The following is a 57671-nucleotide window of genomic DNA, read 5'->3' as shown; positions in this document are numbered from 1 at the left end:
ACCCTCGCCGGCGACAAGACGCCGCCGTCCCTGGTCGCCCAGTGGGCCGAGGGCCGCCAGGTCCTCAACTCCTACGGCCCCACCGAGTTCAGCATCTTCGCCGCCCAGGCCTGGTTCGATCCCGCCCGGCCCGAGCGGTTCTCGATCGGCCGGCCCGTGCATGGCGTGCGCATCTACCTGCTCGACGCCGCCAAGCGCCCGGTCCCCATCGGCATGCCCGGGGAGCTCCACCTCGCGGGGGTCGGCCTCGCCCGCGGGTATCTCCACCGTCCCGCCATGACGGCCGAGCGGTTCGTGCCCGATCCTTTCGCGAAGGAGCCGGGCGCCCGCATGTACTGCACCGGCGACCTCGCGCGCTGGAACGAGGACGGCGAGCTCGAGTTCCTCGGCCGCGCCGATCACCAGGTCAAGATCCGCGGCTTCCGTGTCGAGCTCGGCGAGATCGAGGCGGCGCTCTCGTCCCACGCCGCGGTGGCCTCGTGCGTCGTCGTGGCGCGGGAGGATACGCCGGGGAGCAGCCGCCTCGTCGCCTACGTGGTGGCGAAGGACGGCGCGCTCGCGGCGGGCTCCCTCCGCGAGCACCTGCGGAGCTACCTGCCCGACTACATGCTCCCGTCGGCGTTCGTCTTCCTCGACGCGCTGCCGCTCTCCGCCAACGGCAAGGTCGATCGCAAGGCCTTGCCCTCCCCCGAGGCGACCCGCGGCGCGGACGAGACATTCACGGCGCCACGGACCGAGGTCGAGCGAACCCTCGTGGCGATCTGGGAAGAGCTGCTCGAGGTGCGCCCCATCGGCATCGACGACGACTTCTTCGCGCTCGGCGGCCACTCGCTCCTGGCGGTGCGTGTCGCGGCCGCGGTGAAGACGAGGCTCGGGCTCGGGCTGACTCTGGCCACGTTGCTGCAGCGACCGACGATCGCGGCCCTGGCGGCGTGGCTCGACGGGATGGAGACGCGACCGGCGCCCGTGGCCGCGCTCTCGCCCTCCCCGCGCGGCGCGGCCGAGCCCGCGTACGACGGCCTCGCGGGGACCGAGCGGCGGATCTGGTTCGTCGACAAGCTCGCGCCCGAGGCGCGGTCGTACCAGGTCCCGCACGTGTTCGTCGTCCGCGGCGCGCTCTCGGAGCCGGCGCTACGCCAGAGCGTGAAGCGGCTCGCGGAGCGGCAGGAGATCCTCCGCACCACCTACCCCGAGGTCGACGGCGTGCTGACGCGAAGGGTGGCGGAGAGCGCTTCGATCCCCCTGCGCGTGGAGGACGTCTCGGCGCTGTCCGAGGCGGCGCGAGAAGCCGCCTTGCGCGCCCACCTGGAGGCCGAGATCGGGGCCCGCTTCGATCTCTCGACCGGACCGCTGACGCGCGTGCTGGTGGTGAGCCTGGAGGCCGAGCGCCATGTCGTGCTCGTCCTCCAACACCACATCATCACCGACGAGTGGTCCAGCGGGGTGCTGCTCTCGGAGCTCGCGCGCCTGTACGAGGCGTGCTGCCGCGGCGAAGCGGCGGAATTGCCGGCGCTCCCCTACCAGTTCGCCGACTATGCGCGCGCCGAGCAGGAAGCCCTCACGACCGGCGGCTTCGCGGCGTCGCGGGCCTACTGGAAGGACAGGCTCGCAGGCGTGCCCCGGCTGGAGCTCCCCATCGTTCGCGCCGCTCCGGCGCGCGGCCCCGGCCTCGAAGCGAGCGTCGCGCTGCGCGTCCCGCTGGAGGCGAGCCGCGGGCTGCAGGCGCTCGCGCGGGCCCACGGATGCACGCCCTTCATGGCCTGGTATGCCGCCCTCACGGCGGTGCTGTCGCGGTACAGCGGCCAGACGGACTTCGGGCTCGGCGCCGTGATTGCGAACCGCGAGGTGCCGGGCACGGCGGACCTGCTGGGGTTCTTCACCAACACGGTGGTGCTGCGGACCGACCTCTCGGGCGACCCGACCTTCGCCGAGCTGCTCGCGCGGGCCCGGCGGACGGCCCTCGACGCCTATGAGCACCAGGCGCTGCCGTTCGACGTCGTCGTGCAGGATCAGGGGCTGTCGCGGCAGGCCGGGGAGAATCCGCTGTTCGACGTGACCTTCTTCGAGGTGACGCCGCCGACGACCGGCGCCGTGGCCGGCTGGTCACCGCTCCTCGACGCGGTGCCCACCGGCGTGGTGACCGCGAAGCAGGCGTTGGCGCTCGGGGTGCTGCATGACGCGGAGGGGACCGAAGTCTCCCTGACCTACGATACGGCCCGCGTGGACGCCGGCGCGGTGGAGCGGCTCGGCAGGCACCTGCAGGTGTTGGTGCGAGACGCGGTGCTCCGCCCGGACAAGCGCCTGTCGCAGCTGGACCTCCTGACGGCGGCGGAGCACGCGGAGCTCGCGGCGTGGAACGACACGGCGGTGGCCTATCCCGCAGAGAGGTGCATCCACGAGCTGTTCGAGGAGCAGGCCAGGCGGACGCCGGCCGCGGTGGCGTTGGTGTTCGGCGAGCAGCAGCTGACCTACCAGGAGCTCGACGAGCGCTCGAACCAGCTGGCCCATCACCTGCGCGGGCTGGGCGTCGGCCCGGAGGTGCTGGTGGCGCTGTGCGTCGAGCGGTCGCTCGAGATGGTCGTGGGGCTGTTGGGAATTCTGAAGGCGGGCGGGGCCTATGTGCCGCTCGACCCGAGCTATCCGCAAGAGCGGCTGGCGTTCATGCTGACGGACGCGCGGCCCGCCGTGCTGCTCACGCAGGCGCGCCTCCGAGACAGTCTTCCGCCGCACGAGGTCGTGACCGTGCACCTCGACGCGGGCGCGCCCGTGTGGCAGCAGCCGCGCACGTCCCCCGCGGTCCCCGTGGGGCCGGGCCACTCGAGCTACGTGCTGTACACGTCGGGTTCGACGGGGCGGCCCAAGGGCGTCCAGATCCCGCACGCTGCGCTGACGAACCTGCTGCATTCCTTCGCCGAGCAGACGGGGATCGGGCCCCGGGACGCGATGCTGGCCGTGACCTCGATGTCGTTCGACATCGCCGGGCTGGAGCTGTTCATGCCCCTGATCCGGGGGGCCTCGATCCACCTGGCGTCCCGCGACGACGCGAGCAACGGCGAAGCGCTGGTCAGCGCCCTCGATCGCGCGACGATGATGCAGGCGACGCCGGCGACGTGGCGCATGGTGCTGGACGCTGGCTGGAAGGGCGAGAGGCCCCTGCAGGTGCTGTGCGGCGGGGAGGCGATGACGCCGGATCTGGCGGTCGAGCTGGCGCGCAGGGCATCCCCCGTGTGGAACGCGTATGGGCCGACCGAGACGACGATCTGGTCCGCGCTCTCTCGCGTCGACTCCGGACGGAGCCCCGTCCGGCTCGGTCGAGGGATCGCCAATACGCAGCTCTACGTGGTGGACAAAGACCTGAGGCAGACGCCGGTAGGCATCCCGGGCGAGCTGTACATCGGGGGAGCCGGGCTCGCGCGCGGCTATCTGGGCCGGCCCGCCCTGACAGCGGAGCGCTTCGTGCCGGACCCGTTCTCCGCCGCGCCCGGGGCGCGGATGTACCGCACGGGCGACCTCGTCCGCTGGGACGCGAACGGAGCGCTGGAGTTTCTCGGACGCATCGATTACCAGGTCAAGATCCGCGGCTTCCGCATCGAGCTCGGGGAGATCGAGGCGGTGCTGTCGTCGCACCCGTCCGTGCGAGCGTGCGCCGTGGTCGTGTGGGAACCTGCGCCCGGTGACAGGCGCCTGGTCGCGCACGTGGTGCTCGGCGAGGGCGGATGCACCGACGATGCATTGCGTGAGCACCTCAGGGCCGCGCTGCCGACGTACATGGTCCCCTCGCTGTTCGCGCGGCTCACGGCGCTGCCGCTGAGCCCCAGTGGCAAGGTGGACCGCAAGGCGCTGCCGCCGCCCGACGCGACGCGCGACGCGGTCGAGCCGTCCTGCGTGGCGCCGCGGACCGAGGCCGAGCGCGTGCTCGCCGAGCTGTGGTCGGCGGTGCTGCAGCGCTCGCCGCTCGGGATCCACGACAACTTCTTCTCGCTCGGAGGGGACTCGATCCTGGCGCTCCAGGTGATCGGTCGCGCGAAGCGAGCCGGCCTCCATCTCACGGCACGCGACATGTTCACGCATCAGACGGTGGCCCAGCTCGCGCAGGTGGTGCGCAGAGAGAGCGCCGTGCTGGCGGAGCAGGAAGCCGTCATCGGGACGGTGCCGCTGACGCCGATCCAGCACTGGTTCCTGGATGGGGACCCAGTGGACGCCCATCACTACTGTCCCGCGATGCGCTGGACGCCGCCGCCCGCGCTCTCGCCCGAGCTCGCCGCAGAGGCGCTGCGGGTCGTCGCAGCGCAGCATGACGCGGTGCGGTTGCGGTACCGTCGCACCGAGTCCGGGTGGGTTCAGGAGCACGAGACGGGGGCGACCATCGTGCTCGAGCGGGTGGATCTGTCGGCGTTGGATCGCTCGGCCCGCGACGCCGCGGCGGCCGAGGCGGTGGCGAGGCTGCAACGCGGCATGGATCTGTCCAGAGGCCCGATCTGCCGCGCTGCGTGGCTGGAGCTGGGCGAAGGGGGCGCACAGCTCGTCCTCGTCATGCACCACCTCATCACGGACGGCGTGTCGTGGCGAATCGTGTGCGAGGACCTGCAGCACACATGCGATGCGCTGATCGCCGGGCGGACGCCGGAGCTCGGACCCAAGACGACGTCTCTCCGCCAGTGGTCCGAGCGACTCCACGCGTTCATCGCCGGCGGCGGCCTGTCGGAGGAGCTCGGGTACTGGCAGGCGCAGTGCGCTCGTCGCATGACTCCGATCGTGCGAGATCGCGACTGCGCGCCGGGGACCTTCGGGGATAGCCGCACGGTGGAGGTGGAGCTCTCGCCGGCAGAGACCGGCGCACTCCTCCACGCCGTGGGCTCGGCGCATGGAACGGAGATCGACGCCGTCCTGCTGTCGGCCCTCGCATCCGCGCTGAGCGCCGCCTCCGGGACAGATACGGTCTGCGTGGCGCTGCAGCACCACGGTCGCGAGCCTGTCCTGGCAGACGTGGACGTGTCTCGCACCCTGGGATGGTTCTCGTCGCTGTTCCCGCTGTGGCTGAGCGTGCTGCCGGGCTGCGACCCTGCTGTGCTGCTGAGCGACGTGAGAGAGCAGCTGCGGTCCGTACCCGGCCGGGGCCTCGGATACGGCTGGCTGCGGTATGCGCATCCGGACGCGAATGTACGCGCGTCGCTCTCCGTACCCATGCCGGTGGTGTTCAACTACCTCGGGCAGTACGAGGCAGGCTCGCCCTGGACATTCGACGGGACGGCGCATACGAGCATCAGCCCGAGCATGGCGCTGTTTCATGAGCTCGTGGTGAGTTGCATCGTGGTGGACGGGCGACTGCGGCTCGCCTGGAGCTTCAGCAGCGCCGTCCATGAGACCTCGACGATCGAGCGGATCGCGGGAGCATACCTCTCGTCGCTGCGGGGCCTCATCGCATGCAGCACCTCGGCTGACACGTTCGGGGGCGCGCCCGCCGGCTCCTCGCCGGCACGTGAGACGGGCGCTCGAGGACGGAGGGAGGACACGCCTTGAAATTGACAGATCCATCGCAAGCTCGGCTGTTATGCGCCGAGCAGCTCGAAGAGCAGAGCGCCGGTCTCCCGGCAGCTGCTCGCGCGCAACTGCTGGAGGTGCTGACGTGGCTCAGGACGTTCATCTCCAGGCCGAACCCGATCATCGGTCGCAAGGGGTCCGTGTGCCCCTTCGTCGAGCCCGGCCTGAACCGCTTCCGATCGATCCGCTTTCATGTGTACGAGGGCGAGCTCCGCCCCGCCGCCGTGGAGTCGGTGATGCGCGCGCTGGTGGCACGCTTTCCCGCGGAGCTCCCCACCACCGGGATCGGCCGCGAGTTCCGCGCCATCCTGACCCTATTCCCCGGGTTGCCGAACGACGCGGGGCCGCGGTTCATCGACCCCGTGCAACAGGCGCTGAAGCCCGAGATCACCGCCCGGGGTCTGATGATCGGCCAATTCTATCCCGGCTGCCGCGAGCCCGGCTTGCACAACCCCGACTACCGCCCGCTCGAAGCACCGCACCCGATGCTGGTGATTCGCCCGATGCAGCTCACCGATCTGATGTTCCTGTTCTCCCGCCCGGAGTACTTGTCGGCCTACGTCCGGAGGTTCGGCGTCACCGCCCGCGACGAGCTCACGGCGCGCATCGCTGCCGCCGGCGTCCCGCAACTGCCGGTGAACTGGGAGGCGGTCCTGGACGCGGCGTTTCCACCGAGCCAGGCGGTTTGAGATGAGCACGGCGCGCCCGACATCGATCACCCGGAACAGGTCAAGGACGGGCGCGTTCGGCGGAGCGCTGGACGGCGCGGATCTGTCCCTGCTCCATCGTGATGACACGGTCTGCGCAGGAGAAATAGCGGTCGTCGTGGCTGACCGCGAGGACGGTCTTTCCGCGGGCCCGGAGCGTGGGGAGCAGCTCCGTGTAGAAATACTTGCGGAACTCGGGGTCCTGGTCGGCGGCCCACTCGTCGAAGACGTAGATCGGGCGGTCCTCGAGCAGCGCGACGATCATCGCCAGGCGCTTGCGCTGGCCGGTCGACAGCTCGCGCTTGGTGAAGCTCCCCTCGGCAAAGGACGTCTGGCTGCGGAGGTGCATCTGCGCGAGCAGCCGGTGAACCTCGCCGGAATCGACGTCGGCCAGGCCGTAGAGGCGCGAGAACAGGTGGAAGTCGGAGTAGATCGTCGTGAACAGCTCGCGGTAGGCGGCGGCGTTGTGCTGGTCGACGGAGATGCCGTCGACCAGCAGTCGCCCGCCGCTCGGCGCATACAGGCCAGTGAGCGTCTTGACCAGGGTCGTCTTGCCGCTGCCGTTGCCGCCGACGATGAACAGCACCTCGCCGGCATTCACGGTGAGGTCGATCGGGCCGATGTGGAAGCCTTGATCGGTGCCCCCGGCATGGCCGTATTGAAGGCCGCGCAGCTCGATCGACGAAAAGCGCCCGCCCCAGGGGTCCTCGCCGGGTCCGGAGCTCTCGAGGCCGGCCGCGTCGAGCTTGGCCTCGAGCGCCGCGATCTCGGCCAGCGCCTGGTTGGAGCGGGTGAACGCGGCCACGCCGTTGATGATGCCGCTGAGCGGGCCCCAGATGAACATCGTGCCGGCGACGAGGGTGCCGGTCATCGCCGTGTCCGTGGGGACGTGCTGGGGGAGCACGAACACGACGGTGCCGAGCAGCGCGAACAGGCTGCAATTGGCGAAGATCCAGTTGTCGTCGAAGATCCGGCCGGACTGGACCGTCGCGTGACGCATTCGCTCGGAGTGAGCGACGATGTCGGCGCGCAGCTCGCTGCCGCGACGACGGCTGTACTTGACCTCCTTGAAGCCGCGCAGCAGGTCCGTCAGAGAGTCGAAGAAGCGCAGGCGTGTCTGCGCTTTCTCCTGAAAGTAACCGTCGAGCTCGCGGAGCCTGGCGCGGTAAATGCTCACGCTGATCGCGGTCAGCAGCGCAAGCAAGACGAACGCGGTCGGCGACACGTACGCGAGGTAGAGGCAGGCGAACACGGAGATGCTGGCCGACTGCAGCACGTGGGCCATGTTCCCTGCCCATCCGGAGATCACGGCCACGTTCTCCGTGATGCGGTCGAAGATCTCGGCGGAGCCGATGCGTTCGATGCTGGCGAGATCGGCGCGCTCGATCTTGTCGACGATCCGGGTCTTCATGCGGTGCAGCGCCGACTCGACGATGGCCACACACCGATGGTACGTGGCACGCCCCGCGACGGCGTACAGGACGACGCCCAGCGCGAACATCGCAAAGACGCGAAATTCGGCCGGGTCGGACGAAGCGCTCGCGGCATTGACCAACGCGAGCACCAACACGTTGGCGACGCCGGCGAGGCTGGCCGCGGCCAGCACCGCGCGTCGCTCCCTCCCTGCCTCGTCGAGGAACAGTTCGACGATAGTCATGGCTCGATGCCGTCGTACGCCGCTGGCCGCGCGGGCTCAGCCCGTCCGGTCTTCCGCGGCCTTTGCCATGGCGAGCCGCAAGGACAGCGGCCGCATGTCCGTCCACACTTCATCGATGTAGGCGAGACACTCTTGCTTGGTGCCGTTCTTGCCCGCCTTGCGCCATCCGGCCGGCAGTTCGCGGTCGGCGAACCAAATCGAGTACTGCTCCTCTTGGTTGATGACCACCTCGTAACGCCGGGTGTCATCCGTCTCGTCGTCGCGCATGGAAGTATTCCTGATGGGTCGGGATCCAGGTGTGGTGAACGACAGGACGCTCGCACGTCGGCCGGTCGCCGTCAACACCCGGTGCGCGACGCGTGGCGAACGACGACGGTGAACAGGGTCGTCGTAACGTGCTGTGTCCCCAAGCGACAGACGCGGAGTCGTCGCAGGGCCGACCTTCTTCCGGTGCACGCATCGGCGCGGCGCGTCCTCGCCGTCCGCGCACCGTCTTGTCGGCGAACAAGACGTTGCACGTGTATCGACTCACCGTGGATGGCCGAGGTCTCGAGCGCACCTCCCCGGGCATTGCCAGCGAACCGAGCGGATTTGCGCGCCCCGTCGAGCTGGTCCGCGTACCCGGGCAGGGAGCCGCTCATGGCCACGATCCCGCACACGAACGCGAGCAGATCGAGGGGGCCGCAGGCGACGATCAGACTCGTGTCACAGGGGCGCCGCCGAACCATACAATCGTCGCATCAGGTCCTCTGGGAAGGCACCCCCCCCGGGTGGGCCCCTGAGGCCTCGCAGTGCGATGATCGACGAATCGTAACGACAGGCGACCGCGCCGAGCGTGAGCGCTCATGCCTACCAAACGGGGCCGCAGCGGGCTCCTCGGGCCGAACCGCGCGCCGTGCGCGGCACGGAAAACGATGCAGCGACCTTGACATTGGGACTCAAATGCAGTGAGGTACCGTCCATGGTGAGCGAGACGACACAAGTGAAAGAAGTAGCCCCTGATCCGGAAACGCGGCTGATGCAGGCCGACGCGATCATTCATCGTAACGTCCTGTGGGCGCTCGGCGCCGGGGTGGTACCGATCCCGATCGCCGATGTGCTCGCCGTCAGCGCCGTGCAGGTCAAGCAGCTCAAGGAGCTGTCCGCGCTCTACGGCATCGCGTTCCGCGAGGATCTCGCCAAGAAGCTCGTCGGTTCGCTGCTCGTCGGGATCGGCGGCGTCGGTGTCGGCGCGGCGCTCGGGATGAGCCTGGCCAAGCTGATTCCCGTGGTCGGGACGGCGCTGGGGATCGTCAGCGTGCCGGTCGCGTCCGGTGCCTTCACTCACGCCATTGGCCGGGTCTTCGTCATGCACTTCGAATCCGGCGGCACCTTCCTCGATTTCGATCCGAGCCGGATGCGCGAGCACTTCAGGCGCGAATTCGAGGGCGCGAAGGAGAAGGTCGCCAAGATGCAGAATCGACCCGGCGCGCCGTCCGTGTCGCCCCAGGGGCCGGCGTAGTCCGAAGGAGCGGTCGATGGAATTGACCCTGCTCTTCGTATACGCACTGCCGGTAGTGACCCTGTTGGCGCTCGGGCTGCTCGGCACGACGCGGCGCCTCGGCTTCTGGTGGACGGTGCTGCTGTCGATCGTGCTGACGCCGATCGGCGGATTCATCGCCGCCCAGCTCTCGGGTCCGCGCAAGGCCAATCGGCGAGCAGGCTGACGTCCCATGGCGAGCACCCGGGAGACGAAGGAGGTCGACGACCGGTCGCCCTTGCGCGAGTGGAGCGAGAAGACGCTCCGCCAGGTCGAATACCTCACCTACACCGCGCTGGTCGTGGTGCTGCTGTTGCTCGGCTTCCTGTGGCCGCGGATGTTCATCACCATCCCGACCGGAAGCCAGGGGGTGATGTACCGCTATTTCGCCGGAGGCACTGTGACGGACAGGGTGTGGGGCGAAGGGCTGCACATCATCCCGCCGTGGGACCACCTGACGCTGTACGAGGTGCGCCTGCAGCAGAAGACATTGCATTTCGACGTCCTCAGCGACGAGGGGCTCAACCTGCAGGTCGCCGTCTCGGTGAAGTTCCGGCCGAACAGCGACATACTCGGGCATCTCCACCGCGACATCGGCCCCGATTACTTCGAGCGGGTGATCCAGCCGGACATCCAGGCCCACGTCCGGCGGGCCTTCGGGGATCGGCCGGCGTACAAGATCTACTCGAGCGCCAACGACCTGATGCTCGAATTGCGCCGGATCTCCGCGCTCGGCCGGGACGAACTCGGCGACGACGAGGAGGGGAAGCCGTACGTGCAGATCCAGGAGCTCGAGCTGGTCGACCTCGAGTTGCCGGAGGTCGTCCTCACCGCGATCGCCGAGCGGTACCGCCAGGAACAGCTCATGCTCGAGTATCGCCACAGACTCGAGCGCGAGGAGGCGGAGGCCCAGCGCAAGCGGACCGAGGCGAGCGGCATCCGCGACTACAACACGATCATCGGCGAGCTCTCCCCCGACGTGCTGCGCTGGCGCGACCTCGAAGCGACCTCAGAGCTCGCCAAGTCGTCCAACTCCAAGGTGCTCGTCCTCGGCGGAGGAGCCGGCTCGAGCTCCTCGCTGCTGTTCAACGTCGGTGGTGACTCGACGACGGCCTCGCCGCCGGCCTCCGCGTCCACGGCCTCCGCGTCCACGGCCTCCGCGTCCACGGCCTCCGCGTCCACGGCCCCCGCGTCCGCGGCCCCCGCGTCGCCCGCTGCGCCTTGAGCTCACTCAATTCCGGCCGGTCGCGTCTCGCCACAGCTCGAGGAGCCTGAGGAGCACCGCCCCGTCTGGTCGCGGCGGTTCCTCGATGGTCGGCTCGAGCTCGATGCCAAAGCGACGTAGGTCGAGGAAGGGGTTCTTCTCGAGATCGAAAGCGCTGAGCGGGCGCTCGAGTCGCCCCGGACGCAGGCCATGCGAGATCGCGCTCCGCTGAACCTTTTCGCTCTCGAGGTATTGCAGCCAGAGCCGCGCGGCGTCGAGTTCACGGGCGCGCTCCTCGTCGTCGGGCCACATCGGCACCGCGGGGTGCTCGGCGACGAGGGTCGTCGACGGGTAGTACACCCGCACTTCTTTAAGCTCGTCGGATTGGAGTCGCGCGAGGATCGGGAAGACGAGGCTCTCGTAGGTGACGACGCCGTCATAGCTCCTCGGGCCGAGGTCGAAGACGTGGTCGGTCAGCAGGAGCGCGGAGCCGAACCAGTTGTCACGCCCCGCGTTGCAGCGCCGCAGCCACCGCTGCAAGACCTCGCCCTCGCGCTCGAGTGCGAGCGCGATGTCGCCGGCGGTGTCGGCGAGGAGGTGCTGCCGGGCCATCAGCAGGAGCGTCGAGAGGCCGCCGGCGGAGGACGTCGGCGCGGGGAATCCCAGCTTGACGCGGCCCCAGGAGCGCATCTCTTCGGGCGTCGGAATCAGCGGATCGGCGGGCGCCGGCCGGACCGCGGGGGCGGAGCGCCCTTTTTTCGTCACGAGCGGCGGGTCGGGCCGCGGCGGCGGGTTCCGCTGGAGGTACCAGTCGAGCCAGTAACCTGGGAGCATGTCCTCCTGCAGCACACCGTCGAGCGCGGGTGCGCGAGGAATCGTGGGACAGAGCGCGTCGACCCAGAACCCCACCCCTTCGCGGTCAGCCTCGCGGATCGCCCGCAGCGCCCGGAACTGCTCCTCGTGGAGCAGGACGACGAGCGGCGAGCGGACGAGGGGGCGCCGTTCATCCATCCGGAACAGCAATTCGTTGGACTGCTCTCGCCAGCGGATCTCCAGGTAGCGCAGAGAGAGCTCCTCGGCCGGCGCCCACAGCGTCGGTCGCAGTTCACCGCGGAGGATGGCGCTGGCAGCCTCGAAATCGTCGCGCGCGGTCAGTCGCAGCTGGATGTTCGGGCACTGCTCCATGAAGTCGCCGGCGGCTTGCGTGAGCCAGGGCCCCTGGTCGTTGCTGTGGACGACCTCGACGAGGTGTGGCTGCCCATCTGGGCCAGGGGGGCCGCACTCCAGCGGTGCGTCGCCGAGTTCGTCCCGTACCTCGACGAGGTCGGCGACCGGTGGGACGGCGTCGACCAGGTTACCGCCGAGAACCATGAACGCCGCGATGACGCCGACCAAGGCCCACAAGGCGCCGAGGAACAGCGCATTGCCGACGATGGAGTCCCATCCCCGCGGGCGCACCTCCTCCCCACGCGGGCCCGGGGTGCGGCGGCCGAGCCTGAACAGCGCGATCACGAGGACAGAGAGCGCGAGGGCGAGGCCGATGCGAATCGCCGCCTCCATCACGCACATCTCGAAACGCGGCGACCTGCGCGCAGTTGGGCATCCGTGGGCATTGCGAGGCCATCCTCGCACACGGGCTTGGGGGCGTCAAACGTGGTATAGACCACCCCCTCGGTCGCATTCACGCCGAGCCGATACAACGGGCGCCGGCCTCCTCGGCGCAGCTCGAACGCGATCGTCGGCTGCCCGTCGACTGATACTCCTGCAAGAACCGGAAGTCGGCACGTGATCTGCCGGATGACGTCGAGGGGAACTCCCGCGAGGCTCGCCCCCGCCAACGTCTGCCGTGCCGTCGCTCGGCCACGCGCGATGTCTCAACAGAGCCGTCCTTCGACGTGGTCTCGACTTGTGTGCCCGAGGGGCTCTCCGACGGACTGCTTGAAGAGACAGGTTGCTTCGTCCTCGTCTTCGGCGAGCGGACCGTCGACCGGACTCCCGGCGACCCGCCGACCGTCATGGTCACCCAGCGATGGAGCAGGGACGGCAACGACGCCGGCGATAGCCGGCCTCGACCAGAACGGCAGCCCGAGGTCGTCGCCGCCGGCAGACCCAGCCACGAATCCTCGTGGCCAAGATCCTGGCCGTCGTCGCGGCGACCAGCGCCGTCGCTGTCTTGCCCCCTGGCCTCTCGGCCTGCTCCTGGCCGATCGCCCGGCTGTCGCGCGTCAGCGCCATCGCGCCGTCGATCTGCGCCCGCTCTGGCTCCGCGGCACGTTGAAGATCTTGCCGGCGCGCGCGATCGCGGCGCGGTCGATCCGCGCCAGCAGGCCGTCAGCCTGGTCGGGATCGACGATCCGGATGTCGGCGACTGTACCACGATCGGCGCGGCCCGAGGAGGTCCGCCGCGCCGCCTCGCCCACCGAACGGCGCAACATCCTTCGTCTGCCGCCCTCGCGGCGGCCGGGCTATCCTCGGCCGGTGCGCCTCGCCTGGGCGACCGACATCCACCTCGACTTCCTCGACGACGAGCAGGTGCGGCGGTTCGCGGCCGAGCTCGCCGCGCCGCGGGCCGACGCGCTCGTGCTGAGCGGCGACCTCTCGCACGCCGAGACCCTCGAGCATCACCTGCGCATGCTCGCGCAGGGCGTGCCGGGCCCGATCTACTTCGTCCTCGGCAACCACGACTACTACGGCAGCTCGGTCGCGGCCGTGCGTGCGGCCGTGCTCGACCTCGGGGCCCGGCGGCCGCGGCTCGCCTGGCTGCCGGCGGCCGGCGTCGTCCGCCTGACCGATCGGACAGCTCTGATCGGGTGCGACGGCTGGGCCGACGCGCGGATCGGCAACCCCGACACCACGCCCGTCGCGCTCAACGACTTCTTCCACATCGAGGAGCTGGCGGCCACCCTCGATCCGGTCGCGCGCGCCAACCCGCGGCTGTTCCGCGGCACCGATCGCCGCCGCCTCCACGCCGAGCTGCGGGCCCGCGGCGACGCCGAGGCCGCCGCCCTGCGCCCGCTCCTGCGCGACGCCCTGCGCGAGTTCGCGGAGGTCGTCGTCGTCACCCACGTGCCGCCGTTCGCCGCGGCCTGCTGGCACGAGGGCCGCCACTCCGAGCCCGACTGGCAGCCCTACTTCACCTGCGCCGCCGTCGGCGAGGCCCTGCGCGAGGCCGCCGCCGCGAGGCCCGACCGCCGGCTCACCGTCCTCTGCGGCCACACCCACGGCACCGGCGAGGCGCGGATCCTCGCCAACCTGACCGTGCTCACCGGCGGCGCCGAGTACCGCCGGCCGGCCCTGCAGCGGGTGCTCGACGTCGCCTGAAGCTGCCTGTCCTTCGGGACAGGCCCCGAATCACACCCGCCAGATCAGCGCGATCACCAGCGCCGTCACCAGCGCGGCGACCAGCGCCACCGTGCCGACGATCCGCAGCCCGCGCCGGTTCTCGGCCGCCGCGTCGCGGACCGCCGCCGCCGCGCCGTCGCCCTTCGGCCTGTCCTTCGCGCCAGAGGACACCACCGCCGCGATCGCCGCCCCGAGCTCGTCCATCGACCCGATCCGCTTGGCGGGGTTCTTGTGCAGCGCCTTGCGGAACAGCTCGTCGAGCGCGGCCGGCAGCTCGGCCTCGGGCGCGAGCTTGCGGGCCGACGGCACCTCGGCGGTGAGGATCAGGCGGTACGTGTCGGCGGCGGTCGGGCCGCGGAACGGCAGCTTGCCGGTGACGAGCTGGAACAGCACCACCCCGGCGGCGTAGACGTCGATGCGATGGTCGATCGGCCCGCCGGTCGACTGCTCCGGCGCCATGTAGAAGCTCGTGCCGAGGATCGTGCCCTCGGCGGTCAGCGCGACCGACTCCTGGCTGATGTTGTCGATCCGCGGCAGCCGCTTGGCGATGCCGAAGTCGATCAGCTTGATGAAGTCCTGGACCCCGCGGAAGCCGACGCGGAAGCAGTTGCCCGGCTTGAGGTCGCGGTGGATGATCCCGTGGCGGTGCGCCTCGGCCAGGGCGCTGCAGATCTGCATGACGATGTCGGCCGCCCGCCGCAGCGGCAGCCGGCCCTCGCGCAGCAGCGTCGCCTGCAGGTCTTCGCCGTAGAGCAGCTCCATCACCAGGTAACAGACCCCGTCGGGCGTCACCCCGAAGTCCAGCGTCTCGACGATATGGTCGTGGACGATCTGCGACGTCGCCTGCGCCTCGCGCTTGAACCGCTCCCGCGTGACCGGCTCGCGGCTCCACGGCTCGCGCAGCAGCTTGATCGCCACCCGCTTGTGGGTGCCGATGTGCTCCCCGGCGTAGATCTCGCCCATTCCACCCTTCCGCAGCAGCCGAACGAGGCGGTAGCGGTCGTCGATGAGCGTGCCGACGGGGAGGGAGTCCTGCACCTGCGGGGCCCAGGGTAACACAGAACTCCGGACGACTCGGGGCCCCGAGGCCGCAGCGCGCCCCGGACGGGGGCGTGAACGCCCCCGTCTCGCTCCCGTGAAATAGACTGCTTTCGCGCCTGCGTGACGACCGGGTCACGCGCGCGCCCGCGCGCCGTCGACTCGTGACATTCGCTCTGCGGTCGTGACATTTTCGTCGAATCATCGCTCGAGACGTCGTTTGTCAGCACTTTGCCGGTCCACCAGGATGCGCGCCATGCGTCCCTACGACCTCATGCTCAAGCGTCGCGCCTTCCTGCGCGGCGGGGCGGCGACGGCCGCCGCCGCGTCCCTGCCGCTGGTGTTCTCCTATCATCGGACCGCGCGCGCCGATTACGGCGCCCTCGTCCCCGACCCCGAGGGCGTCCTCGATCTACCCGCGGGGTTCTCCTACACGATCATCAGTCAGACCGGCGACGCGATGACCGACGGCTACCGCGTGCCGGGCTCACCGGACGCGATGGGCGCGTTCGCGGGACCGGACGACACCATCATCCTGATGCGCAACCACGAGCTCAGCCCCGACGCCTCGGACACCCCGTACGGCGACGGCCAGGACCCGCCGCCCGAGGCCTACGATCCGGCCGCCGTCGGCGGCGTCACGCGCACCGTGCTCGCCGCCGACACCCTCGAGGTCCTGGCGAGCAACCTCGTGCTGGTCGGCACGATCCGCAACTGCGCCGGCGGCCTGTCCCCGTGGGGCTGGCTGAGCTGCGAGGAGAACGTGGACGACGGCCACGGCTACGTGTTCCTGTGCCGGACCGACGCCGACACCGTGCAGATGCCGCGGCGGATCGTCGGCTACGGTCGATGCAATCACGAGGCCGCCTGCGTCGACCCCGACACGCTCGTCGCCTACCTCACCGAGGACCGCGCCGACAGCTGTCTCTACCGCTTCGTCCCCACCGACAGGGCCGACCCGTTCACCGGCAAGCTGCAGGCGCTCAAGGTCGTCGGTCAGGACAACTTCCTGACCACCACCATGGACGTGTCCGAGCTCGTCGAGTGCGAATGGGTCGACATCGACGACCCCGACCCGGCCGGCGACACGCTGCGCGAGGAGGCCCAGGACAAGGGCGCCGCGCTGATCATCCGCGGCGAGGGCATCTGGTACTTCGAGGGCGCGGTCTACGTCTGTTCGACCAGCGGCGGCCCGGCCGCGGGCGGCCAGATCTTCAAGCTCGTCGACGACGCTCGCGGCACCACGCTCGAGCTGCTGGCCCGCTCCGACGACAAGGACCTGCTCGACATGCCCGACAACATCTGCGTCGCCCCGTGGGGCGAGGTGTTCATGGCCGAGGACGGCGACGGCGACAACTTCGTCCGCGTCCTCGCCCCCACCGGCGAGGTCTACGACTTCGCCCGCAACGCCCAGAGCGACAGCGAGTTCGCCGGCGTCTGCTTCTCGCCCGACGGCAAGACCCTGTTCGTCAACATCCAGGGCGACGGCCTCACCCTCGCCATTCGCGGCCCCTTCCCCGCGGTCGAGCAGCCCGGCACCACCGGCGACGACGGCAGCACCACCGGCGAGGACGGCACCACCGGCGACGACACCGGCCCCGCGCCCACCACCTCGGCGGGCAGCGAGGGCGGCACCGACGGCGACACCGGCGATCCGACCACCGGCCCCGCGCCGACCACCGGAGACACCGATGGCACCACCGGCGAAGCGTCGGCGACCGGCGCCGGCGACAGCGGCGGCGCCGAGGGCGACCCGGCCGGCTGCGGCTGCGACGCGACCGGCAGCGATCCGCTGTCCGACCTCGCGCTCGCGGCCGCCGGCGTCGCGGTCCTGCGCGGCGTCACTCGCCCTGCGGCGCCGAGCGAGCCCGGCGACGTTTGACCGCTCCGCGCTCTGCACAATCGACCGGGCGGGCTCGAGCCGCGCTCGAGCCCGCCCTCGCCGCTCACGGATGGCCGAGGCCGACGTAGGCGTTCCGCGAGATCCGCATATAGTTGGTCGGCGAGTGGTCGCCCCACGCGTAGCGCATCGGCGTCATCATCGACAGGTACATCGCGTCCTTCGCGTAGGCCACCGCACCGATCACGTTCGCGGTCAGGTGGGCCCGCAGCTGGCGATCGAGGCGCATCTCCTCGACCCACACCCCGTCGCGGCTGGACGACACCAGCTGCCGGCCGAAGTGCTCGTAGCGCCCGACCGAGCGCGGCGGCATCTTCGTGACGAAGTCGTTCTCGTACATGAAGCGGTACGTCTTTTCGCCGAACAGCTTGTTGAGGGTCCTGGCGAGCGTCGGGTCGGCGAACATCGCCGGGCCGTAGGCATACAATCCGCGCACCAGCTGGCGCATCGGCGCGAACTTCGGGTCGATATGGATACCGGCCGTCGCCATACCGGCGAGCGAGCCGCCCGTGCCGTGCCCGGTGATGTAGAGCGCCTCGAGCGTCGGCTTCTTCTTGCCGACCTGCTCGACCTCGCTCTCGGGCCGCTTCCCCGGCTTCTTCGGGGACAGCTCGGTCAGCCGCTTGCCGAGCGGCTTGCCCGTGTACAACGCCGCCAGGAATTCGCGCAGGGTCGGCCAGAGGGCCATGCCGCTGCGATAGAGGCCCCCATGGGCCGAACCGACCATCGGGAACGGCGTCATCCTCCCTCGCGGGTCGGTCAGCCAGGGGATGATGTCATCCTGCTGTACGCCGCGGAGGGTGAGGATCCCGAGCCGCTTGTCGGCGCTCTGGTACAGGTAGGCCGCCGCGTCGACGAGGATCGCCTCGTTGCGCGCGCAGACGCCCACGACCTCGCCGTCGAGCCCCATCTGGCACAGCTTCTCGGTGTAGGTCCCCAGGTCCGCGTAGGACCAGGCCGACGCGATTGAGAGCAGTTCCGCCACGCCGTGGTCGTACTGGCCCTCGTTGACCCCGTCGATGAGGTGTTCCGCCGGATCGCCTTGCTTGGTCCCCGGGCACTTCGTGAATGCATGTTCGAGCCGCATGTTTCGCCTCCGATCCGGGTATTGGCTCCGGACTCGACCGAGGTTCTTGGATCGCTCGGATCGCGGTGCAACGATAAAAAATACGTCATGTCGGCCGCGCCGCCCGCGGCTCACATTCGAGCGAGGCGACGATTGCGAATGTGCGTCGTAGCCCGATATTCCCCGATCTGCGCGCGCCAGCGCTCCGGCCCCGCGGCCGGCGACGCGGCGGCTCGGACGGCGCCGCCCGACGCCGCGGACCGGCGAGTCAGGCGCCTATGTTTAATGTCCAATCGGACATCTATGCATATTCTCTCCGAGACCTCCCGGGCCGCCTCGGCCCCGCGCGCCCGCGACGCGCCGCTCGACTCCGCGCGACGCGGGCGACGCTCGCAGCCGTCCCCCCGCGGCCGCGCGGAACCGTCCGCGTCGTCGTCCCCGCCGCGCCCGGTCGAGCTCGCGCACCACGCCCTCGCCCCTCGGCCACCTGTCCTTCGAGACATGCCTTCCCCCTCACGACGCCTCGCCGCCGCCGTCCGGCGACGCGGCGAGCGCGGGCGGGAAGCCGTTGATCTGGCGCCACAGCTCGAACCCGAGCTGGACCCGCTCGAGCAGCACCCAGCCGTTCGCGCGCACGCCCTGGCGCAGCCAGCGGTTGTCGGGCCACGGCAGATCGTCGGGATCGGGCGACACCACCACGCGGAAGCGGCCGCTCTCGTCGGCCAGCGCGTCGACGAACTCCACCACCCCGCCGAACGTGCCGACCGCGACCGACGGCCAGCCGACGAACTGCACCGCCGGCCAGCCCTCGAACTGCAGGCGGACGTGCCGCCCGGGGGCGATGAGCGGGCCGTCCCTGCCGGCCACCCACAGCTCGACCGCGCTCGCGCCCATGTCGGGCACGAAGGTCGCGATCACGTCGCCGACCGCCACCATGTCGGTGCCGTGGCGGCCGATCAGCTTCAGGATCGTCCCGTCGCGCGGCGCCACGATCTTCATCCGCCGCTGCCGCGCCATCCGGACCTCGAGCTGGACCAGGTCGGCCTCGGCGGCGGCGAGGTTGCTCTCGGCCGACGCGTGGGCGCTGCGCGCCTCCTCGATGGTGGCCCGCGCGTTGGTGTCGACCGCGTCGGCGTCGGCGTCGAGCGCCCCGATCTCGCGCACGCTCGCCTTGAGCGAGGCCTTCGCCGTGTCGAGCTGGGCCGCGCTGGTCGCCTGCTCGAGCCGCGCCAGCTCGAGGTCGCGCGACGACGCCAGCCCCTCGTCGAACAGCGCCTGCGTGCGCACGAGGTTGAGCCGCGCCGTCTCGGCGGCCGACACCGCCGCGTCCACCGCTCGCCGGGCCGCGTCCTGGCGGTCGCGCCCGATCCGCGCCCGCAGCTCCGCCGACGACGACTGCGCCGTGCGGCTCAGCTCGAGCGCCACGATCTTCGCCTTGGCCACGTCGACCGCGCTCTGCGCCGCCAGCTTGCGCGCCTCGATCGCCAGCCGCTCGCGCTCGAGCCGCGCCAGGATCTCCGGGTCGTTGTCGCTGACGTCCGCGATCGGGTCGCCGGCCTTCACGTGCGTGCCCTCCTCGACGTGCCAGGTCTGCAGGCGGCCGTCGATCGGCGCCTCGATCGCGTGCTGGCGGTCGAGCGGCGCGTAGGCGATCACGCGGCCCTCTCCGGGCACGCTCTGCTGCCACGGCACCAGCGCCAGCGCGGCCACGAACAGCAGCAGCGCCAGCATCAAGAGCCGGATCGCCAGCTCGGTCCCCCGCGGCTGGCGGACCGACAGCAGGCTGGCGCGCGTCACGTCGAACTGCGGGACGATGTGGATCGGTGCGTCCATCGAAACCTCGTCTCCGCGCTCAGCAGTCGGCGAGCACGCGCCGGTGATCGCAGCGCGACAGCACGTCCCCGCCTGCCGCGGCGCTCGCGGCATGGAGCGACAGCGCGTGGCCGGTGACGCCCGCCCACGATTCGAGCAGGCGCGCGGGGATTCGAGGCGGATCGGACAACGAGTGCATCGGCGGAGGGGAGCGACGGGCCCACGGCCTCGCATTCGGGCAATGCGAAGCCCAGCCACGGGCCGCGGACGGCTCGGGCGAGCGAAGGACAGGTTGGATGTCGCCGGGTCGGCGAAGACCCAAGGCGCGGCCTGACACCGCATCGACCGGATGGTCCGACGCGAGCCGACAAGGGTGGGTGATGATGCGAGATCACATGCTGCGACGAACCACCGACGAATCATCGGCGGACGCGGCAGACTCCGGGCGCTCGGCGCGACTCAACACCGACCGGTCGGGGGCCCGCGCGCCTGCTGCGTCGTCCTCACGCGCGTGCGGGGCGCCGCGCTCGGCGCCGGCAACGGCCACGCCGAGAACGCGTCGCTCATGACAATCGCGTCATCGTCGGACCGCGGCGGCAGGACCGGATCGGTCTCGTGCCGCCGGGCCGAACGATCGAACGAATCCTGCTGGCGCGAGACCACCGGGACATCGTGTTGCCCGGCGGAGCAGACCTCCTCGCTCGCGCCCTCCAGGATCCGCATCCGCGCGCCGGTGGCGAACAGCAGCGCGGTGGAGACTGCGATCAGCAGCGCCAACGCGATTCTCCAGCCGGTCACCACGCGCATGGAAGCCGAGCCAGGCTAACACAGACGGCCGACCCAAGCTCGCACGACCTGCGAATCACGCGTGAGGAAGAGCGGCCCGGGCACGCCGGCGCCCGTGCAACGCAGATTACCGCGACGACAGCTCGCCGGCGCTCAACCGAACAGTCTTCACGACATCGCCTCATCGACCACCAGCTCGCTTGCCGCCGCGACCAGCCCCGCGACGTCGAGGCACCCGTCGGCGAGCGCTTGCTCGACCAACTGCACGACCGCCTCGGCGCTCGGGCCGGGGAGCCCGCGCTGCACGTGAAACGCGTACAGCCCGTCGGCCGCCGCGTGGTACGCCGAGCACAGGTTCAGCACCACCCACGCCGCGCGCACGGGCCACGGCGGCTCGGCGAACACCGCCAGGTCGTCGGCGGTCGCGTCGCGCCACCACTGCTGGAACAGCGCCGGGTTCCCGCCCGCCGCCGCGGCCCACCGCGCCGCCGCGCGCCGCATCAGCGAGCGCAGCCGCGGCGCGTCCCCGGCCGCCGCCTCGACCTCGACCAGCGCCGGCGCCACCTCCGGCTCGGCGAACCGCTGCGCCAGCACGCGAGCCAGCGCCGCGTCACGGGCCACCGGCCAGCGCTGCGAGTCGAACCCCTCGCCGTCGCGCACGCTCGTCCGCACGAACCGCTCCGGCGGCAGGCGAGCGAGCAGCGGCGTCAGCAGCTCCGGCGGCACCACCCCGTCGCGCACCAGGAAGAAGAACGGGCCCGGAGCATCCATCGCCGGCCCAGTCTATGCCGCCGACGCGCGCGCGGGCGCGAGGCTCGCCCGCCCGGGCTACACTCCCCGCATGCCCAAGCACAGCGCCGGCATCCTGCTGTTCCGCGGCCACGGCCCCGACCTCGAGGTCTTGCTCGTCCACCCCGGCGGCCCGCTGTGGGCGCGCAAGGACGCCGGCGCGTGGACGATCCCCAAGGGCGAGTTCGGCCCGGACGAGGACCCGCTGACGGCCGCCCGGCGCGAGTTCGCCGAGGAGACCGGCGTCGAGCTCGCCGGCCCCTTCGTCGCGCTGTCGCCGATCCGCCAGCGCGCCGGCAAGGTCGTCCACGCCTGGGCCTGCCGCGGCGACTGCGACCCCGCCGCGCTGCGCAGCAACACCTTCGAGATCGAGTGGCCGCCCCGCTCCGGCAAGCGCCAGAGCTTCCCGGAGGTCGATCGCGCCGCCTTCTTCTCGCTCGCCGCCGCGCGCACCAAGATCAACCCCGCCCAGGTCGACCTCCTCGACGAGCTCGCGCGCCTGCACTCGCTCGACCCTCACGCGACGTGAGGCCCTGTCCCTCACCACGACCGCCGGGGCCGATCCACCCGCTTGACCCTCACGCGACGTGAGGGGCTATGCCCATGCCGAGGACGCGAGGCAAAACCATGGCACTCACCGTCAGTCAGGTCGCCGAAATCGCCGGAGTCAGCGTGCGCACGCTCCATCACTACGACGAGATCGGCCTGCTCCGTCCGTCCGGACGCAGCGCTGCCGGCTACAGGCTGTACAACGACGCCGACCTCGCTCGCCTGCAACAGGTGATGTTCTTCCGCGAGCTCGAGATCCCGCTGCAAGAGATCCGCAGGGCCTTGAGCGACCCGGAGTTCGACATCGCGGCGGCGCTGCGCATGCAGCGACAGTTGCTGAGCGAGAAGGCGGCGAGACTGCACGCCCTGTTGAGCGCCGTCGATGCCGCCCTCGCTCGCCTCGGAAATGAGGAACCAATGACCCGCGAAGAGATGATCCAGATGTTCGACGGCTTCGACCCCTCCGCCTACGAGGCCGAGGTCGAACAACGCTGGGGCCAGTCCGAGGCCTACCAGGAGTCGAAGCGCCGCACCGCCCGCTACACGAAGCAAGACTGGCAGCAGATCAAGAGCGAGGCAGAAGCGACGTTCGCCCGCCTCGCCGACCTCATGACCGCCGGCGTCGCGCCCGACGCTCCGGAGGCGATGGACGCCGCCGAGGCCCATCGCCAGCACATCGACCGCTGGTTTTACCCCTGCTCCCATGCGTTTCACCGCGGCCTCGGCCGCCTCTACGTCGACGACCCGCGCTTCACCGCCAACATCGACAAGACGCGTCCTGGCCTCGCCGCCTACGCCGCCGCGGCCTTCGCCGCCAACGCCGATCGCGCGAAGCCGCCGGCCTAGACGAGCGCCGCGACCGGTGGTCGTCCACCGCGGGCAGCCTGCCGAGGGCGCGGCTCCTGGGGGTGGCGTACGCGGCTCGGCGCCGCCGCGCCGAGCCGCGTGGAGGCGCAGCGAGTGCGCTTCAAGGAAGACGCGCAGCGGCCACCGCGACGAAGGTCGAGTAAGGGGCGAGCGCGGCCTCGAGCGCGGCGTCCAGGGCGTTGTTGCGGAACTCGGCGTCGGTGGCGGCCCGGCTCGCTGTCGTGAAGAAGGCGCGACCCACCTGCAAGCCGGCGTGACTCGCGGCGACGAAGGCGTCGCCGGGCTGCGCGTCGTGGACCCCTGCGGCGAGCTCTTCGAGGACGCCGCCGCGTTCGCGGTAGCAGCGGGCGCCGCCGTGGGCCGCCACGTGCGCGACGTCGGCGAACAGGAGCACGACAGCCACGCCCGAGGCATAGGGCGGCGGAGGAGCGGCCTTCGCCAGCGTCGCGGCGGCCCCTTCGGTCACGCGAGTCACGCCGGCGAGGGCCCCCTTGACGCTCTCGAGCGAGGGGGTGGCGAGCGTGCCTTGCACCGCGATCAGCGCGACGGAGCGTCCGCCTTCGACCGAGCGCGCCTCGACGGTGGAGGTCACGTCGGTGTCGCCGCGCCGGCCATGCACGATGGCCCCGTACTGAGTTCCCATGGTGGCCATCGTACCAAGATCGCCGCGTGCACGAGGGGGCCGCTCGCGCACCGCAGGAGCGGACGCGCCCGGCGTCGAGGTCAAGGCGCGGTCAGGAGCTCGGCGAGCACGTCGAACACCACGCGGATCCGGCGGGCGGTCCGCAACTCGCGGTGGGTGACCAGCCAGATCGGAAACCGCACGGGGGCCAGCGCTTCGAGCACCCGCACCACTCCTGGCGTCAGGCGAGCGATGTCGTCCATCATCGCGCCGATCCCGAGACCCTGGCGCACCAGCTCCCAGGCGGTCACCGCGTTCTCCGAGTACAGCGGGAAGTTGGCGAGCGTCAGCGGGAGGCCGTGGGCGCGGAGGTACTCGAGGAAGCGGCCGGACCGGTCGGCGCCGATGAAGTCGTGCGCCACGGCCTCGTCGGCGGTGCGGGGGTGGCCGTGCGCCGCCACCCAGGCCTCGGAGGCGTAGAAGCTGGCCGTGGCCTCGCGGAGCAGCCGCGCGATCAGATCGGGCTGGTCGGGGCTCACGTGGCGAACCGCGATGTCGGACTCGCGGCGGCGTAGATCGCTGAGGGCGTTCGACGAGACGACCTCGACGACGATGCCGGGGGCGACCTGACGAATGCGGTGGATGGCTCGTGGCAGGAGGTAGGCCGCCACCGCGTCGCTCGCCGAGATCGAGACCACGCCCTCGACCGCCTGCGAGCGCCCGGTGGCGACCAGCGCCAGCTCCTCGGCCGCGCTGCCCATGGTGCGGGCGTGCTCGAGCAAGTCCAGGCCCGTGGAGGTGAGCAGCATGGCCTTGCCGACGCGCTCGAACAGGGTCACGCCCAGCCGCTGCTCGATGGCGGCCACCTGGCGGCTCAGCGTCGGCTGCGTCAGGCCCAGCTTGCGCGCGGCGGCCGAGAGCGACCCCGTCTCGGCCGTCTCGAGGAAGGCGCGCAGCTGGTTCCAGTCGAGGTGATCCATACGTAGATGCATAAGCGGCCTGCAAAATACCGCACTTTTCCTCGCGCCCTGCATGGGTAGGATTCCAGCACCACGCCGCGAGGCGCCTCCACCATGACCTCAGGGACCGTCCACCCCCGTACTCCTTCCTCCCCCATGGCCGTGACGGCAGACCGCCCCGCGGCGGCCAAGGCCCGCTTCTGGGACAAGATCGCCCGCAAGTACGCCGCGGATCCGATCGCGGACATGGCGGGCTACGAGGCGACGCTCGCCCGCACGCGGGCGCTGCTCGCCCCGACGCACAGGGTGCTCGAGATCGGCTGCGGCACGGGCACCACCGCCCTGCACCTCGCGCCGAGCTGCGGGCACCTCGTGGCCACCGACGTGTCCCCGGAGATGATCGCCATCGCCCGCGAGAAGCTCGCCGCCGGGCCGCAGCCCAACCTCGAGTTCCAGGTCGCCGACGCCGATGCCCCCGTGTTCGGTCAGGCCTGCTACGACGTCGTCCTGGCGTTCAACGTCCTGCACCTGGTCGCGGACCTCGACGCGGCCCTGACCTCGGCTCTCGGCGCCCTCGCGCCCGGCGGGCTCTTCATCTCCAAGACGCCCTGCCTCGCCGACATGAACCCGCTGCTCTCCAAGGTGCTCTTGCCGGCGATGCGCCTGCTCGGCAAGGCCCCGCCCGTGCTGTGCTTCCGGGCGCCCGACCTGCAAGCCGCCCTGACGCGCCACGGCCTCGAGATCCTCGCGGTCGAGCACCACGGCACCAAGGGCAAGGACCGCCGACCGTTCATCGTGGCACGCAGGCGCGGCCCTGCGGATCGTTGAGCGACCGCAGAGGGAGAACGTCATCACGTTCACGACGCCGTCGCCGTCGACGAACCGCAGCTCGATGCACCGTTCGTGGCTGGCGCCGACCGCCGGCGGCGACCTCGGGCTGCGCGTCGACCTCGCTCGACCGCGGCCTGTCTCGTGATACTCTGCCGGGCCCTTGCCCCGCTCCGGCAGACGCACCGCGCTCGCCGCGTCCGTGGCGACGCCGGCGCTCGCCGCGATGGCGCTGCAGGCCCTCCGCGAGCTCGTGGGCGGGTTTCCGGCCGACGCGACGGCCCCGCACGACGACCTCCGACCGCTGCAGCGCGACCTCATCGGTCTGGTGACGCGGTCGGTGTTTCGCCTGCACGCGGAGGCGCGCGGCCTGTTGGCCGATGACTCGCTGTTCGGCCTCGGCGAGCGCCTCGACGCGGACGCTGCCGGCGATGCGGACGCGCTCGCGCAGCGGCGGACGGCGTGGCCGGAGCTGCTCGCGCGGGTGCGGGAGCTCGGCGGCGACGAGCCTTCGCGCCTGCTCGCGGGCCCGGGCGACGGCGCCGTCCTGCGGGCCCTGCGGGCCTTGCGGGGCATGGACGACCCGCGCGGCTGGTACGGCGCGCTCGACCTCGACGCGCTCGGCGGGGTCTACGAGGCGCTGATCGACTACCGCCTCCTGCGCACGCGCGGGCCGGGCCTGGTCGCGCGTCCGGGCGTCGTCGATCTGGCGGAGCTCCTGTCCCATGCGCCAGCCGAGCGCGCACGCCGGTTCACCGCCGCGGGCGGGGTGCTCGACGCCTCGCTGCAGGCGGCGCTCGCGGCCGCGACCACGCCCGCGGACGTGGCGGCGGCCGTCGCCGAGCGGCGGGGCGCGCGAGCGATGCAAGTGCTGCCGCCGGGATCGCTGTATCTGCAGCCGGGCGAGGAGCGCCGGCGGGCGGGGGCTCACTACACGCCGCGCGGGCTCGCCGACCCGATCGTGCGCGTTGCATTGCGACCCTTGCTGTCGGCGCTCGGCGAGCGGCCGACGCCGGGGCAATTGCTCGACTTGAAGCTGTGCGACCCGGCGGCCGGCTGCGGCGCGTTCCTGCTGGCCGCATGTCGCCAGCTCGGCGAGCGGCTCGAGCAGGCCTGGCGCGATCACGGTGTGGTGATTCCGCCGGCCGACGACGCCGGGGCGCTGGCGCGGCGCCAGGTCGCCCTGCACTGTCTGTACGGCGTCGACAAGGACCCGTGCGCCGTCGATCTGACCCGCCTTTCGCTGTGGCTGCTGACCGGCGCCGAGGGGTCGCTGCGCCATTTCATGGCCGCGGCGGTGCGCTGCGGCGACGCGCTGGTCGGGCTCGGCCCGGCCCAGATCGCGGCGTTCTCGTGGGACCCCGACGCGCGCGGGCCGACCGGCCGCGCCGTCGGCGCGTCGGTGCATTCGTCGGAGGGCGAGCCGGTGCGCCCGCCGACGGCGGACGCGGTGCATTCCTCGGACCGAGCGCGGACGCGAACGCCCCGGGACGCCACGGACAATGCGCATTCCTCGGGCCCCGAACCACCGCGCCCGCCCGCTGCCCCGGGCGCCTGCGAACGGGTGCATCGGTCGGGCCCCGAGCGACCGCGCCCGCCGGCGGCCTCCGGCGAGCGCGTCCATGCATCGGCGCGCGAGCGGGCGCGACGCGTCGGCGACGCCGCGGTCGCCGTGTTCTTCGCCCACGACGGCGACCGGCGGCGCGAGGAGCAGCGCGAGCGGCTGGCCCGCGCGACCGTGGAGCCGGCCCGGCGGGGCGACCTCACCGCGCTCGCGGTCCTCGATCGCCTCGCCGCCGGCCTCGCCGCCGGCGTACCCGCGGTGCTGCCATTCCACTGGGAGCTCGAATTCCCGGCGGTGTTCGCCCGCGACCCGCCCGGCTTCGACGGCTTCGTCGGCAACCCGCCGTTCTTCTGGGGCAATCGCATCAGTCGCGCGTTCGGCGACCGCTACCGCGACTGGCTGCTGCGCTGTTACCCGGGCTCGCACGGCAACAGCGACCTCGCGGCCTACTTCCTGCGGCGCTCGTTCGCCCTGCTGCGCCGCGGCGGCGCGCTCGGGTTCGTCACCACCAATTCGATCGCCGAGGCCGACACGCGGGCGACCGGGCTCGAGCCGCTGCTGCGCGCCGGAGGCATCATTTATGAGGCGGTGCGCAGCGCCGAGTGGGACGGGAGCGCCAGCGTCCGCGTCGCCCACGTGTTCGTCGCCAAGGGCGGCGATCCGGGCGAGCGCCGGCTCGACGGCGAGGTGGTCGCGGAGATCGGCGCCGACCTGCGGCGGCCGCGGGCGGCGTGGACGGCGGTGCGCCTGCGCGAGCGCGCCGAGGAGAGCTACAAGGGCGTCGACTTCGGCGGCACCGGCTTTCTGCTGACGGCCGAGCAGCGCGACGCCATCATCCGCGCCGCGCCGCACGAGGCCGCGTGCATCCGGCCCGTGCTCAACGCCAGCACCTTCACCGCGTCGCCGCAGCAGCGGCCCGCGGGCTTCATCATCAACTTCACGGGGCTCTCGCTCGCCGAGGCCGAGCGGTATGCGCAGTGCATGGCGATCGTCCGCGAGCGGGTGCTGCCGCGGCGCGCCCTCGACAAGCGCAAGGCCCGGCGCGAGCGCTGGTGGCTGTACAACGAGGCCTGCGTCGGGCTGTACCGCGCGATCGCGGGCAAGGCGAGGGTGCTCGTCTGCCCGGTGGTCGCCAAGTACGTCACCTTCGCGCTGGTCGAGGCGCGCGCGGTGTTCACCAACGCCCTCAACGTATTCACCTTCGACGACCACGCGTCGCTGGCGGTGCTGCAGTCGCGCGTCCACGAGCTGTGGGCATTGACGCAAGGCTCGAGCCTGCGGGCCGACCCGCGCTACAACCCCTCCGATTGCTTCGAGACGTTCCCGTTCCCCGCCGGGTGGCAGCATTCCGCGGCGCTGGCCGACGCCGGGCGCAGCTACGACGAATGCCGGCGCCGCTGCATGATCGCGGGCGACCACGGGCTGACGAGCCTCTACAACCGCTTCCACGACCCGGAGGACCGCGCCGGCGACGTCGCCGAATTGCGCGAGTTGCACGCGGCGCTCGACCGGGCCGTGCTGGCGGCCTACGGCTGGACCGACCTGGCCGCGCAGGCCGAGGCAGAATTTCGCCGGCGCGACGAGAGCGGGCGAATCACGCGACCGACGATTCGCCTCGAGTGGCCGGCGGCGTTCGCCGACGAGCTGCTGGGGCGCCTCCTGGCGCTGAATCAGCGGCGCGCCGAGCGGCCGGCGAGCGCGACCGTCGCTCCTCGTCCGGGAAGCTGAACCGGGGGCTCACGCCCTCGCCGCCGGCGACGCTCGTGCAGCCGCACCTCCGCGGACACGGGCCAGTTCCACGCAGGCACAATCGCAGTCGCACGCCGTCGCCGAGCACGCGCCGATCGTCGCTCCCTGGACCGCGCCCCCGCGCTCGCGTGAACGAATCACGCCAGCGGCAGGTACAGCTCGGTGTGGAGTCGCTCGGGCGGCGTGTTGGTGGGGTCGTTGCGGTACACCTCGTAGCTGTGGCCCTCGCCCACCCGCTGCCCGCTGCGCGGCAGCCATCCGCCCATCAGCCGCGACCACGCGTCGCCGAGCTCGGTGTACGGGCCGATGTGGGTCGTCCGGGCGTAGCGGCCGGCGGGGAGGCGCTGCTCCCCGAGGCCGGCGGGCAGCGGCACGCCCTCGGGGACCACCAGGCCGGCGTCGGAGCGCAGCTGCTCGGGCGGGGTGACCTCGGGCTCGTCGTAGTAGATGGCGACCATCGCCGCCGCCGGGCTGGCGAACAGCCCGGCCGGCCCGGCCAGCGCCCCGAGGCGGGCGAAGGCCTCGGAGATCCGATTGTAGGGACCGATGTGGGTGACGGTGGCGACCCGCAGGGCGGGCCTGGTCTCGATGTCGACTTGCATGATGGACTCCTTGGTGGCGATGTGAACATGGAGCTCGCGCGTCGGGTCGTCGCAGTAATGCACGCCCGAGGGCGCGGCGAGCTCGGCTTGCGGCGGCCGGACGCAGCCGGTCCGCGGATCGGGGACGCCCTGCCGGAAGGCCGACGGCGGCACGCCGTAGGCCTGGCGAAAGGCGCGGGTGAAGGCCTCATGGGTCTCGTAGCCGGCGTCGAACGCGATCGCCGTGACCGCGGCGTCGCTCGTCAGCAGCGCGCGTGCGGCTCGCTCGAGTCGCAGGCGTCGGTGCATCTCGAGCGGCGTCTCGCCGACCATCCCGCGGAACACCCGGTGGAAGTGGAACGGCGACAGCGCGGCCCCGCGGGCCAGCGCCGCCAGGTCGAGGGCCTGGTCGAGCGTCCGGGAGATCTGGACGACCGTGCGCAGCACCGCCGCCTCGTAGAAGGATTGCGTCTCCGCCTTCACGCCCGGAGTCGTACCGCAGCCCGCGCCCCCCGACTTGACGACCCTTGCGAATTTGCCCGACCCCCGCTCAAAGCGGCCAATCCCCGCCCGCCGCCGCCACCAGCGAGGACAGCGCGAGATCGCGCACATCGACCTCGACCAGCGGCGGCAGCCACCAGCGGCAGCGCGGACCGGGCGTCACGGTGAATGCCACCACCTCCGCGGGCTCGCCGGCGTCGAGCTGCCAGCGCCGGCAATCGTCGCGGAACAGCGCGATTCGTGGCAGCGGCTCGGTGAGCCGGCGGCGGATCCGATAGTGACCCGCGGTCGCGCCGGCGAATCGCCGCGACAGGTCGGCGAGCCCGGCGTGGGCGCGCGCGGCCCACTGCATGCCGGGGCCCTGGGCGAAGCGCGCGACGTCGACGGCGATCGCGGTGCAATCGTCCGCATCGCCGCAGACCTCGAATCGCGTCAGATCGAGGGTCGGCGTGACGGCCACGATCACCGCCACCCGGCCCTCCTCGAGCGCCACGACGCGCCAGTCGCCCGGCAGCGGGTCGGGCAGCGCCGAGCGGTCGGCGCGTACGACCAGCAGGTCGCGCGTCTCGTGCCCGGCTGCACGCCCGTCGGGCGGCTCGAGCGCGGCCAGCGTGGACACCAGGTCGAACGCTCGCGGGCCGCGGAGGTGGCGATAGAGGTCGCCGAACGCCAGGCCGCGGCCGTACAGCTCGCGCCCGATCGCCTCCGCCTCGACCAGGCGGAGCTGCGGATCGAAGGCGCGCTGCGCCGCCCACAGCCCGACGTGTCCTGCCGCCACCAGGCCCGCGATTGCGAGGCGCACCCGGGGAGGGATCCGCGGGCTCAGCCCCAGGCTCACGACGAGCGCCGCCGGCGTGACCACCGGCGCGAAGTAACGCGGGTCGAGCCCGTGGCCGCTGACCCGCGACAGCAATGTCAACACCACCGCACCGTAGATGCAGGCGAGCGCGGCGACGATCCGCGCCCGTCGCAGCTCGGGGCCGGCGAACCATCGCCGCGCCGCCAGCCCGGCGGCGAGCGCCAGCACGAGCCCGCCGAGCCCCGCCATCGCATGGGCCGCGACGATCGCTCGGTTCTCGGCGAACGCCCCGGGCGAGCTCGCCGCGAGCGCGCCGACGAACACCAGACTCGCCGCCGGCAGCGCCAGCGCCGGCCGGCGCGCCGTCGCGGCTGCCACGAATACCGCGAACGGCACCAGCACCGCGGCGCCGACGTGGATGTCGACCGCCAGCGCCAGCGCGGCCGCGGCGGCGACCAGCGCCGGGGCGCCGCCGGTGCGCACCCCGTGCAGCAAGCCGAGGAATGTCAGCACCAGCGCCAGCGGCCACGGCGTCGGGTTCCACAGCCGCGGGTAGCCGATCGTCCACAGCGTGAGCGGGAACCACAGCGCCCAGGTCAGCGCATTCGCGGGCGCGCCCAGGCGGCGCGCGACCAGCGGGACCAGGGCGGCCGCGCACGCCACCAGCAGGTCGGCGACGCGCTCGATCGCCGCCAGCTCCCAGCCGAGGAGCTCGCGCAGCTCGAGCAGGCGCGACCAGGTGGCGCCCTGCATCAGCCCCGCGAAGCTGCTGCGGGGCCCGGCGCCGGGGCAAGGACCGCCGAGCACGCAATCGCGGGCGATCAGCAGATCGCGGGCGGTGTCGAGGTGGAGCGGCGCGTGGGCGCGAAACCCCGTGAGGAGCGCCCACGTCCCGGCGAAGTAGGCCAGCGACGCGCGCCGGCTCGGCGTCACTGGTGGGTCTCGAGCCACTCGTGCATGAAGCGCCCGGAGCATGCGGCAGGTCCCGCGCCCACCCGAGCGCGGCCCTCGAAGCTCTACCACGGCCAAAACTGGCCCGGCGCGGAAACCACGCTGTCGCCCGCTCGCAGCTCCCCCTGTCCGTGACCCAGGTCGGGCCTGGGACGCGAACGCGCGGTCGCGCCGGCGCCCATTGTCCTTTAAAACTTCCCGGTCCCGCCGGAGGCGCCGAGCACTTGCCCCGTGCAATAGCTCGACTCCGCCGACGCCAGCAGCACGTACAGCGGGGCGATCTCCGCCGGCTGGCCCGGGCGGCCGAGCGGGGTGTCGCCGCCGAAGTTCGCCAGCTTGTCCGGCGGCTGCCCGCCGCTCGGCTGCAGCGGCGTCCAGAACGGCCCGGGCGCGATCGCGTTGACGCGGATCCCCTGCGGCGCGAGCTGCTTGGCCAGCGACTTGGAGAAGGCGACGATCGCCGCCTTGGTCTGCGCATAGTCGAGGAGGTTGGCCGACGGATCGACGGCCTGTACCGACGCGGTGTTGATGATCGACGCGCCGGCCGACATGTGCGGCAGCGCGGCCTTGGTGATCCAGAACATCGCGTACACGTTGGTCTTGAAGGTCGCGTCGAAGTCCTCGGTGGTCAGCTCGAGGATCGACTTGCGCTGCTGCTGTCGGGCCGCGTTGTTGACGAGGATGTCGAGCCCGCCGAGCTGCTCGACCGCGGCCGCGACCAGCCTCTTGCAGAACGCCTCGTCGCGGATGTCCCCGGGGACAGCCACGGCCTTGCGCCCCTCGGCGCGGATCAGCGCGATCACCTCCTGCGCGTCCGACTCCTCGGCCGGCAGATAGTTGATGGCCACGTCGGCGCCCTCGCGGGCGAAGGCGATCGCCGCCGCGCGGCCGATGCCCGAGTCGCCGCCGGTCAGCAGCGCCTTGCGCCCGGCCAACCTGCCGGACCCGCGGTAGCTCTTCTCGCCGTGGTCCGGCCGCGGCGTCATCTTGCTCGCCAGCCCTGGCCACGGCTGCGGCTGCGCCGGGAACGGCGGGCGCGGGTACTGCGTGGTCGGGTTCTGCGGCCGGGCCGTCTTCACGGACCCGCCGGCGCTCGCGGGCGCCGCGGCGGCGGTGGCCGAGCCCGCGACGGCCGCCGCCGCGAGCCCGGCGCTCATCGTGCCGACCAGCCGACGTCGCGTGATCGTGTCGCTGTCCTTCGGTGCCATGCGTCTCCGCGGGCAGGTATGGACCCCCCGGCTCGCCGCGCCACCTCGCGTCGGGCGGCGCAGGCCGCCGGGCGCGCGTCGTCGGCCGCGCGACCGAGGGCTGGGCCGCCCGGCCCGTCCGGCGTGCAGCCGACCGGCCCGGGGAGCGGCGCGACGAGGAGCCGCGCAAGCTCCGCGCTCCCCGGGCGACCGGGGTCGACGCCAACAGGCGCATGCCGGGCGACGTCCCGTCCACGCGAAAAAGATGTCGTGCCGGCGAATTGAAACGGCCGGAGCTTCGACATCGCAGGTGTCGCCCGGCGACATCGTCACTCTCCCCTAAGAGACAGCCCTGCGCGCCTGATCCCCGCTCTGCTCACCCTGCGTCGGTCGCTTCCCCGAGTGCGTCGCGCTCGCCGGAGATCGACCGCAGAAGCGGCTCGGCGGCGATCGGGTCGCAGCGCACGAGAAGGAACGTTCGACATGATTGTGCAATCCATCTCCCCGAGCACCGCGCGGATCCTCCTTACCGCCATCGGAGCCGCCCTCTCCTCGATGCCCGCGGTGGCGCTCGCGGCCACCGACATCGCCCTCGCCGCCTCGAACACGCCCGGCCTGACGTGCGTGAACATCACGTACGACTGTCCCGAGCCGTCGGCTGCCCAGCTCTACGTCGATTCGGCCCTGCTCGTCGACTACGCGCCCGGGCTGGACCTGCTGACGCCGCCGCGGGCGCCGTGCCTCGACGAGTCCGAGTTCGGCTCGGGCTCGCACACGATCGTCGCCACCGGGACCTGCGGCGGCGTCGTGACGACCGATGCTTTGGCCGTCCACTTCACCAACCCCGCCGTCGACATCCTGGACGTCAAGGTCGCCGGGTTCTCCCACACCTCCGGCGACACGGTGGCGGTCACCGTGTACGCGCCCGAGGCGGGGCTCGACATCGCGGTCGACTTCGGCGCCGTCGACAGCGAGTACGACCCCGGCGACGAGTTCGTCGTCGACCTCGGCGGGGGCAGGTACCTGGTCACCTACGTGCTGTCGGCCACCAACACGACGCCGGCCGGCGAGTACGACCTCCCGATCGAGATCACCGACGGCATGGTGAGCCGCACCGTGTGGGACGCGTTCACGGTCCGCTACACCCCCGAACCGACCGGCGCGATCACGGTCCACGACAGCACCAACGGCGACTTCGTCATCGGGGACATGCCCGTGGGCAGCTCGACCGCCGTGGCCCTCGACACCGCCTCGTTCACGATCGTGAACTCCTCGGGCGGCGCGGCCACGCTGAGCGGCAAGATCTTGACGCCGACCAACATGGACGGCAAGGCGCTGATCGTCAACATCCGCGAGGCCGGCACGGACGGCTACGCCACCAGCGAGGTGTGGATCAAGAACTCGACGTGCTCGTCGAGCGCGCCGTGCTCGGCCCAGATCTCGCTGCCGCTGCGGATTCGTCCGTCTCACCTCGCCGGGGTGAGCAGCGGCGACCCGTTCTCGATGGAGCTCAGCTTCGGCACCTACGCGGCCGGGAACCTGGCGTACACCCCCGTCATGGCGGTGCCCCCGGCGTGGAACATCGGCTCCTGGCTCCCGCCGGGCACGATCAGCATGAGCGGCGCGCTCACGTACCAGCGCATCACCCAGAGCGGGGCGGCCGACCCGGGCAACGCGAGGCACCCGCAGTACGGCGTCATGAGCACGAGCTCCGCGACCCACCCCTTGCGCAAGGTCACCATCGAGATCCTCGACGATTGCGGCCATGTGTATACCACCCTCACCAACGAATCGGGGATGTGGCAACGGGTCGTCCCCAGGGAGTGCGGCAGCAACAATTACACCGCGCGCGCCAAGCCGCACGCCGGCAACGGGGTCTTCCGCGTCATCAGCCGCGGCTACAACGGCCTGACCCACCATAGCGTGCTCGGCACCGTCAACATCCCGGCCAACGTGTCCTCGCACGACTGGGGCACCAAGTACTACTCGCAGTTCAACAGCGAGTACGGCGAATTCTCCACGTTCATGAGCGGGATTCACCTGCAGGAGTGGGCCAAGCCGTACCTCCTCGGCGACGCGGAGCTCGGCGCCTTCCCGTGGCTCTACTTCCAGTTCGACAACGGCAACGTCGGTTGCGGCGGGACCTCGTGCTATGTTCTCGGGTCCACGACGATCGAGGTGTGCGGCACCGCCTCGAACCCCGATCAGAGGGACCCGTTCGCGCTCGCGCACGAGACCCTGCACTGGTTCCAGCACCAGTTCATGGCCAAGCTGGACGGGAACTCGGGCCCGAACGAGTGGGCCGGCGCGTTCGGCGAGGGCTTCGCCTCGATGATGGTGAAGGAGCTGCTCGGGACGAACTGGTTGTTCAAGGCCGCCACCGGGGTCGGCGAGTGCGAGCTCTTCGACTTCCAGGGCAACTTCAAGCAGGCGAGCGGCGGAACCGGCGCCTGGGTCGCCGCGCTGCCCCTCGACCTCTACGCCACGACCGGAGACCAGGGCTTCGGCGGCTGGTCCGCGCGCATCCTGTGGGACTTCTGGGACGGCGGGGCGGCCGAGCCCGCGAACACGTTCACCCGCTACGACAACGGCGACGGCCTGATCCTCGCGGCGAATCCGGCGACGGTGAACTTCGGCACGTTCGACACCTTCGGCTCCGCGGCCGACTTCCAGGACGTGATCGTCCGCTACCTCGGCGGCAACCACATGCCCGCGAACCCGGCCCGCCCGAACCTCGACACTCGCGGCGGCGTCGGCCTCGACATGACCGAGTTCCTCGACGGCGCGCTCTGCCGCAACCACGTCGAGTGGACCGACATCGAAGAGCTCGTCCACGACATGATGCAGTTCTCCTCGTACAGCTACCTGACCGCGCCGGTCGCCTGTCCCTGAGCGCGCCCCACTCCGCCCGACGACTTCAACCCGAACGCGCGCAGCGGAACCCCGTCTCGAGCGTCTCGTTGAGGTCGTCGCGCCCCCCGCCCTGCCGCTGCGAGGTGCGCAGGGAGTATCCGCCCTGGCTGAGCGTCCACGCGCCCCAGCCCGAGCCCCGCCGGGAGACGGGGCCCTCTGTCGGCTCGCGGAGCGGATCCTCGGCCGGGAGGCCCTCGTACCCGGCGAAGTCGTAGCCGTCGGCGGCCCACTCGAGGACGTTCCCTGACATGTCACAGGCGCCGTACGGCGAAGCGCCGCGCCGGCAGAACATTCCCACGGGCGTGAGGGTCTCGAACATGGCCCGATACGGGCACGCCTCGCCCGGCTTCACCCCGGCGATGTCCCACGGCCTGAAGTTGGCGTGCTCGCAGGTGGGCTCGGTGGAGCCCCACGGGTATTTACGGCCGTCCGTACCGCGGGCCGCCTTCTCCCACTCCGCGTCGCTCGGCAGTCGCTTCCCGAGCCACGCACAATACGTATTGGCCTGCGTCCAGGTGACCGAGGCGACCGGCATGTCGTCCTGCCCCGGGACGAACGTCCCGTCCTTGTACCACTCCGCGTCCCACCGCGGCGGCGCCGCACACACGCCCGCTGCGATGCACAGGCGGTAGGAGCCCTTCGTCACCTCCAGGCGATCGATCCAGAACGCGTCGAGCGTCACCTGGCGGTACGGCAGCTGCGTCTTGGGGCACGGCCCCGAGCTCGCGTCGGTGTCCACCCCCTCGCGGCAGCCCATCCAGAACGGCCCGGCCGGCACGCGCACCATGCCGTCCTGCTCCAAAGTACAGGTGCCCGTGTCGGGGTTGCAGGCGCCTTCGCTGCAGACGCCGTCGGGGCCGCACGCGCATCCCAGCGTGCCGCAGGCGCAGCTCGCCCCGGAGCCGCACTCGGGTGGCTCGGCCGTGCCGCCTGCGTCGCTCGACCCGGCGCCGGTCGACGCGGACGAGCCGGAGCTCGGCACGCCGGCGTGACCCGATGTGGTCGAGTTCGTCGCGGTCGAGCTTCGATCGTCGCTCGCCGGCGGCTTGCACCCGCAGGCGGCCCCGAGCAGCGCGAGCAGCCACGAGGCCGCGCAGCGACGTGCGGGGCTCGGTGAAGAGGGGGTGCGGACAGGACGGTGGAACGTGGGCATCGGCGACTCGCGGGGCTCGAGCGGGGGTGGGCGCGGAAAGGCTATCCGAACCCTCGCGGAGTGAATTCGACGGTCCCCCGGAATCAATTCGCCGGGCCCCCATTTTTCCCGGAAGCGGGGTCGCTCGCGGCCGTCCCCGCCCGCCTCGCCGGGGTCGCTCCTGAACCGGGGGTCGCGCCCCCGAGCGCGCTTGCGGGCCCGCAGGGGTATTTTTCGGCGAGCGACGGCCTTCGAGCCGTGTCCCTCGCTCGGTCGGCGGCGCGACGAGCAGGTGGTCTTCATTGTACAGCGCGGCGATACAGCGCCGTGAAAAAATGACGAATTGTCGGCAGTGCGGGCGGGCTCTACCCTCGGGTCGGAGTCAAAACCCATGAATCTCGGTCGCCTTCGTCTTCATGCATTTCGTCGGGCTGCCGCGCTCGCCGTGGCTGGGCTGCTCGCTTGTGACAGTCCCGCACCGTCCACCACCGCGACGGAGAGCTCGACCGCGGACCCGACCGGCGCGTCGACGGGCCCGGGCTCGTCGACCGACGATTCCAGCGGGCAGACCGCGAGCGGGTCGAGCCCGGACACCACGGGGACCAGCGCGCCGACCACCGGCCAGGGCCAGGACACCACCGAGACCGGCGCACCGACCTCCACCACCACGGAGGAGAGCACCACGGACACCGGCGCCGCCGCGCCGAGCTTCACCGAGGTCTACGAGTCGATCTTCATGACGAACGGCTGTCTCGCCGGCTACTGCCACGGCAACATGGCAGGCGAGCTGCTGATGACCGACGAGGCCACCGCTCACGCCAATCTGGTCGAGGTCGAATCGTCGCAGGTCACGTGCGGCCTGCACGTGCGCGTGGTCCCCGGTGCGCCGGAGGAGAGCGTCCTGTGGCGCCACGTCCGGCCGATCGCCCTCGACGAGGGCGACGTGTGCGCGGCGAAGATGCCGGCAGGTTCGATGGGCCTCGGGGAGGCGGACGCGCAGCTCGTCTACGACTGGATCGCCGGAGGAGCGCTCGAGTGAGGCGGCTGGCGCTCTCGCTCGGGATCGCGGCGCTCGGCTGCGACGGCGCCGGCGCAGAGGCCGTGCCGGCGCCCGTGGCGGCCGCGCAGCCCGTCGAACCCGTGCCTGCGGCGGCGCCGGCCGATCCCGCCGCGATCGGCGGCTGGCTGCGCGCGTCCGGCTACCGCGACTGGCCGGCGCAGTCGCGCGTGCATGCGACCAGCGAGCACGGCGGCGCGCGGGTGTTCTTCAACGAGACGCTGGCCGCGTCGATGCGCGCGGGCACGGGCGAGCACCCGATCGGGTCCGCGGCGGTGCGCGAGCTCTACGAGGGCGACCTGGTGACGCTGCGCGGCTTCGCGGTGATGCTCAAGCTGCGCGCGTCCGGGCCGGGCGGCGAGGGCTGGTTGTGGTACGAACAATTCGGGACGGACGCGGGCGCGAAGCGCCTGGTCGCCGGGACAGGCGAGCGCGGTTGTGTCGGGTGCCACGACGCAGGCATCGACTTCGTGCACCCGCCCGAGCCCGGCTGACCGCCGATCGCTCGGCGCCCTCGAGGCCGCCGTCGCGTGGCGAACGCTGCCGGACGATGCGCGGCCCGCGGCTTGAGTCGAGCATCGACCCGGCACAATCTCTGCCCATGCCCCGGCCGACCATGATCGACCAACGCAGCTCGCGCTTGCAGGCCGCGTATTGGGAGTACATCTCCGAAGTCTTCCCCGGGATCGACTTCCGCCGCTGGTGCGAGTGGGGCGAATGGGACGACGACTACCGCGCGTTCGCGGTGGTCGAGGACGGCCGCGTGCTCGCCAATGCCTCGGTCAGCCGCATGCGCCTGCGCGTGCAGGGCCGGGACATCGTCGGCTGTCAGCTCGGCGCGGTCGGCTGCCTGCCCGAGCATCGCGGCCGCGGCCTCGCCCGCGCGGCGATGACCGCCGCTCTGGCGCATTGCGGCGACGCTCCGGTGCTGCTGTTCGCCAACGAGACGGTGCGCCACTTCTACCCGCGCTTCGGCTTCGTGCCGCGACCGCAACACGTCTTCGGGGCCGAGCACGGCGCCGCCCCTGCCCCCGATCCCGCGCCCGTCGTCGACCTCGCCGATCCGGCCCAGCGAGCGAGCTTCCGGGCCCTGGCCGCCCTGGCGACGCCGATCAGCGATCGCTTCGGCGCCCGCGGCTATGGCTCGATTGCGACCTGGTACGCCGCCAACGGATTCGCCAGCCCGTTGCGGGCGTTGAACGAGGACGCCTGGGTGTTCGCCAAGATCGAGGGCGACGTCCTGCACATCGACGACATCGTCGCGCGCGCGCCGTTCGACCTGCGCGAACAATTGCCGCGCCTGATCGATCGGCCGATCCGGGCGCTGCGCTTCGGCTTCACCCCCGATCTGTGGTGGCCGCAGGCCGAGCCGGTCGAGGTGGAGGCCGACGCCTACCTGTTCGTGCGCGGCCTGGCGACGCGTTCGCTGCCCGACCGCTTCCCGGTGCTCGCGCGCACCTGATGGCGTCCCTCCCCGCGCGTCGGGGTCGGACCCGGGCCTCGACGAGCGGGGCCAACGCGCCGGTGAACGTGGCCCCCTGCTCGAGACCAATGAAGACGTGGGCCGATCCTGCCTCCGGCGACCCCTTTGGCCTGCGCGCCTACGTGACTCGCAATCAGGACATTGCGCTCGAGCAGAACACCAGGCCGGACGAGCCGACGAACGAGGGCGAGGCTGCTCCCACAGGCGGCGTTCCGGACTTCGGGGCGCTGACAGTGCCGTTCGCGCTCGAGAACTGCCAGGAGCTGGGGGGCTTCCATGACGCGCGGCCGCGGATCGCTCACCGGCGGATCGCCCGCGGGCGCGAGCCTCGCAGGCGATCGCCGGTGGGCGCTCACAGGTGCGGGCAGGGCATCGCCCCGGCCGGACGCGCGCGCAGCACGGCGTGGATCGCCGCGACGATGGTCGCGCGATACGGGTCGCCGACGAGGTCCTCCATGCTGAAGAGCCGGTCGGCGGCGAGGTTGATGAACTGCTGCCTCGCCGCGCCGCCGAGCGTCGCGAGGGTCGCGGCGATCGTGTCCGGCGCGAGCGCGATCTCGGCGGCGTTGCGGCTGGCGGTCGGGGTGTTCCACTGGACCGCGTAATTGAAGAGCGCGGCGTACCAGGCCTCGGGGCTGGCGTAGAGGTCGGCGAGCGCGTCGACGACGCCGCGCTCGGACGACCAGCTGACGCGGCCGCCGAAGGGGTCGTCGAGGTAGGCCGCCTCGTTCGAGGCGATCAAGTCGGCGAGCGCGCGGTCGATGTAGCCGGCGAACTCCGGGGTGGCGTTGTTCTCGTAGTCGAGGTCGTGCATGAACGCGAGGGTCGGGCCGCCCGCGGGGCTGACGTACGAGCCGCCCGAGTAGCGGCCGTCGACGGCGTCGAACACGTAGGACTTGAGGTGGAAGTATTTGGAAGTGCCGCCGCCGACGCACGCGAGGTACGAGTCGTAGAGGTAGCTGCGCCACGACGACCCGAGCATGCCGTCGCTGACGAGCCCGCCGGCGAGCAGCGCGTCGAGGGTCGCGGGCGCGACGAGCGTGTCGAGCCGCGTGTGCGGGAGCATCGCCGCCGAGCGCGAGCCCGAGCCGGTCCACACGGTCCGGGTGATCGCGTTCGCCGCCGGCCAGGTCGCGGTGTCGGCGTTGACGGTGAAGGCGAAGTCGCAGCGATCGAGCGTGGCGCCGCTGAAGTCGGCGCCGTCGAGGTCGGCGTACAGGAAGGGCGCGCGCCGGACGAGGCCGGAGAACACCGCGCCGTCGAGCTCGGTGCCGAAGAACCACCCGCCGTCGACCCCGCCGGCGAAGTGCACGTCGCGGAAGTCCTTCATCGTCACGTTCATCGCGAACGGGAAGGTGATCGTCGCGCCGCGGACGTCGACGCCGTTGTCGAGCGCGCTCTGCAGCTGCGCCGGCGTGGTGAAGACGAGCCCGCCGCCGCCGTCGCCGCCGCAGACGCCGCCCTGAGCGACCCAGCCGTCCTGCCCGCACGCGTAGTACTGCAAGTCCTCGCCGCAGACCTGCTGACCGCAGCTCGTCGCGTGCACCGCGTTGCCGAGATGGTCGGTGCCGCCGGGGCAGTCGCAGCCGTCATCACCGCCGCAGACGCCGCCCTGGGCGACCCAGCCGTCCTGCCCGCACGCGTAGTACTGGAAGTCTTCGCCGCAGATCTGCTGGCCGCAGACGGTCGCGTGCACCGCGTTGCCGAGGTGGTCGGTGCCGCCGGGGCAGTCGCAGTCGTCGTCGCCGGCGTCGTCGCCGCCGCCGCAGACACCGCCCTGCGCGACCCAGCCGGTCTGCCCGCAGGCGTAGTACTGGAAGTCTTCGCCGCAGACCTGCTGGCCGCAGGTGGTCGCGTGCACCGGGTTGCCGAGGTGGTCGGTGCCGCCGGGGCAGTCGCAGCCGTCGTCGCCGCCGCAGACGCCGCCCTGCGCGACCCAGCCGGTCGGGCCGCAGGCGTAGTACTGGAAGTCTTCGCCGCACACCTGCTGGCCGCAGACGTCGGTGCTCACCGGGTTGCCGAGGTGATCGACGCCGCCGTCGCAAGGACACGCGCCGCCGTCGCGCAGGTCGATCGCGGACGCGTCGTCGCGGTCGGCCGTCGCGTCGTCGCAGGCCAGGGGGGCGAGCACGGACGCGCTCAGCAGCAGCGAGGGCCCGAGACGCGAGGCGGAGAGCAGGGAGCGGGAGAGCGAGGCGTGAGGACGCGTGAACGTGGTGGGCATGGACGATTCCTTGGTTGCCGCGCAGGCGCGCGACGCGGCGCAGGCGGAGCCCGACGCCGAGCACGACGCTCGCGTGGTCCGGCCTCCTGCGGGCATGACAGGCGGGCGGATCCGTTGTCGCAGCGCGCGGACGAAAAATTCGACCGCGCGTCGGCACGTAGGTCCGGGGCGTGACGGCGACAGGGGGATCGTCCGCGTCGCCTGCTCGGGGCGCGAGCGGCCGCTCCCCCGATCACGCTGCCGCCGCGCGAGTACTCCGGCACGCTCGGGCGAGAAGGCCGGGACCGACGCTCGAGCCGCCACGGCGCCGCCGCGCGTCAGCCGGGGATGGGCAATCACGCTGTGGGTGAGCGGGCCCGCGGGGCCGCTCCGGCCGTTGAGCCCGGGCATGGGGCCGAGGATCGGGCCGGTGCTCCGCGGCTCCGCGCGGGTGCAGTCGGCGAGGTCGTCGCCGGGGAACCGCGTGCCGAGGATGACGAGCGGACGACGCGCTCAGCTGTCGTCGCTCGAGCTCAGATGATCCAGGAGGTCGTCGACCGACGCGAACTGGACCGTCTCGATGCCGTCGTCCTTCTCGTCGACGACGACATCGTCGACGACGAGGTCCTCGCTGAGCTGCGCCCGGATCCAGCTGTCGGGGAACTGCTTCGGCGCGGCGAAGGAGAGCAGGAAGGCGTCGGTGAGGACGACCACGGAGCGGAGGGTCGGGTCGTCGCGCACGTCGGTCGTCTCGCTCACGCTCCGATCGCCGACCGCGTCCTCGATGTCCTCGGCGATCGCCCCGACGATCCGCCGCCATTGCGCGGTCGTCATCGTCAACACCCGTTCGACGGCGGCGAGGAGCCGGCCCTCGTCCAGCGCCGGTCGTTCATCGAGCTCAGGGTCGACGTTGACCATCACGTCGGCCCGGCGGCAGGCACGTGCGCGCCGCCGATGACGATCCCGTCGTCGGCGTAGGGCGCGGCCAAGAGCCGGCTCTTGGCGATCTCGTCCCGCAATTGATCGATCCGTCCCGTCGTCACCGTTCCTCGTCGCGCGCCGCGTCCCCGGGCTCAGGTCGCCGCCCGCCGATGAACGTACCCGCCTCGGCCGGGCGCGATCAACGTCTCCCGGGGATCGGCGCGCCGGCGGGCCCCGGCCGGCGCGAGCGCTTCGTGTACGTCAAGGCATCGCTCAGGTTGCGGCAGGTGATGAACCTCGTCATGTCGACTTCGATCGACGTGAGCGCGTCGGCGACGGCCGGCGAGACCCCCGACAAGATCCCGAGCGCTCCCAGCAGGCCCGCGGCCTTCATGATCCGCGCGAGGTGTTCGGCCGTGGCGATGTCGACGCTCTGAACCCCGGTCAAGTCGAGGATCGCGAACTGCGCCTTGCTGTGGGCAATCTGCTCGAGCAGCTTGTGCATCATTTCGCCGGCGCGGGCCTCGTCCACGCTGCCGAGGATCGGTAGCGCGAGCACGCCCTGCGAGACCTCGATGATCGGCGTCGACAGCTCCTCGATGGTCTGACGCTGCTCGACGAGGGCATGCTGCGCGGCCTCGAGGGCCGCGATCAGCTCGCTCTGGGCGGCGATGCGTGCGGTCGCCTGCTCGACCTCCTGGCGCTTTTCGACCAGTTCGGTGACGTTCCGCTGCAGCACGGCCGCGAAGTGGATCGCCCCGTCCCGGTCGCGCAGCGGGAAGATCGTATTCTCGATGTAGGCCCGTTCTTTGCTGGCTTGCGTGGTCACGTCGAGCGCGCCGAGGTCGATCAGCACGGGCTCGCAGACCTCGACCGAACCGGCGTCCAGCGCCGCACGGACGGCGCGGACGAGCTCGCGGAGGCTCGCCCCGTCCGGGGTCTCCGCGTGCTCGAAGGCGTTGTACTTGCCCACGATGTGCTCCCGCGGCAACCGCCAGAACTTCTCCGCGGTGATGTTGCACCCGGCGGCGACACCATCTCGGCCGTAGATCCACATCGGCTGCGGCACGGCATCGAGGGCAGCTTGGGGGAAGAGCTGTTGCAGATCGACGCCCTTTTCGTTGCTCGTCATGCGCTCGCGCTCGTCGGAGCACACGGTACCAAGGGAGATCCCCCTCAGGAAGCTTCCCTAGCCGCGCTCCTCGGCGAACGAGGACGCTGTCCTCGGGGACATCCCCGCGCGACGCGCCGGTGCCACCCATCGAGCACGGGGCGAGGGCTCCGCAGCGCCCGCCCCGCCGACCCGAGGCGGGTCCAGCGCCGGTTCCGTGCAGGGCCTGTCGGGGCGTGAAGGTGCGACGGGGTGGTCGAATATAGGCATGCCCTGAGCGACAGGTCTTTCAGGCCATGTCCTCAGCGCCAGCCGACGCGACGCGCCCACGCCTCCATCTCGGCCTGGCGCGCCGCGCGGTCCGCCGGCGGCGACTCGCCGGGCGGCGGTGGGCGGCGCCACACCATCGGCGGCAGGCCGACGGCCGCGCGCCGCTCCGCCAGCGACTCCGGCGCCTCGACCCCGACCATCGGCACCATCGCCGTGCCGTCGTCGCTCCAATCGTACTGCGTGCCGTAGCGCTGCGGCCGGCCCTCGGACACGCGGATCCGGTCCTCGAGCATCGCCACCTCCGCCGGATCGGCGTCGCCTTCGGCCGCGGCCGCCTGCAGCAGCGGCAGGCAGCCGCGCAGCAGCGCCGGCTCGCCGATCGCGTGCTGCACGATCCGCCACGCCGCGCTCGCCCCGTCCTCACCGACCAGCGCTCGCCCCGGCCAGCCGACCCGCGCCAGCACCTCGCGCAGGCGCGCCGCGTTGCGTCGGTGCACCGCCTCCATCTCCGGGTGGTAGCCGGCGAACAGGCTGCCGTCGCGCGCCAGTCGCTCGCGCGTCTCGTCGTCCTCGGCGATCCACCGAATCAGGTCGTTGCGCAATTCCTCGTCCATGCGCCGAGCATTGCCGCGGTCGCGTCCGCGTGCAACCCCTCCGGCAGCGAGCCGGAGCTCGGCCCCCGAGATTCCCGGGGGCACGCCGCCACGCGCAGGATCGCCGGCAGGGTCCGTGAGTCTCGGCAGGCCGAGCGCGAGGCCGGAATCCGAAGCAGCGTCGCAGCTCGACGAGCCTGGCGTCGCGCCCGTCGAGCCGGCGGCTAGAACGTCGGAGGCGCCGAGTCGAGGTCGGAGTCGAGGAAATCGCGGATCATCGGGATCAGCCAATCCGTCCGCTGAATCATGCCGATGTGGGTCGTGCTCGGCAGGACGGCCAGGCGGGACTCGGGCAGCCCGTGGATGTCCCCCATCTTTCCGCCGCCCTTGGCGCGGAACAGCTCCATCGCATGCTCGTACCGCACGCCGTCGGCGTCCCCGATGGCCATGAAGATCGGGGCCTCGATGTTCTTCACGTCCTTGGACCAATCATAAGGCTTCAGGTCGATGCCGATCACCTTCTGGACGAACTCCGGGAAATGGCCCGGATCGTTCCCAGAACCCACGTATTGTTCGTGGATCGGGGTGCCCTTGAACATCTCCGGGGTGAACGTCGCAAAGCTGGCCTCGACGTCGGGCCACCACCCGTCGTGCGCATAGACGCCCGACAGCACCACCAGCCGGCGCACCTTCTCGGGGTGGCGCACGGCGACCTGGAAGGCGACGCCGCCGCCCATGCTGTATCCCAGGACGTCTGCCCGCTCGATCTTCAGGTGCTCGAGCAGGCCGGACACATCGTCCGCCATACCCTCGTAGCTGAATTCGCGGGGAATGTCCCTCGTGCGGCCGTGCCCCTGCATCTCCGCTGCGATGACCTTCCGGTCCTTGGCCAGCAACGGGATGATGTGCGCCCAGTTCAACGGGATGTTCATGTAGGAGCCGTGCAGCAGGACGAGGGGCTTCCCCGCGCCGTAGACCTCGTAGTACATGCGCAGCCCGTGGACGTCGGCGTAGCCGCTGTCGACCGGCTCCATGCTCGGGCCGGCGACCGCTGCCGCTGGCTCGACGGAAGCGTTCGCTCCCGCCTCGGGGCGCGGCCGGCAGGACGCCACGGCCGCCACGGCAAGCGCCGCCGAGCGACTCGCTCGGATGTACCTGGGCATCGGCTTCACGCCGTCCTGTGCGCGTCGTACCCCGTGCGGGCGACGGCGTTGGACCAGGAGGGCGCGGGTGCGGGGCTGGATCATCAGGCGCGAAAACTACCCTCGCCCCAAAGGGCCTGCAAGTCCGGGGGAGCGCGCGGTACGCTCCAGGCCGCTCGGGTTGGGGCAGCCCGCGGTCGTCGAGATCGGCCTCCTTCACACGCATCACCTGCGCGGCGCGTCGACGTCCGCGGCTCACGACGCGATGGTTCAGTAGACATGGATGGCGCCGGCGCTCTGGGCGGTGTCGTCGGACGGGTCGCCCGTCGCGCTCCCATCCGTGACCGGGCCAATCGTGCTCGTCGCGGTCTCACCCACGCTGCTGACACTCGTGTCGTCGGTGCTCGTCCTGTCGGACGGCGGGCTCGCTGAGCGGTCGGAGCCGGTCGGTGACTGCCGGATGTGTCCGCTCCTGCTTGCCCTGCCTCGGAATTCTCGCCTCGAGCTCCTTCAGAAAAAACCGGGATTGTCGTATGAAGCGCGCCATGCTGAACCGGCAATCCTTCGCTCCCGCCGCACCGCTGAAGATCTGCGTCTCCGTCTTCCTTCTGAAAGCCCTCGCGGTCGTGGGTTGCAAGAGTGACGACGCATCCGGAGGAGCTGCAGTCGCGTCCTCCGACTCGTCCAAGACGCAACCCACCACGGCTCGAGGAGCGGCGCCCGCGCCGTCCGACTCGCCCAAGACGCAACCCACCGCCGCACGAGGAGCGGCGTCGCCCGAGGCGTCTGACTCGTCGAAGACGCAAGCAGCCGCCGGAGGGGCAGGCAGCCCGTCCCTCGGCGAGACCGGGTTCACGGCAGACATTCCGCAGGGGTACAAGCTCGAGCGCAAGAACGACACCTACTTTACGGTCGAGCCGGAAGGCGACCAGCCGCGGAGCGTGGGCGCGAACTTCATGGTGAAGCCTGCCACCGAGGCGATGCCGAAGAGCGCCGACGAGCTCGCCAAAAAGAAGTGCTCGGCGGACGACAAGGAGGCCACGAAGGGGGCGCTGCCCGGCGGCGGCTTCTTCGTTCGTTGCGTGTCGAATTTGAGCGAGCCTGGCGCCCAGCCGAATCACTATGTTCAGTCGGTCACGCCGGCAGGAGACCGGTGGATTTCTTGCCACTTCATGACGACCGGCGACATCGGGCCGGCCGAAAAGATCTGTCGATCCGTGCGCAAGCAGTGAGCCGACGCCGTCCCCCGCCAGGTAGGGGTTGCGTTCCACCCGGCGCAGGCAGCCCGTGCTGCTCGGGGATCTCACGGTCAGTGATGGTGGGGGCGTGATAGCGTACAGCGCAAATCAGCTCTTGGGGGACGCGCTGCCGCGCGCCGTACGCCCGAGGCCGAGTTGTAGCCAGCCGGAGGCGCCCCGCTTGAGCTGCCCGTCTCCGCGTCGCCATGCGGCTGTACTGACATGTCGGGAACTTCGTCGCCCGCGTTCTGTCCCTACGCGGATGCTCGCGCGCTTCTCCCTGCTGTTGTTGCTCGTTGGCTGCGCCGCGGTCCAACCACCCCAGCCGCCTGCTCCCACGACGGCCACGAGCGCCGCACCTGCGCCCGTCGTGCCTGCCGAGACGACGCCGCCGCCTGCTCCCACGACGGCCACGAGCGCCGCACCTGCGCCCGTCGTGCCTTCCGAGACGACGCCGCCGCCTACGGCCGAGGCTGCGTCACCGCCCGCGACCGGGGCCCCGGCGCCGAGCACCTGCGAGCTCCATCAAAGCAACTGGGACAGCCCCACGGCGCGCACGCTCCGGAGCGCCTCGGGTCGCGCCTTCGCCGCCATCCTCAGCGCCGACGAGCTCCGATTCGTGGCCGACGGCGAGGCCACGGCCGAGTTCACCAGTTTCGGGCTGCGCCTGCGTACGACCCCCAGGCCGGGCGATCTCCCGGTCTATACGCGCGGCGAGCTGGTGTTCGGCGGGGTGCTGCAGGCGGGCAACACGCCGCTGATGTGGACGTCGGTCGGCGGTCCAAGCCTGCGCGTCGCCCCACCGAAGGATCGGCGCGTCCGCTTCGTGGACGCTCCGACCGTCGACGTCGCCTGCGATACGCTCGCGCTGGAGGAGAGCTACAGCGATCTCGCCGTCCCCGATAGCCGCCTGCGCCCGCGCGGACCAATTGCCGTGGCGGCGACGGCCGGCGGCCCTCCGGTCCTGCATCTCCACCTCAAGCGCGCCGTCCCAGTGAAGCGGCTCGCAGACGCCGGGTCGCAGGTGAAGATCGCCTGGCCGATCGCCGACGGGGCGCTCGCCGAATCCACGGTGAGCGGGTGGGTCGAGGCCCGTCTCGTCGAGCCCCTGAAGGACTCGACCGAGGGCGAATTCCTGGCCCGCGGTCTCAGTCTCGAGGGCAGCGCCCACTGGGACGGATGTGGCGCGGAGCACCCGCTGTACGTCGACACCGGTCGTGGGGCGGAGCCGGTGGGGGAGATCCTCGCGGGCACTCGAGTACGCATGGGCCCGCGGCGTGGGGAGCTCGTCGTCGTCGATGTCGAGGGACCATGGGTGCGCCAGAATCCGCCGCCGCTGCGCCTGCGGCCAGGGGCGAAGTTCCTGCTCGCGCCCGCGGACGCCGCCGACTGCAGCCGGTGATCAAGATAGCTTGCCGGAGCCACCCTGGCCGCGCCTCGCCACCAACGTCGACTTCTACCGCGTCAGTGGGTGACGCCGGCCTTCGCCGCGTGCTGACGTCGTGCAGCCGGCGCAGCTCGCGTCGGCGAGCGGGAGAGCCGGCTTCTCCCGGTGATATCCTGTCGCCATGGCCCGGCCGCGCCTCCCCGAAGCTCGCATCGTCGACACCCGCCAGGTCCTGATCCTGCTCTCGCCGAAGGGCGACGAACCGCCGATAAACGGCTTCGCCGGCACGGTGGTCACCGACCCCGCGGCGGGAGTGCCCGACCTCGCGGGGAAGGCCGTCTACCTGTGCGGTGACGTGGCGAAGGCCGCCGCCCTCGACCTCTCGGCCGCGTCGCGGGTCCTGGTGATCCGGGAGGGCTCCTACGGAGACGCGGCGGGTGACCTCGCCCCCTGGCCGGTGGTGGGCTCCGGCCGGGTCCCGCTCGACGTTCACGGGCTCGGCGTGTACTACCGGTGTTTCTTCGACCCCGAAATCGACTACGTCGAGCGGATCCGCGGCGAGCACACCTTCCAGTCGCTGACCGAATCCACCAAGCCGGGCACGGCACACCGCACCGGCATTTACCTGACGCCGGTCCGAAAGCAGCGGGACGGGCTCCATTTTCGCCTGCTGCGCTGCTCCACCAACCTGTCGGGCCCGACCGACAACTTCCGCTCCACCGACCGACACATCGTCGACGCGCTGAACCAGGAGGCAGCGCTGGTCTTCTCGGGGGCGGCGCCGCTCAATCACGTGCTTGCGTAGATCTATCCCAACACCCCGGCCGACGCCGAGAAGAAGCAGGCGAAGGCCCGGATCTCGTCTCACGCCGACAAGACCAAGGACATGCCGGACCACGGCGTCATGGCTTTCTGCACCTTCTACGAACACCTCGATCGGCTCGCCCCCATGGCCGGCGATCCCTTCGACCGCGGTCACCGGACGATCAGCGGATTGACCCGGCTCCGCTTCCGACACAAGGAGATCGAGACCGCGGAGACAGGCGCGTTCCCGGACCATTTCACGATCACGCTGTATCCCAACTCGGTGTTCTTCATGCCGCTGTCGACCAATCGGCGCTACACCCACGAGATCGTGCCGTCCGAGCTGGACGCCGCGCGGCTCCCGACCCGGCTGGGCTACGTGGTGCGCTGCTCGAAGACCGAGGCGGTCCACGAGGATGGGCGCACCTTCCTGCTCCAAAACGGGGCGCGGGTGGAGCTGGAGGCCCCCACGCCCGAGGGGATGGTGGAGCTTCGCCGGCTCTACGCCGAAGAGAACAAGACGTCGGCCCCCATCGACTACGGAGACGGCTTTCGCTTCAGCATGAACGCGGGAGACTACCGGGCGCCGATCTACGAGGCGTCCGACCCGTTCCGCACCTACGCCGTCCCCACCCGAGGCGACCTCTTCGCGGAGCTGTCCGCGTCGGCTCGGCTCGAGGATCTCGGAAAAGGCCGGCGCGGCGCGGTGCTCGTGGCGCCCGACGACTCGCGCGGGGTCCCCATCGTCCGCACCACCACCGCGTACACGCTCCCGGCTCAGTGTTTTCGACCGATCCACACCACGCTCGCGCGGCAGATCCACGCGTGTGCCTCGCTCGCGCTCCCCTTCAACAACGCGCTGCTGGAGGTCTACACCCGCGCCTACACCACCATGGGCGCCCACTCGGACCAGGCGCTCGACCTGGACGATGCCGGGGAGATCGCCCTCTTCTCCTGTTATGAACACCCGGAGGCCGGGCCGTCGCGGCGGCTGATGGTGGAGTCGAAGGAGCTCGGGGGGCCCTCGTTCGTCATCCCGCTCCTCCACGGCCGTGTGGTCGTGTTCTCCGCCGACACCAATCGACGGTTCCGCCACCGGATCGTGCTGGACCCCGCGGCTGGAGCTCCCGACAACCCCTGGCTCGGGGTCACGTTTCGCACCTCGAAGACCTGGGTTCACGTGCGTGACGGGCAGCCCCGTCTTGCCGACGGCACACCGCTGACCCTGGCCGACGACGAGGAGCGTCGCGAATTCCTCGCGCTCCGACGCCGGGAGAACCAGGAGACCGACTTCGTCTACCCCCGCGTCACTTGCACCCTGAGCCCGAGCGATCTGTGGCCGCCGGAGAAAGCCAGGAGGCTCTGCGCTCGCGCGGGGGGCAGCCCATCGTAGGACAAGGGTGCTCCCCTGCTCTCGCTGCCGTTCGCGCAGCCGTCGCGACCATCCATCCGACCGCACCGCACCTCGACGAGCGCCGGCTGCCCACCCGGCCGGATCGGTCGCTCCCGGCTCGCTACGATCCTGTCCTTCGCGTCATGTCATCCGGGCGGAGCGTCGAATCGATACTGCGTGCGCTGCGCGGATGGCCGCGCTGCGAAGCCCTCGGCGAAGCGCGCGAGTGAGGGATACGAAGCGACGGGCAGCGTCCTGCGGAACGAGAGGTGGTCGACGAGGCAGAACAGCGAGGCCTCGAACAGGCTCAGGTCGCGCGGCGAGGGGATCGCGTCCAGCACGCTCGGCAGGTGATCGTCGAGCCAGCGCAGCGCGCCGTCGAAGCCCTGCCGCGCCTTTGCAAAGTAGAGGTTGTCGGCCGGAAGCTTGCACACGACCGTGCCGAACACGAGCTGCACCTGCGCGGCCATCCCGTGGCGAACGAGCTCGTGGGCGTTGCGCGCGACGTCGGAGCGAGTCTCCTCGGGCCACACGACGCGGCGGTTCGCGTCGGCGAGCTCCGCGAGCGCGCGGCAGATGTTCTCGGCGCCGAAGACGAGCGAACCGCCCCTGCGCAGCGTCGGTAGCTTCAGCGCAGGGTTGCCGGCGTAGACCTCGGGCTCGACGACGGTCATGTCGTGGATCGGCACGAGCTCGAACGGGACGCCGAGCTCGTGCGCGAAGATCAGCGTCAGGCGGGTGAAGTGTGAGCTGCTACGACCGATGATCTGCACGTCGCTCATGTCGACTCGACCTCTCGGCCAGACAATTACCGCCAGAACGCGGCTGGCCACAGGCACAGTTCCCGTCGCGCCGAACCGGGTATCTGTGCGGGGAACCGGCGAAGGGGCCGGGTGAAGGCGGCGGCGAGCAGCGCCTCGACGAGCAGCGCCGCGGGCGCCGAGCGAGCAAATACTTATTAAAGGGACGCGCGGATCGACGCGGCCCGGGCGTCGAAGTCCGCGCGCTGATCCGCGGCGCCGGAGGTGCCGCGGACCTGCTCGACCTCGGCGGCGAGCAGCTCACGGGCCCGTCGCAGCCGCGTCTGGGCGGGGCCGAGCGGGTTCTCGAGCGCCGCGGAGTTCTTCACCGAGTTGTCAGGCGACGTGGGGGTAGGCGCAGCCACTCGCCCACGTCGACCGCGCGCGCCTCGTGCCCTCGGTCTTTAGTGAGCTCGCGATACGCCGCCCGACTCAGCATGGAACATTGAATAGAAGGCAATAAACGTAGTAGCCGACAACGAGGTGTTTCTGCGAGGGTCGGGGCCCCCGAAGCAAGCTCGGCATGGGGCCGAAATCTCCCGAGAGCGGAAATTACGCGAATCGCGTTCAGCGTTGAGGGCTCCACCGCGAATTAGATACGCGGTCACCCCGTGCAGCCTGCCTCGACCCATGCGATCCTGGGCGAAGGCCTCCCAACCTTGTCTCTATCACCGTGGGCGTGGCCGGTAGGGGTGCAATCATGAGCGAATACGAGGACATCGTGCGCATTGTGTTCGACAATCTCGACATCATGGCCTGGGCGACGGACGCCCAGGGCGTGGTGAAGCTATCGGAGGGCGGAGCACTACGCGTGATCGGGTTGAAACCAGGACAGCTCGTCGGCCTCAACGTCCAGGACATGTACGTTAACCGTCCGGAGACTCTCGGGCCCATCAAGCAGGCCCTCGCCGGCGAGGCGCACACCGCCCTCTCCCACGAGAACGGGAGGATTCTCGAGACGCGCTTCAGGCCGATGCGCAGCCCGTCGGGCGAGCTGCTCGGCGTCGCCGGGCTCAGCGCGGATGTGACCGAGCGCGAGCACGCGAGGCAGGAGCTGGCGCGGCAGACCGACGAATTGCGCAGGCTGGCCGAATTGCTCGACCTCACGCACGACGCGATCCTGACCCGCGCGATCGGTGGCACGATCACGTACTGGAACCGCGGCGCCGAGCAGCTCTACGGCCACGAGCGTGCGGCTGCGATAGGACGGGTCTCGCACGAGCTGTTGCAGACCCGCTTCCCCGCGGACATCGAGGCGATCGACCGGCACCTCCGGACGACCGGCCACTGGAACGGCGAGCTCACGCACGCCCGCGCCGACGGCCAGGACGTGATCGTGGCGAGCCGCTGGGTGCTCAAGCGCGGGCGAGACGGCCAGGTCGACGAGGTGCTCGAGCTCAACACCGACATCACGGCGCGCAAGCGGGCCGAAGCCGAGGAGGCGCAGCGGCAACAGGTGCTGCTCGCCCAGGCGCAGGCGATCCAGGAGCTCTCGACGCCGCTGATCCCGGTCACGGATGAGATCCTCGTGATGCCGATAATAGGGACGCTGGATTCGGTGCGTGCCAAACAGATCATGGACGCGATCCTCCGGGGCGTTGCGGACACGCACGCACGATTCGTCATCCTCGACATCACCGGCGTGCCTGTCGTCGACACCGCGGTCGCAGGCGCGCTGCTTCGCACCGCTCACGCCGTGCGGCTGCTGGGTGCCGAGGTGATCATCACCGGGATCCGTCCAGAGATCGCGCATACCCTCGTGCAGATCGAGGCGAACCTCCAGCACATCGTCACCCGCGGCACGCTCCAGAGCGGTATCGTCTTCGCGCTCGGCAAGCGGCAGCTCGACGCCTGAACGGCGCACGACGACGCACGCCGATCGAGGCGCGGGCGTCGCTCAAGGGCTTCAGACGCAAGGACGAACCCGCCGAGGAGAAGTCGCCGGCCGACGACGCGAAGCACCCGACCGTCCACGTTCATGGCGAGGCCTACCCGCACGGCAGCCAGCGCGCGCGGCGTGTGGCGCCATCGCCACGAGGGCCGCTCGCCGGCCGAACCTGGCCGGCGAGAGTGGCACAAATCTGAACAGCCGCGGGCGACGCGAGGCGGCCGCGTCGAAGGCGAGGCCGACCTCGCGCAATCACAGGCGTTTCAAGTTGTGCCGTGGGTCGCGAGCCACTTGTGCATAAAGAGCCCGGAGCATGCGGCAAAGTCCGCGCCAACACCAGTGCAGCCCTCAAATCTCTACCATGGCGCGAACTTGCCCATCTCGAAAATTACTCTGCAGGCCTCTCACTTGCTCTCGCTGCCTCCCTGTCCGTGACACAGCATAAGTTTGTGACACGAACAAGTTCGCCTGCCTCACCCTCTCACGGGCCCACACACGCCAGGTCATCTCGCCCTGCTCCTTTTCCGTAACCGTCCGGTGTACCGCGTCGTGATCCGAAAGCCCGACGCGAGTTACATCGGCGGGGCGTGATCGACGGGCAGAGCGGCGCGGAAGACGTTGACGCTGCCGAGTGTCTTGGGCCAGGAGGGAAGGCCCGGCGATCTTCGCCGGATGCGTCGTCGCGGGCTGCTCGGGGCCCACGTCGTGTTCGCGGGTCAGGTCCGTCGCGGGCACGCCGGAGCACAGCACCGTCACGAAGATGTGCTCCTTGCCGTCCTCGCCGCAGTGGAAGATCCGCGGGATGTTGGGGTGGTGCAGCGCCGACAGGATCTTGGCCGCGCGCAGGAACCGGATCACGTCGTCCTCGCCCGGGTCTGCGCTGCGCGACACCTTGAGTGCGACCTCGCATGACAGCCGGCGATCCGAGGCGCGATGGACGATCGCGCTGGCGCCGACGCCGATGACCTGGAGCTTGTCATAGCAGCCGCCGAACAGGCGCCTCGGTGCTGGCGTCGCCGGGTACATGGCGAGGATCGCCTCGAGTCCGCGGCGGATGTGATCCACGGACGGAAGGCGGTCGCCGGCGTCGGCTCGAGCGCCGCGCAGAGCAGCCGGGACAGATCTTCGGGCGCGTCGCTGCCGGGCACCACCTCGTGGATCGATCGCAGCCCGGTCATGCGCGGCAAGAGCTGCGTGCAGAGCTGGTACAGCGTCGTCCCGAGCGAGAACACGTCCAGGCTCGGCGCGGCGTCGCAGTGCCCCGCCTCGGGCGGCAGATACTCGGGGGTGCCGATCACGTGGTGGAGTTGAGACTTGACGCGCGGCGACATCTGCGAGGCGGAGCGCGCATCCTGAGCCTCGTGAAAGGGAGCGCCGACGCTGGCGAGGCCGAGATCGATCACCTTCGCTACCGATCGATCGGCGCCGATCGCGATCGCTGCGCCACCTTGTCCTGGAACGTCGGGATCCCGAGCGGTCGAGCCCTGGGCATACCTGCGCGACCTCCTCTGCCTCCTGCCATCCTGGCCCAAGACCCGCGTCCTCGAGCTCGCTCCCGCCTTCTGGAAGCAGACCCGCCAGCACGAGGACGCTCAGCAGCGTCTCGCCGCCAGCGTCTTCCGCACCGTCACGCTCGCCGACCATGCCCAGCCGGTATAGTCCGGACGCGCCCGCGCCGTCATGACGCGGTTCATCGTACAGTTACGTTCAAGGAGACGCGGCAACTCCTGGCGCAGGGCACGTTCTCCCCCGAGCTCGTCGCCCGGCTCGAGTCGATGGCCTGAGCGACCCGTCGCCCGTACGCGCGCCTGCGAGGCGGGCGTTCCCCCACGCCGGACGCCTGGGCGAGCGAGATCTCGAGCTGATGCGAGTTGCTCGGCGCGAGTGATTCACGGGGGCGCGCCGCACCGCGTGCAGGCATCGAGCGGAGGCCCCTGGACGTCGAGGAGCGCTTCGCAGAGCGCCGGGATCACCTGGACGAGGGTCTCCGCGTCGAGCGGGTTGTCGCCGACGGAGAGGAGGTCGCACTCGGTGATCCAGGGGTCGTCGACGAGCGGGGCGAGCGTGGTGATCGCGTTCGCATCGAGGTGGACGGAGTGCAGCGCCTGGTACGCGCCGAGCGGGTCGACATCGACGATCGCGTTGTGGTCGAGGTGGAGCACCTCGAGGATCGCGGGCGCGACGATCGGGACCGCCGATCGTCCGGTCGCTTCGAGGAAGACGGCGCGCAGCGACGGGTGCATGCCGAAGGCGTCGACCCCGGCCACGAGCGGGTTGTCGCCGATGGAGAGCGTCTCGAGCTTCGCCGCGGCCGCGAGCGGCCCGCAGTCGGCGATCTCGTTGGACGAGATCAGCAAGGTCCTGAGTTCGGGCAGGGCGAGCGCCTGCACGTCGACGATCGCGTTGCCGCTGAGCTCGAGGCGCGCGAGCGCGTGCAGGCCCGCGAGCGGCGTGACGTCGACGATCTGGTTGGCATTGAGCCCGACGGTCCGCAGCGCGGTGAGCCCGGCGAGCGGCGCGACCGAGGTCACCGCGTTGCTCGAGCCCTGGAGGGTCTCGAGCTGGGTCATCCCCGCGAGCGGTCCGAGGTCGGCGATCGCGTTTGCGACGAACCTTAGCGAGCGCATCGCCGTCATCCCGCCAAGCGGGGCGAGATCGGTGATCGCGTTGTTGTCGACGTCGAGCGACTGCAGCGAGGTCATCCCCGCGAGCGGCAGGAGGTCGGTGAGCGCGTTGTCTCGCAGCGTGAGCGTCACGAGGTCGACCAGCGGCGCGAGCGCGCCGACATCGGTCAGGCCGCACTCCGCGAGCGACAGGGTCTCGAGCGTGGCGAGCTGGGCGAGGCTCGGCACCGCCGCCGGCGGCGTCTCGTCGGCGATCAGCGTCGCCAACGCCACCCCGGCGAGCGGCGCGTACGACTCGATCGGGTTGCGGCTGATGTCGAGGTGTTCGAGCTGCGTGAGCGAGGCGAGCGGGCTCAGGTCCGCGACCTTGCTCTTGCCGATCACCAGGGTCGTCAGCTTCGACAGGCCCGACAACGGACCGAGGTCGGCGAGCGTCATGCCGTGGAGTCGGAGCTCGACGAGGTTGGGGAAGCACTCGAGCCCCGCGAGCGAGTCGAAGACGCCGCTCACCGTGAGGAGCGTCAGCCCGAGCGCGGCCTCCGGCGGGATCGGGCCCTCGGGGATGTCGAGGGTCGCCCGGACCCTGGCCTCGACGACCGGGGAGCCGAACACGATCTCGTCGCACGGAAGGACGGGCGCGTCCGTGGTCCCCGTCGAGGTGTCGCCGGGGTCGCTCGTGGCCGTCGAGGTGTCGACGGGGTCGCTCGTGGCCGTCGCCGTCTCGACGGGGTCGCTCGTGGCCGTCGCCGTCTCGCCGGTGGACTGGGTGGTCGGACCGGTATCCTCGCCGGGACCCGTGGCCGTGACGCCGGTGGTCAGGGTCGCAGGCCCGGTGTCCTCGCCGGGGTCCGTGGACGTGATGCCGCCGGTGCCGGCGCTCGTGCCCTGGCTGCCGCTGCTGCCGTCGCTGGCCGATTCGCCCGGGGTGTCGGGCCCGCAGGCGAGGCACAGGGTCAGCACGAGGACGGGACGAGTGTGCATGGCGCCAGCATGCCAGACCGATCGGCTCGCCGTCCCGCCGCAACGACCGCGCCGAACCGCACGTGCTCACACCGCCGGGGCCGGCGAAACGATGGTCCGCCGCTTCGCCGACGACGACGACGGCGTGCTGCCCCCTGCACCCCGGAGCGGAGCCTCTGCGGCCGCGGGCGCCCGCGCGAACTGGAGCGCGATCTTCAACCGCCGCTCCGACATCCGCGCGCACCTGCGCGATCTCGTGGAGGACGACGACAACATCTGGACCGAATGGAAGCTGCGAGGTTACCCGAGCCGACGGCGTCGCCGAGTCTCTGCTCGGCGTGGTGATCGTCCGAATTGCCGACGGCCGCACGGCGAGCGATCCCTGCGGCCGTCTCTCCGGGGAGCGCGAACCATACGCAGGCGGCCAGCGTCGGCCCCATGTCGAGGTCGTCGTCCTGGCGACGGCAGTGACAGCCCTCTGCACCTGCCCCGGCACGGCCGTCATGCGCCCTTGCGTCGGCGTCGCCGCGGCCGCGGAAGCTCGCGTCGCAGCGGAGGGTCCGGTGGGGCGGTTTCTGACTGCCGGAGATCATCGCCGGTATGGATAGAAAACCAGTGCGGCCGCGCTCGAGGGCCATCGAGCTCGCCGTTGCCGTCGCCACGACGCGGTTCGTCGAACACAGACGATCTCCTCGTCACAGCTGATGAGATGGACGCCCTGTTCGTGGAGGGTCGATGCCTGCTCGTAGAGCTCGCAGATGGCCCGAATTTCCCCGGCGAAGCGCTCCGGGTCCGCGGGCGTGTTTCGCAGCCAGTACTTCACCCTGTGCGGCCGAATATCGGCCTCCGTTTAAAAATCGGCCGACCTGGCGCCCGGAGATCGAGTCGACGATCCCTCGTTTCACCAGCTCTCGCGCGAGCGCTCCCGGCGTCCAGTGGCTGAAGGGGACGCCGCTCTTCTCCGGAAGCTCGCACGCCAACGCGAAGAGCTGTGCCACCTGATGGGCCTCGAATCGGGGCGGCGCGCCCGTCCGCGGCCCATCGGCAAGTACCTTGAGGATCAAGCGCTCGAGCTCGAGGTCGCTGACGCCGCTCTCCTCCGCAGCGGCCAGTTCAGCCTGGCGACTCTGCCACCGGTGTCGCCATCGGCCGATCGCCTCGGGTCCCATGTCGAGCTCCACCGCCTGCTCGTTGTTCGGAACGCCTTGCCCGGACAACTTGATCGCGGTAGGGA

At 71.2% G+C, this 57671-nt stretch carries 48 protein-coding genes (1 of these 48 running past the window's edge); 21 read left to right on the top strand and 27 right to left on the bottom strand.

The annotated features are described in order from the left end of the window. Window positions 1-5520, top strand: partial view of a non-ribosomal peptide synthetase gene (locus tag NAEX_RS35765; protein WP_143825693.1) — the 3' portion only. The gene continues 11745 nt to the left of window position 1, outside the view; 5520 of the gene's 17265 nt are visible here — the last part of the coding sequence; its start codon lies off the left edge, out of view; the stop codon is at window positions 5518-5520. After that, window positions 5517-6230, top strand: a complete 714-nt coding sequence (locus NAEX_RS35760; RefSeq protein WP_143141342.1) for a DUF6875 domain-containing protein — start codon at window positions 5517-5519, stop codon at window positions 6228-6230. The genes NAEX_RS35765 and NAEX_RS35760 overlap by 4 nt, the downstream gene beginning before the upstream one ends. 40 nt (window positions 6231-6270) lie before the next feature. Here the strand turns inward: NAEX_RS35760 and NAEX_RS35755 are convergent, their stop codons facing one another. Beyond that, entirely contained in the window at window positions 6271-7905 is a 1635-nt protein-coding gene (locus NAEX_RS35755) for a cyclic peptide export ABC transporter (protein WP_096331948.1), read from the bottom strand. A gap of 36 nt (window positions 7906-7941) precedes the next feature. Beyond that, on the bottom strand, window positions 7942-8172 hold the full coding sequence (locus tag NAEX_RS35750; RefSeq protein WP_096331947.1) for an MbtH family protein: 231 nt from the start codon (window positions 8170-8172) through the stop codon (window positions 7942-7944). 694 nt (window positions 8173-8866) lie between these two features. Here NAEX_RS35750 and NAEX_RS35745 point away from each other — a divergent pair. Genes NAEX_RS35745 through NAEX_RS35740 form a run of 3 tightly spaced genes read left to right on the top strand, consistent with a single transcriptional unit; the run spans window position 8867 to window position 10649 of the window. Next, complete coding sequence (locus NAEX_RS35745; RefSeq protein WP_096331946.1) at window positions 8867-9406, top strand: YcjF family protein; 540 nt, start codon at window positions 8867-8869, stop codon at window positions 9404-9406. Window positions 9407-9422: 16 nt separating this feature from the next. Next, window positions 9423-9611, top strand: coding sequence for a hypothetical protein (locus NAEX_RS48800; protein ID WP_143141341.1), 189 nt, complete (start codon window positions 9423-9425; stop codon window positions 9609-9611). Between the two features lie 6 nt (window positions 9612-9617). Then, window positions 9618-10649 carry a prohibitin family protein gene (locus NAEX_RS35740; protein ID WP_096331945.1) on the top strand — a complete coding sequence of 344 codons (1032 nt, stop codon included), beginning with the start codon at window positions 9618-9620 and terminating at the stop codon, window positions 10647-10649. 6 nt (window positions 10650-10655) lie between these two features. Here the strand turns inward: NAEX_RS35740 and NAEX_RS35735 are convergent, their stop codons facing one another. Both NAEX_RS35735 and NAEX_RS51275 read right to left on the bottom strand, forming a co-directional pair. Beyond that, window positions 10656-12188 (bottom strand): type 2 periplasmic-binding domain-containing protein, encoded by a 1533-nt coding sequence (locus NAEX_RS35735; RefSeq protein ID WP_170136284.1) that lies wholly within the window; start codon window positions 12186-12188, stop codon window positions 10656-10658. 665 nt (window positions 12189-12853) lie between these two features. Then, complete coding sequence (locus NAEX_RS51275; RefSeq protein ID WP_170135318.1) at window positions 12854-13063, bottom strand: hypothetical protein; 210 nt, start codon at window positions 13061-13063, stop codon at window positions 12854-12856. Between the two features lie 43 nt (window positions 13064-13106). On the opposite strand from NAEX_RS51275, the gene NAEX_RS35730 reads away from it, so the two are divergent. Then, window positions 13107-13949 (top strand): metallophosphoesterase, encoded by an 843-nt coding sequence (locus tag NAEX_RS35730; protein WP_245913875.1) that lies wholly within the window; start codon window positions 13107-13109, stop codon window positions 13947-13949. A 30-nt stretch (window positions 13950-13979) separates the two neighbouring features. Here the strand turns inward: NAEX_RS35730 and NAEX_RS35725 are convergent, their stop codons facing one another. Further along, window positions 13980-15008 (bottom strand): serine/threonine-protein kinase, encoded by a 1029-nt coding sequence (locus NAEX_RS35725; protein WP_096331943.1) that lies wholly within the window; start codon window positions 15006-15008, stop codon window positions 13980-13982. A 256-nt stretch (window positions 15009-15264) separates the two neighbouring features. On the opposite strand from NAEX_RS35725, the gene NAEX_RS35720 reads away from it, so the two are divergent. Further along, on the top strand, window positions 15265-16890 hold the full coding sequence (locus tag NAEX_RS35720) for an alkaline phosphatase PhoX (protein WP_096333838.1): 1626 nt from the start codon (window positions 15265-15267) through the stop codon (window positions 16888-16890). A 64-nt stretch (window positions 16891-16954) separates the two neighbouring features. On the opposite strand, the gene NAEX_RS35715 is transcribed toward NAEX_RS35720, so the two are convergent. The 5 genes from NAEX_RS35715 to NAEX_RS35700 all read right to left on the bottom strand — a co-directional run bounded on the left by NAEX_RS35715 (window position 16955) and on the right by NAEX_RS35700 (window position 21343). Further along, on the bottom strand, window positions 16955-17995 hold the full coding sequence (locus tag NAEX_RS35715; RefSeq protein ID WP_096331942.1) for a lipase family protein: 1041 nt from the start codon (window positions 17993-17995) through the stop codon (window positions 16955-16957). Window positions 17996-18487: 492 nt separating this feature from the next. Continuing rightward, the gene (locus NAEX_RS35710; RefSeq protein WP_170136283.1) at window positions 18488-19807 is read right to left on the bottom strand and encodes an HlyD family secretion protein; all 1320 of its coding nucleotides are present in this window, start codon (window positions 19805-19807) and stop codon (window positions 18488-18490) included. A gap of 19 nt (window positions 19808-19826) precedes the next feature. Further along, the gene (locus tag NAEX_RS51270; RefSeq protein WP_170136282.1) at window positions 19827-19985 is read right to left on the bottom strand and encodes a hypothetical protein; all 159 of its coding nucleotides are present in this window, start codon (window positions 19983-19985) and stop codon (window positions 19827-19829) included. A 260-nt stretch (window positions 19986-20245) separates the two neighbouring features. Next, the gene (locus NAEX_RS35705) at window positions 20246-20593 is read right to left on the bottom strand and encodes a hypothetical protein (RefSeq protein WP_096331940.1); all 348 of its coding nucleotides are present in this window, start codon (window positions 20591-20593) and stop codon (window positions 20246-20248) included. A gap of 147 nt (window positions 20594-20740) precedes the next feature. Next, a complete protein-coding gene (locus tag NAEX_RS35700; RefSeq protein ID WP_096331939.1) occupies window positions 20741-21343 on the bottom strand; it encodes a hypothetical protein in 603 nt (200 codons plus the stop codon). A gap of 70 nt (window positions 21344-21413) precedes the next feature. Between NAEX_RS35700 and NAEX_RS35695 the strand changes: the two genes are divergently transcribed. Beyond that, the gene (locus NAEX_RS35695) at window positions 21414-21890 is read left to right on the top strand and encodes an NUDIX hydrolase (RefSeq protein ID WP_096331938.1); all 477 of its coding nucleotides are present in this window, start codon (window positions 21414-21416) and stop codon (window positions 21888-21890) included. 98 nt (window positions 21891-21988) lie between these two features. Continuing rightward, entirely contained in the window at window positions 21989-22756 is a 768-nt protein-coding gene (locus NAEX_RS35690; protein ID WP_096331937.1) for a MerR family transcriptional regulator, read from the top strand. A gap of 121 nt (window positions 22757-22877) precedes the next feature. Here NAEX_RS35690 and NAEX_RS35685 read toward each other — a convergent pair whose 3' ends face one another. Next, window positions 22878-23471, bottom strand: coding sequence for a hypothetical protein (locus NAEX_RS35685; protein ID WP_143825692.1), 594 nt, complete (start codon window positions 23469-23471; stop codon window positions 22878-22880). Window positions 23472-23500: 29 nt separating this feature from the next. Then, the gene (locus NAEX_RS35680) at window positions 23501-24379 is read right to left on the bottom strand and encodes a LysR family transcriptional regulator (RefSeq protein ID WP_096331935.1); all 879 of its coding nucleotides are present in this window, start codon (window positions 24377-24379) and stop codon (window positions 23501-23503) included. 135 nt (window positions 24380-24514) lie between these two features. On the opposite strand from NAEX_RS35680, the gene NAEX_RS35675 reads away from it, so the two are divergent. Further along, window positions 24515-25186, top strand: coding sequence for a class I SAM-dependent methyltransferase (locus tag NAEX_RS35675; RefSeq protein WP_096331934.1), 672 nt, complete (start codon window positions 24515-24517; stop codon window positions 25184-25186). 163 nt (window positions 25187-25349) lie between these two features. Beyond that, complete coding sequence (locus tag NAEX_RS51265) at window positions 25350-28478, top strand: Eco57I restriction-modification methylase domain-containing protein (protein ID WP_170136281.1); 3129 nt, start codon at window positions 25350-25352, stop codon at window positions 28476-28478. A 158-nt stretch (window positions 28479-28636) separates the two neighbouring features. Here NAEX_RS51265 and NAEX_RS35665 read toward each other — a convergent pair whose 3' ends face one another. The 3 genes from NAEX_RS35665 to NAEX_RS35655 form a co-directional block, all read right to left on the bottom strand. Beyond that, entirely contained in the window at window positions 28637-29563 is a 927-nt protein-coding gene (locus tag NAEX_RS35665; RefSeq protein ID WP_170136280.1) for an AraC family transcriptional regulator, read from the bottom strand. A gap of 67 nt (window positions 29564-29630) precedes the next feature. Beyond that, the gene (locus tag NAEX_RS35660; RefSeq protein WP_096331931.1) at window positions 29631-31313 is read right to left on the bottom strand and encodes a hypothetical protein; all 1683 of its coding nucleotides are present in this window, start codon (window positions 31311-31313) and stop codon (window positions 29631-29633) included. A 206-nt stretch (window positions 31314-31519) separates the two neighbouring features. Next, window positions 31520-32539: an SDR family oxidoreductase gene (locus NAEX_RS35655; protein ID WP_096331930.1), complete on the bottom strand. Its 1020-nt coding sequence runs from the start codon at window positions 32537-32539 to the stop codon at window positions 31520-31522. Between the two features lie 462 nt (window positions 32540-33001). Between NAEX_RS35655 and NAEX_RS35650 the strand changes: the two genes are divergently transcribed. Beyond that, the gene (locus NAEX_RS35650; RefSeq protein ID WP_143141339.1) at window positions 33002-35410 is read left to right on the top strand and encodes a hypothetical protein; all 2409 of its coding nucleotides are present in this window, start codon (window positions 33002-33004) and stop codon (window positions 35408-35410) included. A gap of 25 nt (window positions 35411-35435) precedes the next feature. On the opposite strand, the gene NAEX_RS35645 is transcribed toward NAEX_RS35650, so the two are convergent. Then, window positions 35436-36584, bottom strand: a complete 1149-nt coding sequence (locus tag NAEX_RS35645) for a formylglycine-generating enzyme family protein (RefSeq protein ID WP_170136279.1) — start codon at window positions 36582-36584, stop codon at window positions 35436-35438. A 424-nt stretch (window positions 36585-37008) separates the two neighbouring features. Between NAEX_RS35645 and NAEX_RS51260 the strand changes: the two genes are divergently transcribed. The 3 genes from NAEX_RS51260 to NAEX_RS35625 all read left to right on the top strand — a co-directional run bounded on the left by NAEX_RS51260 (window position 37009) and on the right by NAEX_RS35625 (window position 39082). Continuing rightward, window positions 37009-37602: a hypothetical protein gene (locus NAEX_RS51260; RefSeq protein ID WP_170136278.1), complete on the top strand. Its 594-nt coding sequence runs from the start codon at window positions 37009-37011 to the stop codon at window positions 37600-37602. Further along, the gene (locus tag NAEX_RS35630) at window positions 37599-38114 is read left to right on the top strand and encodes a cytochrome P460 family protein (RefSeq protein ID WP_096331926.1); all 516 of its coding nucleotides are present in this window, start codon (window positions 37599-37601) and stop codon (window positions 38112-38114) included. Before NAEX_RS51260 ends, NAEX_RS35630 begins: the two co-directional genes overlap by 4 nt. 107 nt (window positions 38115-38221) lie before the next feature. Next, entirely contained in the window at window positions 38222-39082 is an 861-nt protein-coding gene (locus NAEX_RS35625; protein WP_096331925.1) for a GNAT family N-acetyltransferase, read from the top strand. Window positions 39083-39455: 373 nt separating this feature from the next. Here the strand turns inward: NAEX_RS35625 and NAEX_RS51255 are convergent, their stop codons facing one another. The 6 genes from NAEX_RS51255 to NAEX_RS35595 form a co-directional block, all read right to left on the bottom strand. Then, entirely contained in the window at window positions 39456-41234 is a 1779-nt protein-coding gene (locus tag NAEX_RS51255; RefSeq protein WP_170136277.1) for a pentapeptide repeat-containing protein, read from the bottom strand. 585 nt (window positions 41235-41819) lie between these two features. Then, window positions 41820-42224: a hypothetical protein gene (locus NAEX_RS35610; RefSeq protein ID WP_211302531.1), complete on the bottom strand. Its 405-nt coding sequence runs from the start codon at window positions 42222-42224 to the stop codon at window positions 41820-41822. Then, the gene (locus tag NAEX_RS54050) at window positions 42224-42349 is read right to left on the bottom strand and encodes a hypothetical protein (RefSeq protein ID WP_256254113.1); all 126 of its coding nucleotides are present in this window, start codon (window positions 42347-42349) and stop codon (window positions 42224-42226) included. The genes NAEX_RS35610 and NAEX_RS54050 overlap by 1 nt, the downstream gene beginning before the upstream one ends. A 77-nt stretch (window positions 42350-42426) precedes the next feature. Further along, entirely contained in the window at window positions 42427-43359 is a 933-nt protein-coding gene (locus NAEX_RS35605) for an STAS domain-containing protein (RefSeq protein WP_096331923.1), read from the bottom strand. 281 nt (window positions 43360-43640) lie between these two features. Beyond that, complete coding sequence (locus NAEX_RS35600) at window positions 43641-44222, bottom strand: DUF6624 domain-containing protein (RefSeq protein ID WP_096331922.1); 582 nt, start codon at window positions 44220-44222, stop codon at window positions 43641-43643. A 203-nt stretch (window positions 44223-44425) separates the two neighbouring features. After that, window positions 44426-45448, bottom strand: a complete 1023-nt coding sequence (locus tag NAEX_RS35595; RefSeq protein WP_211302530.1) for an alpha/beta fold hydrolase — start codon at window positions 45446-45448, stop codon at window positions 44426-44428. Between the two features lie 440 nt (window positions 45449-45888). Between NAEX_RS35595 and NAEX_RS48785 the strand changes: the two genes are divergently transcribed. From NAEX_RS48785 to NAEX_RS52450, 4 genes are all read left to right on the top strand, one after another. After that, a complete protein-coding gene (locus NAEX_RS48785) occupies window positions 45889-46575 on the top strand; it encodes a hypothetical protein (protein WP_143141338.1) in 687 nt (228 codons plus the stop codon). A 442-nt stretch (window positions 46576-47017) separates the two neighbouring features. Further along, a complete protein-coding gene (locus NAEX_RS35580) occupies window positions 47018-47983 on the top strand; it encodes a hypothetical protein (protein WP_096331919.1) in 966 nt (321 codons plus the stop codon). 166 nt (window positions 47984-48149) lie between these two features. Continuing rightward, window positions 48150-48773: a hypothetical protein gene (locus NAEX_RS51250; protein ID WP_170135317.1), complete on the top strand. Its 624-nt coding sequence runs from the start codon at window positions 48150-48152 to the stop codon at window positions 48771-48773. Window positions 48774-48872: 99 nt separating this feature from the next. Beyond that, window positions 48873-50165 (top strand): alpha-ketoglutarate-dependent dioxygenase AlkB family protein, encoded by a 1293-nt coding sequence (locus NAEX_RS52450; protein WP_211302529.1) that lies wholly within the window; start codon window positions 48873-48875, stop codon window positions 50163-50165. Window positions 50166-50311: 146 nt separating this feature from the next. Here the strand turns inward: NAEX_RS52450 and NAEX_RS35570 are convergent, their stop codons facing one another. Beyond that, window positions 50312-50947, bottom strand: coding sequence for a glutathione S-transferase family protein (locus NAEX_RS35570; RefSeq protein WP_096331918.1), 636 nt, complete (start codon window positions 50945-50947; stop codon window positions 50312-50314). A 176-nt stretch (window positions 50948-51123) separates the two neighbouring features. Continuing rightward, complete coding sequence (locus tag NAEX_RS51240) at window positions 51124-51294, bottom strand: hypothetical protein (RefSeq protein ID WP_170136276.1); 171 nt, start codon at window positions 51292-51294, stop codon at window positions 51124-51126. Between the two features lie 371 nt (window positions 51295-51665). Here NAEX_RS51240 and NAEX_RS35565 point away from each other — a divergent pair, with 371 nt between their 5' ends. Beyond that, complete coding sequence (locus NAEX_RS35565; RefSeq protein ID WP_143141337.1) at window positions 51666-52820, top strand: PAS domain-containing protein; 1155 nt, start codon at window positions 51666-51668, stop codon at window positions 52818-52820. Window positions 52821-53201: 381 nt separating this feature from the next. Here NAEX_RS35565 and NAEX_RS51235 read toward each other — a convergent pair whose 3' ends face one another. Next, on the bottom strand, window positions 53202-53918 hold the full coding sequence (locus NAEX_RS51235) for a protein kinase (RefSeq protein WP_143141336.1): 717 nt from the start codon (window positions 53916-53918) through the stop codon (window positions 53202-53204). Here NAEX_RS51235 and NAEX_RS51230 point away from each other — a divergent pair. Further along, complete coding sequence (locus NAEX_RS51230) at window positions 53910-54164, top strand: hypothetical protein (protein WP_100793468.1); 255 nt, start codon at window positions 53910-53912, stop codon at window positions 54162-54164. The two genes, NAEX_RS51235 and NAEX_RS51230, sit on opposite strands and share 9 nt — an antisense overlap. Before the next feature lie 578 nt (window positions 54165-54742). On the opposite strand, the gene NAEX_RS35555 is transcribed toward NAEX_RS51230, so the two are convergent. Further along, window positions 54743-56458, bottom strand: coding sequence for a leucine-rich repeat domain-containing protein (locus NAEX_RS35555; RefSeq protein WP_096331915.1), 1716 nt, complete (start codon window positions 56456-56458; stop codon window positions 54743-54745). 674 nt (window positions 56459-57132) lie between these two features. Next, window positions 57133-57606 carry a helix-turn-helix domain-containing protein gene (locus tag NAEX_RS54770; protein ID WP_420814174.1) on the bottom strand — a complete coding sequence of 158 codons (474 nt, stop codon included), beginning with the start codon at window positions 57604-57606 and terminating at the stop codon, window positions 57133-57135. Window positions 57607-57671 lie beyond the last annotated feature (65 nt).

Origin of the sequence: Nannocystis exedens (genome assembly GCF_002343915.1) — a bacterium.
Lineage (GTDB): Bacteria > Myxococcota_A > Polyangia > Nannocystales > Nannocystaceae > Nannocystis > Nannocystis exedens.
This window is presented reverse-complemented; position numbering and strand designations above follow the sequence as displayed.

What these genes read in the sequence shown, in the direction of transcription:
- NAEX_RS35755 (WP_096331948.1), bottom strand. Translation starts at nt 7,905, where the DNA reads ATGACTATCGTCGAACTGTTCCTCGACGAGGCAGGGAGGGAGCGACGC.
- NAEX_RS35750 (WP_096331947.1), bottom strand. Translation starts at nt 8,172, where the DNA reads ATGCGCGACGACGAGACGGATGACACCCGGCGTTACGAGGTGGTCATC.
- NAEX_RS35745 (WP_096331946.1), top strand. Translation starts at nt 8,867, where the DNA reads ATGGTGAGCGAGACGACACAAGTGAAAGAAGTAGCCCCTGATCCGGAA.
- NAEX_RS48800 (WP_143141341.1), top strand. Translation starts at nt 9,423, where the DNA reads ATGGAATTGACCCTGCTCTTCGTATACGCACTGCCGGTAGTGACCCTG.
- NAEX_RS35740 (WP_096331945.1), top strand. Translation starts at nt 9,618, where the DNA reads ATGGCGAGCACCCGGGAGACGAAGGAGGTCGACGACCGGTCGCCCTTG.
- NAEX_RS35735 (WP_170136284.1), bottom strand. Translation starts at nt 12,188, where the DNA reads ATGGAGGCGGCGATTCGCATCGGCCTCGCCCTCGCGCTCTCTGTCCTC.
- NAEX_RS51275 (WP_170135318.1), bottom strand. Translation starts at nt 13,063, where the DNA reads ATGTTGCGCCGTTCGGTGGGCGAGGCGGCGCGGCGGACCTCCTCGGGC.
- NAEX_RS35720 (WP_096333838.1), top strand. Translation starts at nt 15,265, where the DNA reads ATGCGTCCCTACGACCTCATGCTCAAGCGTCGCGCCTTCCTGCGCGGC.
- NAEX_RS35715 (WP_096331942.1), bottom strand. Translation starts at nt 17,995, where the DNA reads ATGCGGCTCGAACATGCATTCACGAAGTGCCCGGGGACCAAGCAAGGC.
- NAEX_RS35710 (WP_170136283.1), bottom strand. Translation starts at nt 19,807, where the DNA reads ATGGACGCACCGATCCACATCGTCCCGCAGTTCGACGTGACGCGCGCC.
- NAEX_RS51270 (WP_170136282.1), bottom strand. Translation starts at nt 19,985, where the DNA reads ATGCACTCGTTGTCCGATCCGCCTCGAATCCCCGCGCGCCTGCTCGAA.
- NAEX_RS35705 (WP_096331940.1), bottom strand. Translation starts at nt 20,593, where the DNA reads ATGCGCGTGGTGACCGGCTGGAGAATCGCGTTGGCGCTGCTGATCGCA.
- NAEX_RS35700 (WP_096331939.1), bottom strand. Translation starts at nt 21,343, where the DNA reads ATGGATGCTCCGGGCCCGTTCTTCTTCCTGGTGCGCGACGGGGTGGTG.
- NAEX_RS35695 (WP_096331938.1), top strand. Translation starts at nt 21,414, where the DNA reads ATGCCCAAGCACAGCGCCGGCATCCTGCTGTTCCGCGGCCACGGCCCC.
- NAEX_RS35690 (WP_096331937.1), top strand. Translation starts at nt 21,989, where the DNA reads ATGGCACTCACCGTCAGTCAGGTCGCCGAAATCGCCGGAGTCAGCGTG.
- NAEX_RS35680 (WP_096331935.1), bottom strand. Translation starts at nt 24,379, where the DNA reads ATGGATCACCTCGACTGGAACCAGCTGCGCGCCTTCCTCGAGACGGCC.
- NAEX_RS35675 (WP_096331934.1), top strand. Translation starts at nt 24,515, where the DNA reads ATGGCCGTGACGGCAGACCGCCCCGCGGCGGCCAAGGCCCGCTTCTGG.
- NAEX_RS35655 (WP_096331930.1), bottom strand. Translation starts at nt 32,539, where the DNA reads ATGGCACCGAAGGACAGCGACACGATCACGCGACGTCGGCTGGTCGGC.
- NAEX_RS35650 (WP_143141339.1), top strand. Translation starts at nt 33,002, where the DNA reads ATGATTGTGCAATCCATCTCCCCGAGCACCGCGCGGATCCTCCTTACC.
- NAEX_RS35645 (WP_170136279.1), bottom strand. Translation starts at nt 36,584, where the DNA reads ATGCCCACGTTCCACCGTCCTGTCCGCACCCCCTCTTCACCGAGCCCC.
- NAEX_RS35625 (WP_096331925.1), top strand. Translation starts at nt 38,222, where the DNA reads ATGCCCCGGCCGACCATGATCGACCAACGCAGCTCGCGCTTGCAGGCC.
- NAEX_RS35610 (WP_211302531.1), bottom strand. Translation starts at nt 42,224, where the DNA reads ATGGTCAACGTCGACCCTGAGCTCGATGAACGACCGGCGCTGGACGAG.
- NAEX_RS35605 (WP_096331923.1), bottom strand. Translation starts at nt 43,359, where the DNA reads ATGACGAGCAACGAAAAGGGCGTCGATCTGCAACAGCTCTTCCCCCAA.
- NAEX_RS35600 (WP_096331922.1), bottom strand. Translation starts at nt 44,222, where the DNA reads ATGGACGAGGAATTGCGCAACGACCTGATTCGGTGGATCGCCGAGGAC.
- NAEX_RS35595 (WP_211302530.1), bottom strand. Translation starts at nt 45,448, where the DNA reads ATGATCCAGCCCCGCACCCGCGCCCTCCTGGTCCAACGCCGTCGCCCG.
- NAEX_RS48785 (WP_143141338.1), top strand. Translation starts at nt 45,889, where the DNA reads ATGCTGAACCGGCAATCCTTCGCTCCCGCCGCACCGCTGAAGATCTGC.
- NAEX_RS51250 (WP_170135317.1), top strand. Translation starts at nt 48,150, where the DNA reads ATGGCCCGGCCGCGCCTCCCCGAAGCTCGCATCGTCGACACCCGCCAG.
- NAEX_RS52450 (WP_211302529.1), top strand. Translation starts at nt 48,873, where the DNA reads ATGGCTTTCTGCACCTTCTACGAACACCTCGATCGGCTCGCCCCCATG.
- NAEX_RS35570 (WP_096331918.1), bottom strand. Translation starts at nt 50,947, where the DNA reads ATGAGCGACGTGCAGATCATCGGTCGTAGCAGCTCACACTTCACCCGC.
- NAEX_RS35565 (WP_143141337.1), top strand. Translation starts at nt 51,666, where the DNA reads ATGAGCGAATACGAGGACATCGTGCGCATTGTGTTCGACAATCTCGAC.
- NAEX_RS35555 (WP_096331915.1), bottom strand. Translation starts at nt 56,458, where the DNA reads ATGCACACTCGTCCCGTCCTCGTGCTGACCCTGTGCCTCGCCTGCGGG.
- NAEX_RS54770 (WP_420814174.1), bottom strand. Translation starts at nt 57,606, where the DNA reads ATGGGACCCGAGGCGATCGGCCGATGGCGACACCGGTGGCAGAGTCGC.